We start from the raw sequence: 55,281 nt of genomic DNA on the forward strand, positions 1-55,281 counted from the left end.
CCGGTCGCGATCTGCAGGGCGATGACGCCGATGAGGACGTGGACGAGGCCGTTCGCGGCGTAGCCCCCGCGGGCGAGGGTGCGCACCGCGGTCGAGTCCTGAGCGTCGTCGGCGGCGCGCTTGGCCTGGGTTCCTGAAGGAGTGTTCACGGTCCGGACGGTACGCGGTTCCGCCCCCCGGCATCGAACCGGGAGCCTGATCCCCCGTTCCAGGGGCGCGGGTTCACCGACCGGACACCTCGCGTTTCCACACCCTCTGCTCGGCCGGATCCGCTGCGGGACGGGCGATCCGCGGCGGCGGGCACCGGCGAGGACGCCCGTTCTCCACATCTCTCCACAGGTTTGTCCACAGCTGTGGAGATCTCTCGATCCTCTAGCGGAAAGGCCTGGCTGCGACCGTCGCGATCACACGTCGATCGCGCGGACCAGGCCGTCCTGGACGCTGCCGAGCCAGTCGTAGACCGCGCGGATCGCCTGCCCGGTCTCGTCCTCGGGCTCGACGTCGTCGGTGTCGACGATGCCGAGGCGGGCGGCGAGGGCGAGGCGCATGTCGGTGAGCCCGCGGAGCCAGGACAGCGCCTGCGGCGGCTCGAGCCGGACGGCGACCTCGCCGAGACCGGCGAAGACGCGGGCGTGGCCGGAGCCCTCGCCGGCGTCGAGCGCGGCGGTGATCGCGCGGGCGTCGTCCATCTTGCGGCCGGCCAGATCCGGGGCGGTGAAGCGGCGGAACTCGGCGGCGGCCTCGTCGTCGTCGCGGTAGGCGTCCGGCAGCAGTCGCGCGAGCGCGGGGTCGTTGCGCGCGTCCTCGCTCGTTCCGCGGTCGAGCAGCTCGAGCATCTCGCCGGCGAGGTGGCGGAGGATCCCCGCCTCCTCGCGGTCGAAGCGGGCGACGGCGGCACCGGAGGAGTCGCGGCGGAAGGAGCGCATCAGGGCCTGCCCGCCGTGAGTCGAGCGGTCATGCGTCGGCCTTCTGCAGTGTCGCCCACAGGCCGTAGCCGTGCATCGCCTCCACGTGCCGCTCCATCTCCTCGCGGTTGCCGGTCGCGACCACCGCGCGCCCCTCCGTGTGCACCTGGAGCATCAGCCGCTCGGCCTCGGCCCGGCCGAAGCCGAAGTAGCTGCGGAACACGTAGGACACGTACGACATCAGGTTGACCGGGTCGTCCCAGACGAGCACGACCCACGGCACCTCGGCGGCCGAGCGGGTCGCCAGCCGCTCGTCGGCGCGCTCGATCGTGTCCACCATCCCTCCAGCCTAGGTCGCAGCGGCGGGCGTCTCCCTGCCTGCGGCCTCGCTGGTCGGGTAGCCGCCGCAGGCGGCGTATCGAGACCCGGCCTCTGCGCAACGGTGGATCAGACGGAGAGGCGCGGCAGCACCTCGCGGGCGAAGAAGTCGAGGTGGTCGAGGTCCTGGAGGTCCATGAACTGGAGGTAGACGCGCTCGGCGCCGGCCGCGCGCAGGGACTCGAGGCGGTCGACGGTCTCGTCGACGCCGCCGGCGACGCCGTGCTCGCGCAGCTCGGCGGGCTCGCGGCCGATCGCCGCGGCGCGCCGGACGAACTCCGCCTCGTCCGCTCCGCCGACCGCGATCAGCGCGACCGAGTGCACGAGCGAGGACGGCTCGCGCCCGATCGCGACGCAGGCCTCGTCGACGCGCTCGAACGCGCCGGGGATCGCGTCGAACTCGGGGAAGGGCAGGTTGAACTCGCTGGCGAAGCGGGCCGCGAGCCGCGGGGTCCGCTTGGGTCCTCCTCCCCCGACGATCACCGGCAGCGGCAGGCGCGCGGGCTTGGGCAGCGCGGGCGAGTCGGTCAGCGTGTAGTGCTCGCCCGCGAACGAGTAGCGCTCGCCGACCGGCGTCGACCAGAGGCCGGTGACGATCTCGAGCTGCTCCTCGAGCAGGTCGAAGCGACGCGGCGGGAAGTCGATGCCGTACGCGGCGTGCTCCTCCTCGAACCAGCCGGTGCCGAGCCCGAGCTCGACGCGGCCGCCCGACATCGCGTCGACCTGGGCGACCTGGATGGCGAGGATCCCCGGCGGCCGGTAGGTGACGGAGGAGACGAGGGTGCCGAGCGCGATCCGCTCGGTCTCGCGCGCGAGGCCCGCGAGGGTGGTCCAGGCGTCGGTCGGGCCGGGACCGGGGTCGCCGTCGCCCATCCGGAGATAGTGGTCGGAGCGGAAGAAGCCGTCGTAGCCGAGGGCTTCGGTGGCCTGCGCGACCGCGAGGAGATCCCCGTAGCTGGCGCCCTGCTGGGGTTCGGTGAAGACTCTGAACTGCACGGGTCCAGCCTCGCGCACACCGGTCGCCGCGGTCGGGACCGACCCGCCCGCACGGCTCTCGGGACCCTCGATCGGGGACCTTGCGCCACCGGGCCGCCGGACGCGGTCGCGACCGCCCGTGTACCGTGGCAGGTTGCCGCCGACGAGAGGACCCCATGTCCGACAAGCCTTCCGCCCCGGACATCGCCGTCCCGCCCGCCGCCGACACCACCGCGAGGCCTCCGCAGCGCCTCGCCCGCTGGGTGTTCTGGCCCGCGGCGGTGATCACCCTGTCGATCGCCGCCTTCGCGATCATCGCGCCGGACGCCGCCACCAGCGTCTTCGCCTCCCTGCAGACCACGGTGGTGAACACCTTCAGCTGGTACTACGTGCTGATCGCCGCCGTCTTCGTCGCCTTCGCGATCTGGATGGGCGTCAGCCGCTTCGGCGACATCAAGCTCGGCGCCGACGACGACGAGCCCGAGTTCTCGATGCTCTCCTGGATCTCGCTGCTCTTCGCCGCCGGGATGGGCATCGGCCTCGTCTTCTACGGCGTCGCGGAGCCGCTCACCCACTTCGCCACCCCGCGCCCCGGCGTCACCGGCACCGAGACGGAGCTCGCGCAGAGCGCCATCTCGCAGACCTATCTGCACTGGGGCGTGCACGCCTGGTCGATCTACGTCGTCGTCGGCCTCGCCCTCGCCTACGCGATCCACCGCCGCAAGCGCCCGGTGTCGATCCGCTGGGCGCTCGAGCCGCTGCTGGGTCGTCGCGTCCGCGGCGGCTGGGGCAACGCCATCGACGTGGTCGCCCTCGTCGGCACGATGTTCGGCGTCGCCACCTCGCTCGGCCTCGGCGTCACGCAGATCTCCGCGGGACTGGAGGCGAGCGGCATCGTCGACTCCTCGCTCACGGTGCAGATCATCGTGATCGCGGTCGTGACGGCGCTCACCGTGTTCTCGCTCGTCTCCGGTGTGGGCAAGGGCATGAAGTGGCTCTCGACCGGCAACCTGCTGCTCGCCGCCGCGCTGCTCGTGTTCGTGCTGGTCGCCGGCCCGACCCAGTTCCTGCTGCGCGAGTTCGTGCAGTCGCTCGGCAACTACCTGCAGAACTTCATCGGCCTCACCTTCACGGTCAGCGCCTACGCCGGCCAGGAGGGCGAGGCCTGGCAGGCGACCTGGACGACGTTCTACTGGGGCTGGTGGATGTCGTGGGCGCCGTTCGTCGGCATCTTCATCGCCCGCGTCTCGAAGGGCCGCACCGTCCGCGAGTTCGTCGCGGGTGTGCTGCTGGTGCCGACCATCATGACCTTCCTCTGGTTCAGCGTGCTCGGCGGCACCGCGCTCTACCGCGAGCTCTACGGCGACGGCGGGCTCGTCGGCGTCGACGGCTCCGTCAGCACCGACGCGGCGCTCTTCTCAATGCTGCAGGGCCTGCCCGCGGGCTCGGTGCTCACGGTCGGCGCGATCATCCTGATCGGCATCTTCTTCGTCACCTCCGCCGACTCCGGCGCCCTGGTGATGTCGATGATCGCCACCGGCGGCGACGCGGAGCCGCGCAACCGCATCCGCATCTTCTTCGCGCTCGCGACGGCGCTGCTCGCGCTCTCGCTGCTGATCGCCGGCGGACTCGACGCCCTGCAGACCGCCGCGATCCTCTCGGCGCTGCCGTTCAGCGTGGTGATGATCCTGATGTGCGTCGCGACGGTGATCGCCTTCCGGAGGGAGATCCGCGCGTACGACAAGGCCCGCCGAGCCGCCTTCGTCGGCGACATCGGCTCGTTCTACGGCCTCGAGGTGGAGGAGCCGCTCGAGCGCGAGCCGGCGCACCCGCTGAAGCGGCTGGCGCAGCGGATCAAGCCGGGGCCGACCCCGCGGGAGTAGGCGCGCGATCATGCTGGTCGAGTAGTCGCCGCAGGCGGCGTATCGAGACCGGTCACCAGCAGAGCGGGTCTGCCGGCTCCACTTCCGGCGGTGGTGGATCTCGATACGCCCGCTTCGCGGGCTACTCGATCAGCATGCAACCGCATCCGCCGGAGCCTGCTGGTCGGCGGGCCATCGGATCATCCCGGCCGAGCATGCTGGTCGAGGAGCCGCCGCAGGCGGCGTATCGAGATCCGGCGACATCACTCGCGTCGTGCCCGGTCCGCGCAACGGCGCGCTCACCGTACGATCGCCTCGCACGAGACCGCCGTCCCGCCCTCAGGAGCACCCGCATGACCGATCCCCGCCCGCTGCTCTTCAACGCGTTCGTGATGAACACGCCCTCGCACATCCACCACGGCCAGTGGCGGCGGCCCGGGGCGCGGCCCGGCGCGTTCGAGGACCTGGGGCACTGGATCGAGGTCGCGAGGACGCTCGAGCGCGGGGTGTTCGACGCGATCTTCTTCGCGGACGTCGTGGGCACCTACGGGGCGGTCGGCGCCTCGCTCGAGGTGAACGCGCGCGAGGGACTGCAGCTGCCGAACAACGACCCGTCGATCCTGCTCGCCGCCCTGATCGGCTCGACCGAGCACCTGGGACTGGCGATGACGAGCTCGATCCTGCAGGCGCACCCGTTCGAGTTCGCGCGGCGGATGTCGACGCTCGACCACCTCTCGAAGGGCCGGGTCGCCTGGAACATCGTCACCAGCTACCAGGAGAACGCGGCCCGCAACTTCGGCCTGGACCGCCTCACCGAGCACGACGCCCGCTACGTGCAGGCCGAGGAGTACCTCGACGTCGTCTACAAGCTGTGGGAGGGGTCGTGGGACGACGACGCCTCGGTCCGCGACCAGGCCGGCGCGTACTCCCGTCCGGAGTCGGTGCACCGCATCGACCACGCCGGCGCGAGCTACCGGGTCGAGGGCCCGCACCTCTCGGCGCCGTCGCCCCAGCGCACGCCGTTCCTCTTCCAGGCCGGCTCCTCCCCCGCCGGGCGGGCCTTCGCGGCCCGGCACGCGGAGGCGCAGTTCGTCGGCGGCTCGACGACGGAGCAGACCCGCGAGCTGATCGCCTCGACGCGGGCGCTCACGGAGGCGGCGGGGCGCCGCGGCGACGACGTGCTGTTCTTCTCACCCCTGTCGGTGATCGTGGGCAGCACCGAGCGCGAGGCCCGGGAGCGCGAGGCCGAGCTCGACGCGTACAGCAGCGTCGACGCCCACCTGCTGCACGCGGGGCTGAGCGTCGACCAGGCCGACGGGACGCCCTTCCCGCCCGAGACGAGGCTGCGCGACATCGTCACCAACGGGAATCGCAGCACGCTCGAGTCGATGATCCGGCTGCTCCCCGACCGGGACGCGACCGTCGCGGACCTGGCGCGACTCACCGTCGGCCGGCACCAGCGCGTCGTCGGGACGCCCGAGCAGATCGCCGACCGACTGTCGGAGCTGCGCGACGCGGGCGTCGACGGCATCAACCTCAACCACTGGTCGCTGCCCGACAGCTACGTCGAGTTCGTCGACGAGGTGATGCCGGTGCTGCGCGCCCGCGGCCTGGCACGGTCGGAGTACGCGCCCGGCGGGCTGCGCGAGCGGCTGACCGGGTCCGCGCGGCTGAATCCGCGGCACCCGGCGGCGCGCTACCGCGGGGCCTTCCGCGGCTGACGAGGGTCGGCCGCCTCGTCGCCCGCCGCCCGCAGCGACGTCAGCCGTGGAGGGCGTGCACAGACAAGGCTGGAAGCGGCGGATCGAGCGTTTCAGGGCCGATCCGGCCCTTCCAGCCTTAGTTGTGCACGCGCCGGGCCGGAGCCCGGTCCGTCGCTCAGCTGGGCGAGGGGACAAAGGGGTGCTCCGGCGGGTCCTGGTCGTCGTCGAGGCGCGCATCGTCGTCGAGACGGGAGTCGGCTCCCTCATCGGTCGCCTCTCCGGTCGCATCCGCGTCGTCGACCTCGGCCGGGTCCTCCGGGGGGACCGGCAGGGAGTCGGCGTCGGGACGGGTGGTGTCGGTGACGTCCTCGGGGGCGTCGAAGCCGAAGCTGCTCATGGTGTCCTCTCCGCGACGCACCGGGAGGCGGCGCCGCTGCGGGCAGCCTAGGTCGCGCCTCCGAGCCCGGTCACCTGCTTGACGGCGCCGCACCTTGCGAGAACCTTCGGCACGCGGAATCGACCTGGGCACGCGGAATCGTGCGCTTCGCGCGAGCCGGACGATTCGGCGTGCCGAACCCCGCCGGGAGGCGAGCGGGCCCCTCCGGCACGCACGACGGACCCCGGCACGCGGGACCGCGCGATTCCGGCGAGCCGGACGATGTTCCACGAGCCGGAGGTCGGCGAGCTCGCGCCTCAGGCGAGCGAGCGGCAGCGGGCGCCCGCTGCGGCGCTCAGTGCACGTACTCCAGAAGGTCGACGCCCAGCGTGCGCATGCCGTCGAGCACCGCGAGGCGGTAGCGCAGGCTCGAGTCGTCGAACTGCGTGATGACGGCGTAGGCGACGCCGGCGCGCGGGCCGCGGAGCACGCCGACCTCGGCGCGGACGCCCACGTCGGTGCCGGTCCGGTTGACGAGCAGGACGCCGTGGTCGGGCTGCCGGTGCGAGAGCGCGTCGAGGCCGAAGGCGGAGGCGACCATCGACAGGTCGCTGTTCAGCGAGAGCCAGCCGATGACGCGCGAGCTGACCGCGGGGTCGACGACCTCGCCGTTCGCGAGGGTCGCGAGCAGCCAGGTCAGCTCGCTGGCCGAGCCGATGGAGAGCTGCGGAGCGTCGTCCGGACCGCGCTCGTCGCGGACGACGTCGAGCAGGGCGGTGCGCGAGAGGCCGAGCGCCTCGGCCCGCTCGCGGACGGCGTCGAGTCCGACCCGGCGCAGGAGGACGTTGGTGGCCAGGTTGTCGCTGGTCGCGCCGACGAGGGCGGCGAGATCCGCGATCGGCATCGACGGGATCTGCAGGTGCTGCCAGATCCCCGTGCCGGTGACGGCGTCGGCGGCGGTGCGATCGACGAGGCGCAGGTTCTCCTGCGGGTCGGTGGCGAGCCGCGCCGCGACCTCGACCAGGAGCACGATCGTGCCGACGGACGCCGTCGGCATGGAGACGGAGTCGTCGACCGTGAAGAGGGCGCGGCCGGTGCCGAGGTCGACCGCGCGCGCCGACACCACGACGCCGTCCAGGGCGAGCCGGCCGAGCGCGTCGAAGCCGCGCTGGAAGTCGTCGTGGTCGTAGTCGCCCTTGTGCCGGCCGCGGCGGGCGCGACGACTCTCACGACGGGTCTCGTGGGCGGGGATCACCACGGCTGCGGCCTCTCTCCGGGTCGGTGGAACGGTCGGTGCGGAGGGGAGGAGCGGAGTCCGCCGCGACGACGCGTCGGTGGACGGACGGCGCGGGAGGCATCGGTCGGCTCTCGATGCCCGCCGCTCGCCCGTGGTGCGGGACGGCAGTCTCGGCGACTACCAGATGGCGACGCGCTCGCTCGGCGGGAGCCAGAGGGAGTCGCCTTCGGTGACGTCAAAAGTAGCGTAGAACTCGTCCAGGTTCCGGACGATCTGGTTGCAGCGGAACTCCGACGGCGAGTGCGGGTCGATGGCGAGCAGGCGGATCGTCTCCTCGTCGCGCGCCTTCTGCTGCCAGGCCTGCGCCCAGGAGAGGAAGAAGCGCTGCGCGCCGGTCAGGCCGTCGATCACGGGCGACTCCTCGCCGTCGAGCGAGAGCAGGTAGGCCTTCCACGCGATGCCGAGGCCGCCGAGGTCGCCGATGTTCTCGCCGACGGTGAGCGCGCCGTTGACGTGGTGGCCGGGCGTCGTCGCGGGGGCGAGCGCGTCGTACTGCGCGATGAGGGCCTTCGTGCGCTCCTCGAACGCGGCCCGGTCGTCCTCGGTCCACCAGTCGGTGAGGCGGCCGTCGCCGTCGAAGCGCGAGCCCTGGTCGTCGAAGCCGTGGCCGATCTCGTGGCCGATCACCGCGCCGATCGCGCCGTAGTTGGCCGCGGCGTCGCGGGTCTCGTCGAAGAAGGGGAACTGCAGGATCGCGGCGGGGAAGACGATCTCGTTGAAGCCGGGGTTGTAGTACGCGTTGATGGTCTGCGGCGTCATGAACCACTCGTCGCGGTCGAGCGGCTTGCCGATCTTGCCGAGCTCGCGGTCGAACTCGAAGGCGGCGACGCGGCGGGCGTTGCCGACCAGGTCCGCCGGGTCGATCGAGAGGGCGGAGTAGTCGCGCCAGCGGACCGGGTAGCCGATCTTCGGCGTGAACTTCGCGAGCTTCTCCAGCGCGCGCTCGCGGGTGTCGGCGCCCATCCACTCGAGGTCGACGATCGAGCGGCGGTAGGCCTCGATCAGGTTCGCGACGAGGACGTCCATCGCGGCCTTCGCCGTCTCGGGGAAGTGCCGCTCGACGTAGATCCGGCCGACGGCCTCGCCGAGCGAGCCCTCGACGAGCGAGACGGCGCGCTTCCAGCGCTCGCGCTTCTGCGGCGTGCCGGTGAGGGTGCGGCCGTAGAAGTCGAAGTTGGCGTCGACGAAGTCGCTGGAGAGGTAGGCCGCGGCGCCGCGGATCACCTGCCAGGACAGCCAGTCGCGCCAGGCGGGGAGGCGGTCGTCGGTCAGCAGGCCGGCGAGCCCCTCGAGGAAGCTCGGCTGGCGCACGACGACCTCGGCGAGCGCCCCCTCCGGCGCGCCCATCGCGGTCAGCCAGACGTCGAGGTCGATGCCGGCGGCGAGCTCGGTGACCTCGGCCCAGGAGCGGAGGTTGTAGGTGGCCTGGCTGTCGCGGCCGCGCACCTTGTCCCAGTGCACGGCGGCGAGGTCGGTCTCGAGCGCGACGATGCGCTCGGCGCGCGACTCCGGCGAGTCGATGCCGGCGAATCCGAGCATCCGGGCGACGAAGGGCAGGTACGCCTCGCGGACGGAGGCGAACGCCTCCTCGCGGTAGTAGCTCTCGTCGGGCAGGCCGAGGCCGCCCTGGTTGACGAACACGAGGTAGCGCTCGGGGTCGCCCGGGTCGTTGTCGACGAAGAGGCCGAAGAGGCCGGGGACGCCCGCGCGCTCGAAGGCGCCGACGGCCTGCAGCAGCCCGGCGATCGAGTCGACGCGCTGCACGGCCGCGAGGTCGTCGGCGAGCGGAGCGGCGCCGAGCTCTTCGGCGCGCGCCTCGTCGAGGAAGGAGGTGTAGAGGTCGCCGAACATGCGCGCCTCGGAGCCGTGCGGGGCGGACTGCGCCTCGACGATGATGTCGCGGACCGCCTTCTCCGCCTCCTCCTGGAGCACGTGGAAGGAGCCGTAGCGCGCCTTGTCGCTCGGGATCTCGGTGCGGTCGATCCACAGGCCGTTGACGTGGCGGTAGAGATCGTCCTGCGGACGCGTCGCCGGGTCGAGTTCGGAGAGGTCGATACCGGAGCGAGGCGTCGTCGAGGTCATGGCGTCAAGCCTACGTCGGGGGTCGGACACCGCGGCCCGGAGTCGCGAGTCCGGCTCGCGCAACCGCCCCCGGCACGCGGGAACCGGTCGATCCGACGAGCCGGAGCGGATTCTGCGAGCCCGAGGTGCAGCAGTCGGGGGCTCCGGCACGCGCGAGCACCTCCGGCACGCCGGAAACGGCGGATCCGGCGAGCCGGAGCAGGTTCCGCGAGCCGGAGGTCAGCCGGAGGTCAGCCCCAGGCCGGCCGCGGCTCAGCGGGCGAGCTGCTCCTCGACGTAGGCGCGGATCGGGGTGGTCGGGCGGCCGATGAGGCGGGCGAGCGCGCCGTCGGTCTCGCCGAGGAGGCCGTCGGCGATGTTCGCGTCGAGGCCGACGACGAAGCCGACGCCGCCCTCGGGGACGCCGGCCTCGGTGAGGATGCGGGCGTGCTCGGCGGAGTCGACGTGCGTGATCGCGGCGTCGCGGCCGGCGACCTCGCCGACGAGGGTCGCGAGCTCGTCGAAGGTCCAGGCGGTGTCGCCGGAGAGCTCGTGCACGGAGCCGACCAGGGAGGCGTCGAGCAGCGCGACGGCGGCCGCCTCGGCGTAGTCGGTGCGGGCGGCACTGGAGACGCGGCCGTCGCCGGCGCTGGAGAGGGTGGTGCCGGTCGAGGCGAGCTCGGCGACGGTCTGCGCGTAGTTCTCGTTGTACCAGCCGTTGCGGAGGATCACGGCGGGGAGGCCCGCGGCGGCGATCGCCTCCTCCGTCGCCTTGTGCTCGGGGGCCAGGATCAGCGGGCTGGTGGTCGCCTTCGGGGCGCTCGTGTAGACCAGCCGCGCGCCGGCGCGGGCGGCGGCCTCGATCGCGGCGGTGTGCTGCGCGACGCGCTTGCCCACCTCCGAGCCGGAGACGAGCAGCACGGCCTCGGCGCCGGAGAAGGCGGCGTCGAGCGAGGCCGGGTCCTCGAAGTCGGCGACGGCGGTGCGGACGCCGAGGTCGGCGGCGAGCGCCTCCAGCTTGGCGGCGTCGCGGCCGGTGGCGACGATGTCGGAGGCGGCGGTGCCGCGGGCGAGCAGGTGCTCGACGGCGAGACGGCCGAGGTGGCCGGTGGCTCCGGTGACGACGAGGGTCATGGGGGTGGTCCTTCCGTTCGGGAGACGGCAGGTGGGGCGCCGTCGGAGAGGGGAACCGGGCCGCACCGCCAGAACTTCCCGGAATGCAGTACCCACTATTTGGTTAGTACTCCTGTGACCATCATCGAGAGCCCCCTCCTCACCGGCGACGTCTACTCCGCCGACTGCCCGAGCCGCGAGGTCTTCGGCCACGTCACGAGCAAGTGGGGCGTGCTCGTCCTCGCCGCCCTGGCCGAGCGGGGCCTGCGCTGGGGCGAGCTGCGGCGCCGGATCGGCGGCATCAGCGAGAAGATGCTGGCGCAGACCCTCCGCACCCTCGAGGAGGACGGCTTCGTGCACCGGGAGGCGCACGCCGTCATCCCGCCGCGGGTCGACTACGCGCTGACCCCGCTCGGCGCCGAGCTCGCCGAGCGGCTGCTGCCGGTGGTCGAGTGGATCGCGGACAACGTCGGCGCGGTGCTGGCCGCCCGGGACGCCCGCCGGAGCGACGAAGGATAGCCTCACCTTCTTGTGAGAACGTTCATATTCCGTTCAGGGAGAGGCCGCCGCTGAGCGGGATGCGCGTCCCCTCGCACTGGTCCACTCGATCGCACTGCCTGCCGATCGAAGGACGACCATGACCGACACCGCCCGCCGCCCGCTCCTCCTCCCCATGGCGGGGCACGTGCGCGGCAAGCGCAGCCCCGTCACCTGCGCCCTGAAGTGCGCGAACGCGTGCTCGACCGCCGCCTGCAACACCTCGCACAACAGCTCGTTCCGCGACATCGTCGCGCGCCAGATCTCGCGCCGCAGCGCGCTCGGACTGGGCCTGGCCGGCGCGGTCACCGTCGCCGTCGCCTCGGCCGGCGGCGCCCCCACCGCGGAGGCGGCTGTCGCCGACGCCGCGGTCGGCGGGTCCCCGCTCGCCTTCACCCCGATCGCCCCGGTGCCGTACACGGTCGACGAGTTCACCGTTCCCGAGGGCTTCGCCTGGCAGCCGATCATCCGCTGGGGCGACCCGCTCTTCGCCGACAGCCCCGCCTTCGACATCCGGAACCAGACCGAGGCGGCCCAGGCCGCGCAGTTCGGCTACAACAACGACTACACCGACATCGTCGAGATCCCCGGCTCGAAGCGCCTGCGCGCCCTGCTGGTCGTGAACCACGAGTACACGAACGAGTCGATCATGTTCCCGGCCGCGCAGCTCGAGGCCGAGCCCGAGCGCGTGCGCGCCGTCGGCCGCGCCGCCCACGGCCTCAGCGTCGTCGAGCTGGTCCGCACCGCCGTCGACCGCCCCTGGGCGTACGTCCGCGGCGGCGAGCACAACCGCCGCTACCTGCTGGACACCCCCTACGAGGTCACCGGCGCCGCGGCCGGCTCGGCGCTGCTGAAGACCGCCGCCGACCCCACGGGACGCTCCGTCCTCGGCACGCTGGGCAACTGCTCCGGCGGCACCACGCCGTGGGGCACGATCCTCTCCGGCGAGGAGAACTTCAACGGCTACTTCCGCGCCACCGCGACCAGCGACGCCGAGAAGCGCTACGGCCTGACCGACGCCGAGACCGCCCGCCTCTGGGAGCTCGACGACCCGCGCTTCGACGCCCGCACGCCCGGCTACGAGAACGAGCCGAACCGCTTCGGCTGGATCGTCGAGTTCGACCCCTTCGAGCCGGAGTCGACCCCGAAGAAGCACACGGCGCTCGGTCGCCTCAAGCACGAGGGCGCGAACGTCATCGTCGCCCCGAACGGCCGCGTGGTCGCCTACCAGGGCGACGACGAGCGCTTCGACTATCTCTACAAGTTCGTCTCGAAGAAGCGCTACCTCGAGGGCGACCGCGCGCACAACAAGACGCTGCTGGAGGAGGGCGACCTCTTCGTCGCGAGCTTCACCGGCGACTCCCCCGTCGCCGAGATCACCGGCACCGGCGCGGTCCCCTCCGACGGCGGCTTCGACGGCATCGGCGCCTGGCTGCCCCTGGTCCTCGACGGAGCGTCGATGATCGCCGGCATGAGCGTCGAGGAGGTGCTCGTGCACACCCGCATGGCCGCCGACATCGCCGGCGCGACCAAGATGGACCGCTGCGAGGACGTCCAGCCGAGCCTGGTCAGCGGCCGGATCTACGTCGCCTGCACCAACAACTCCAACCGCGGCACCGAGGGCAAGGAGGGGCCGACCGAGGTCAACCCGCGCTCCGAGAACCGCGACGGCCACATCGTCGAGATCATCGAGGACGGCGGCGACCAGACCGGCCGCACCTTCACCTGGAACCTGCTGATGCTGTGCGGCGACGTCGCGCAGGGCGACACGGTCTACTTCTCCGGTTTCCCGGCCGACCAGGTCTCGCCGATCTCCTGCCCGGACAACCTCGCCTTCGACTCCGTCGGGAACCTCTGGATCTCGACCGACGGCGCGCCCAGCGGCATCGGCTACAACGACGGCCTCTTCAAGGTGGCGCTCGAGGGCGCCGAGCGCGGGCGGGTGGAGCAGTTCCTCTCGGTCCCGCGCGACGCCGAGACCTGCGGGCCGATCGTGCACGACCAGGACCAGCACGTGTTCGTGGCGGTCCAGCACCCGGGCGAGGAGGGCACCTTCGAGGCGCCGAGCTCCTACTTCCCGGACTTCGCTGCCACCGGAGCCCTCGCGGCCGGTGCCGTCGCGGCGCCGCGCCCGACGATCGTGCAGATCCTGCCGGCCTCGCAGCTCGTCACGCCGACGCCCACGCCGACCGCGGGGCCGACCACGGCGCCGACGGCGACTCCGACGGCCGGACCGACCGCGGGGCCGACGGCCGGACCGACCGCTGCGCCCACCGCCGGGCCGACCGCCGCGCCGACCGCTGTTCCGACCGTCGCGCCGACCGGCACGCCCGTCCCCCTGCCCGTGGGCGGCGGCACGACCGGCGGACTCGCCTCGACCGGTGTCGAGAGCGTCGGCCTCATCGCCGGCGCCGCCGCTCTGCTGACCGCGGGTGCGGCCGCACTGGGTCTGGGTGCGCGCCGTCGCGCGGCCGGCACGGAGGCCGAGCCGGAGGCCTGATCGGGGACGCAGGTCCGTTGTGCAGGCGATCCGACGCTCGGCGGCGCACTCGACGCGGTGGCAAGAGCTTTCCGCGGCCGGTCGCCTGCACGACGGACGGGCGCCTGCACATCGGACTGACGCCTGCACAACGGACGGGCACCTGCACAACGGGGGCCTGAGGGGTGCGCTAGGTTGAGCGCGATGTCGACCCTCCGGAGCCGCGAGTCCGCGGTCATCGTCGCCGTGCAGCGCTCGCCGCTGGCACCGCCCCTGCGCCCGATCGCCCGCTGGCTCAGCTTCTTCGGCGAGCACGCCGCGGGCTGGCTGCTGCTGGGCGTGGTCGGTGCGTTCGCCGATCCGTCGCGCTTCTGGGCGTGGGCGCTCTGCGACGTCGCGATCGTCGTGGCGCACGGGCTGTCGATCGTGATCAAGCGCGTCGTCCGGCGGCCGCGGCCCCTCGGCGAGGGCGTCGAGGTGCGGGGGACGGCGCCGAGCAAGCTCAGCTTCCCGAGCTCGCACGCGTCCTCGACCACCGCGGCGGCGATCGTGTTCGCCGTGATGCTGCCCGCGCTCTGGCCGCTCGCCGTCCTCGTGGTGCTGGTGATGCTGCTGTCGCGCCTCGTGCTCGGGATGCACTTCCCGACCGACGTGCTCGCGGGCGCGGCGCTCGGCACGCTCGCGGCGCTGGCCGCGCTGCCGTTCCTCCCACTGCTCTCGTTCTAGCTTCCGGCGCGGGGGCGTCTGCCGTCCGTTGTCCGATCTGCAGGCGATCCGCGCGTCTGTCTTCCGCGCCTCGCGGTGGAAGGCGCCTTCCGCATCGGATCGCCTGCAGATCAGGCGGGAGCCTCAGAGGAGGCGGCGGGCCGAGGCCCAGGCGGTCAGCTCGTAGCGGGAGGAGAGCTGGAGCTTGCGCAGCACTGCGGAGACGTGGGACTCGACGGTCTTCACCGAGATGAAGAGCTCGGCGGCGGCCTCCTTGTAGGCGTAGCCGCGGGCGATGAGGCGCATGACCTCGCGCTCGCGGGCCGAGAGGCGGTCGAGCTCGTCCACGGACTCCGCCTGCTCGCCGCTGAGGGCGCCGAAGGCGTCGAGGACGAAACCGGCGAGCCGCGGCGAGAAGACGGCGTCACCGCCCGCCACCGCGAGGACCGCCCGGCTGACCTCGGCGCCGGAGCTCGCCTTGGTGATGTAGCCGCGGGCGCCGGCGCGGATGACGCCGACCACGTCCTCCGCCGCGTCCGAGACGCTCAGCGCCAGGAAGCGCACGACGTCGAGGTGCGCGGCGCTGCGGCGCAGGACCTCGGCGCCGCCTCCGCCCGCGCCGCCCGGCAGGTGCACGTCGAGCAGCACCACGTCCGGACGCTCGGCCGCCACCAGAGCGACCGCCGAGTCGACGTCGGCCGCCTCGCCCACGACGTCGAGCTCGGCGGCGAGATCGGCGCGCAGGCCGGAGCGGAAGATGGAGTGGTCGTCGACCAGCACGACGCGGGTCACCGCTCGGCCCCCGCAGGCAGTCTCAGGTGGACCTCGGTGCCCGAGCCGCCCGCTCCGGGCCGCACCGTCGCACTGCCGCCGGCGCGCGCCATCCGGCCGACGATCGACTCGCGGATGCCGAGGCGGTCGCCGGGGAGCGCGCCGAGGTCGACTCCGGGGCCGCGGTCGCGCACGAAGACGTCGACCCCGGTGGACGACGACTCGACATAGACCGAGACCTCGCCGCCCGCGTGCCGAGCCGCGTTGAGCATCGCCTCGCGGGTCGCGGCGAGCACGGGGGCGGCGCCCGGCACCGAGGCCCCCACCGCGACCACCTCGAGCGTCGCCGGCCAGTCGAGCTCGATCGCGGCGGCGATGGCGCGGATCTCGGCCGCCAGGTCGTTCGCGACCGGGACGTCGCGCTCGAAGAGCCAGTCGCGCAGCTCCCGCTCCTGCGCGCGGGCGATGCGGGCGACCTCGCTCGAGGCACCCGCCCGGTTCTGGATCAGCGCGAGGGTCTGCAGCACCGAGTCGTGCAGGTGCGCGGCGATCTCGGCGCGCTGCTCCTCGCGCACCCGCGCCGCCCGCTCGCCCATCAGCTCGGTCCACAGCGTGACGACCCGGGGCGCGGCGAGCACGCCCGCGGCGACCAGGAGGACGCCGACGGCCAGCACCGCGTTGACCGCGCTCGGGCGGGCCGTGAGCACGGCGGCCCCGGCGACGACGAGCACGGCGCAGGCGGCGAGGCGGACCAGGGCGGAGGAGCGCGCCGAGCGCGACGGATCGCCGCGGTCGAGTCCGAGACTCCAGGCGACGGCGCCGCCGGAGAGCACCGCGACGGCGGCGAGCGCGCGGGTGACGTCGGCGTCGTCGCCCCCGCGCAGCGCGACCACGACCGAGAGCGTCGCGGCTCCGGCGACGCCGACGAGCAGCACGGCGACCGGAACGGACCGCCGCACACCGCCGGTCTGCGCACCGGAGTCCGGGCCCGCGTCGCGCAGGGGAACGAGCGCCCACAGCCACAGGTAGAGCAGCGCACCGCCGCCGCCCAGCAGCGTCGCGACGATCATGAGGAAGCGCACCGTCCCCGTGCGCAGGCCCAGGTGCTCGGCGAGCGCCGCGCACACGCCGCCGAGGACCATCCGGCGCGGGCGGCGCAGCGGAGGCCGGGCCGAGGCGGGCCGGCCCGCGGACGATCGGCCCGGGGACGGCCGACGCCGCGGCGGGTGCGCCGCGGTGCTCGGGAGGGTGGGTGTGCTCACCCCTGCATCCAAACAGGTCGTCGGGGTCGCCGGGGCGGGAGTCGGGGTCGGATCAGGGGTTCCCCCGATGGTCGGCGCCTGTGGAGGAGCGTCACACTCGAGCCATGACAGCAGCGAGCACGACCCCGCCGGACCCGGCGCAGGAGACGGCGGGCGACCCACCGGCTCCGGACCCGGCCCCCGGAGCCGGCGAATCCGGGACCGGCACTCCCGGGAACGGCACCCCCGGCCCCGGCGCCTCCGGCCCCGGCGCCTCCGCACCCGGCCCCTCCTCCGAGAACCGCTTCCTCCTCTGGCTGCGCTCCCTCGATCTCGCCCGCCGGCCCGGCTGGGTCGGCGGCGTCTGCTCCGGCATCGCCGATCGCCTCGGCATCGACCCGCTGATCGTGCGCGGGATCTTCGTCGTGGTCGCCGTCCTCGGCGGCCCGGCCTTCCTCTTCTACGCGGCGGCCTGGCTGCTGCTGCCCGACGAGGACGGCGTGCTGCCGGTCGAGGAGCTGCTCCGCGGCCGCCTGACGCGTGTGCACGCCGGGATCGGCGCCCTGGTGCTCGCCTCGATGCTCCCGGTCGCGCAGGGCTTCTGGTCGCTCGGCGGCGCGTACACCGGGGCGGTGCCCTGGGCGCCGGCCACCGGCCGCGCCCTCTGGACGGTCGTCGTCCTGGTGCTCATCGTGCTCTTCGTGGTCTGGATCGCCCGCCGCTCGGGCCGCATCGACCCGGCGCCCCCGCACTTCGGCAGCCCCGAGGGTCCTGGCGCCTCGACCGCCGGCTACCCCGCCCCCACCGGCGAGCCCGCGAGCGGCGCTCCCCTCCTCCCTCCGCAGCGCCCGACCGAACCGCGGCCGAGCACCCCCGAGGACCTCGCGCTGTGGCGCGAGCGCCAGGAGGAGTGGAAGGCCGAGCGGGAGGCGTTCCGCGCCCAGGAGAGCGCGACCGCTCGCGAGACGGCCCGGGCCCGTGCCGAGGAGTCGCGCCTCCGAGCCGCCGCGATCACCGCGGCGCGCCTCGAGCGGCGTCGGCTGCACCGCGAGGCGAACCCGCGGCTGCGGAGGAGCGTCACCCTGCTCGTGCTCGGCCTGGCCGCCGTCGCCGGTGCGATCGCGTCGCTCACCGTCTCCGGCTCGACCGCGACCGTGGTCGGCTTCAGCGTCGCGACCCTGGTGCTCGGACTCGCGATCGTGGCGGCCGGGCTGCTCCGCCGGCGCGCGATCCTCCTGATCGCGGTCTCGGTGATCACGGTGCTGACGGCCTCGACCGCGTCGCTCGTCCCGCCGGAGCGCCAGCTGCTGCCCCTCCTGAGCTCGTACGGCGTCTCGAACGCGACTCCCGGCAGCTACGCGATGCTGGCGGGCGACCTGCAGATCACGATCGACCCGTCGCTGGGTGCTCCGGGGGAGGTGATCGACGTCTGGCAGGGCGCCGGGAACATCACCGTCGTGCCGATGGCCGGAGCGGCGGTCCGCCTCGAGGCGTCCACGGCGAACGGCTACTACTGGCTGACGACCGCTTTCGCCGACGGCGACGTGGGCTCCGAGCCGGAGAACGTCGAGTACAGCCGCGACGGAGCCACCTGGACGCAGACCTTCGGCGACCCGGACGCCGAGCCGGTCGTCGTCCGGATCGCGCAGGGCCGCGGCGGAGTCACCGTCTACGACCGGACCGCCGAGGACTCGACCAGCGGCGCCGCACTCGACCCGAACGGCACTGCGACCGCGGAGCCGACCTCGGAGGCGACCGCTGCCGCCGACCTCCCGACCCCGACGGACACCGGCACGACGACGGATCCCACCACTTCGACAGACCCCGGCAGCACGCCCGGAACCGACAGCACGACCCCGACGGAGGCAGGACGATGACCGCGCAGAGCACCACCGCCACGCAGACCAGCACCGCCACCGAGACCGCGAAGCGGCCCAGGATCCGCGCCGGCGCGATCGTCTGGGGGCTGGTCCAGGCCGCCGTCGCGGTCCTCCTGCTCCTCCTCGCAGCCGACGCCGGGCTGCGGACCGCCGTCGTCGACTGGGCGCTCTCGCTCGGCCCCGCCGGAGCCGCCGCGATCGCGATCGCCGCGCTGGGGACGATCGCCCTCCTGATCGGCCTCGTCCGGGTCCTCGACCGGCGCTGACGAGCGGCAGCAGGGCAGGGAGGCGACCGACGTCGGTGGGGAGTCGGGTCTCGATACGCCCCTGCGGGGCTACTCGACCAGCATGCAGGTACGCCCCGGCGGGGCTGCTCGACCAGCATGCAGGCGGGCGTCTCCTCCCAGGAGATCGGGCCCGAGCCACGCACCCGCCCACCCGCAACCCCCCTAGGCCGAGGCCGGACACGAGCGCAGACTCGCCGTCCGGCCTCGACCGCGCGCGCGAGCGCCCGCGCACGGACAGGCGCCTCCCCCTCCCCGAGTCGAGACCGCCGATGCGCGACGCCGCCCGCAGGACGCTCTGATGGAGCTCGGCATCGCCGCAGTCATCAGCGTCGAGGAAGAGAACCGCTCCCGCTCTCGCGGCCATCGAAGATGCTCATCGCGCGCCTCCGAGCCAGAGTCCTGCTGCTGCGGCGATGACGCTGAGGAGGAGCGTGCCGAGGGCGTTGGTGGCGGAGGCGAGGCGGCGTCCTTCGGCGAGGAGGCGGACGGTTTCGAGGCTGGCGGTGGAGAAGGTGGTGTAGCCGCCGAGGAAGCCGGTGCCGAAGACGAGTCGCCACGATTCGGGGGCGATGCCTGCGAGGGCGAGGCCGGTGATCAGGCCGAGGAGGAGTGATCCGGTGACATTGATGACGGTGGTGCCCCAGGGGTAGGCGCCGCCGGTGCGGGTTTTGATGAGCCCGTCGAGGAGGAGCCGTGTCGCAGCTCCGATTCCGCCGGCGAGGGAGAGCGCGAGGAACAGTGCGGGAGTCATGCCGGCACCTTCCTCTGCGTGCGTCGCCGGTGGAGTGCTGCGGCGAGGACGATCCCGGTCCAGGACGCGAGGGCACCGAGGAGGACGGTGCCGAGCGCGTAGAGGGCGGCGGGTGCGGGGTGTCCTGTGGTGAGCAGGTGGGCGGTGTCGGTGGCGAGGGTGCTGTAGGTGGTGAAGCCTCCGAGCGCTCCGGTACCGAGCAGCAGCCGTGCGGTGCGGCGTCGGCCCTCGTCGCTGCCGGCTCTGGCGAGGCCCTCCAGGAGCACGCCGAGCAGGAGCGCGCCGACGATGTTGATGGCGAAGACGACGGTGTCGAAGGCGGGACCGGCGGGGAACGCGAGGGTCAGGCCCTCCCGCGCCCCGGTCCCGACCGTGCCGCCGGCGGCGACGAGGAGGAGGTACCGCAGGCGCAGGTGCACGGGTCGTGGCGTCCCGTCGGGGGCGTCGTCGACGTCGAGGTCGCTGTCGACCGGCAGCTCGGGGTCGGGGTCCGGGGGGCGGTGACGGTGGAGGTCATCGGTCACGAGGAGTGGGGCCTTTCGGGAGGGGGCGGGTCAGTGGGTGAGGCCGTAGTGCAGCGCGGGGTCGAGGTGCTCGATGTCGACGAGGCGGTTGTACTTCGCGACCCTCTCACCGCGCGCGGGGGCGCCGGATTTGATCTGCCCGACTCCGGTTCCCACCGAGAGGTCGGCGATGAAGGTGTCGAGGGTCTCGCCGGAGCGGTGGGAGACCATGCAGCGCATGCCGGCGTCGTGGGCGGCCGCGATCGCGTCGAGGGTGCCGGTGACGGTGCCGATCTGGTTGGGCTTGATGAGTGCGGCGTTGGAGTAGCCGTTGCGGGCTCCGTCGCGGATGCGGTCGGCGTCGGTGACGTAGAGGTCGTCTCCCACGAGCTGCACCCGGTCGCTGATGGTGTGGGCGAGGAGGGCCCAGCCCTCGTGGTCGTCCTCGGCGAAGCCGTCCTCGATGCTGCGGATCGGGTAGTCGGCGATCAGCTTCTCGTAGTAGCGGGCGAGTGCGTCGCGGTCGAGGTCGGTGCCGGCGACGGTGTAGTGGCCGTCGCCGTGGAAGAAGCCGTTCGCGGCGGGATCCATCGCGATCGCGATGTCACCGGTGCCGGGCTGGTATCCGGCGTCGGTGATCGCTGCGACGAGGAGGTCCAGGGCGTCTTCGGGCCGGTCGATGGGGGGCGCGAAGCCGCCCTCGTCGCCGAGCCCGGAGGTGCCGTAGGCGGTGCGGACGCGAGCGGCGAGGGCGTGATAGATCTCGGCGCCGACCTGCACGGCCTCCTCCTCGGTGCCGGCGGAGACGGGGGCGATCATGAACTCTTGGAAGTCGAGGCCGTTCGCGGCGTGCGCGCCGCCGTTGATGACGTTGAAGTGCGGGACGGGCAGGGAGGCGGTCGCCCCGGTGCGATCGGCGATCCACCGGTGCAGGGGCAGGCCGGTGCGCGCTGCGAAGGCGCGGGCGGCCGCGATGGAGACGGCGACGACGGAGTTCGCTCCGAGGCGGGCGAGGTTCGCGGTTCCATCCAGTGCTCGCAGCGCTTCGTCGATCTCGCGAAGCGAGGTCCAGGAGTGCTCGAGCAGGAGGGCACGGATCTCGCCGTCGACGGCCGCGACAGCGGAGCGGACTCCGCGTCCGCTGAACGCGGGGCCGCCGTCGCGCAGCTCGACCGCTTCGAACGCGCCGGTCGAGGCGCCTGCGGGGGCGGAGGCGTCCAGGACGGTGTCGTCGTCCAGACGCAGGGTGACGGCGACGGTCGGGAAGCCGCGGGAGTCGAGGATCTGCCGTGCGGCGACGTCGGTGATGACCAGCGGGTGTCCGGCGGGGTGGGTGACGTACTCGCCCGATCCGTGGATGCTGGTGCGGGTGTGGCTGATGTAGGCGTTCATCAGGTTCCTCCTTCGTGGGCGAGCGTGATCGCCGCCCGGTCGGCTCTTGCGGGGTCGAGGTAGCGTCCGCTCCTCGAGATCGGTGTCCCGGACGGCCCGGTGTCGTACAGGTACGGCTGACCGGTCGGGATGTTCAGATCGCGGACCGCGGCATCGCCGAGGTCCTCGAGAAGGGCGCGCAGCGCGCGCAGGGAGTTGCCGTGCGCGACGATGAGCACCGTCTCGCCCTCCTCGAGGGCGGGCAGGATGCGCTCCTCGAGGAGCGGCTGCAGACGGTGGACGACGTCGCGCAACGACTCCGTCTCCGTCATCGCCTCGGCCGGCTGCCCACGGAACGCCGCGGACCTGTGCAGCTGCGCGAAGGCGGCGGAGGACAGGGCAGGCGGGCGGACGTCCATCGACCGGCGCCACTCCAGGAAGGCGTCGGCCCCGTACTGGGCTCTGACGGCGCTTTTCGACAGGCCGGTGAGCGCTCCGTAGTTGCGCTCGTTCAGCCGCCACTGGGCCGCGACGATCCGCGGCCGCCCTGGAAGGGCGCCGGCGATGATCCGGGCCGATTCGGTGGAGCGTTGCAGGGTCGACGTGAGGATCAGATCGGGGTCGATCGATGCGTCCCTCAGTAGCGTCGCCGCCTGTCGCGCTTCGTCACGTCCGAGGTCGGTGAGGGGGACGTCCAGGACGCCGCAGAAGAGACCGTCGGCATTGCCGGTGCTCTCACCGTGGCGCACGAGGACGAGCGGGGGATGCGCGGGCATGGGTCACCTACCTGGTCTCTGATCGAGAAGGTAGGAACCATCAGCCTCGGCGGCAGTTCGAGCTCACGCTCGGGCGGGATCCATCGCCACTGCCGTCAGCCTACGCCCGCACCTCGGTCAGGACCAGGGCAGCGGCTCCGAATCATCGACCGGGGAGAGGGGGATCATGAGGACCGGCCGGTGCTGACGGTGAGCGAGACGGGCGCCGACGGCGCCGGAGAAGACCTCCTGCACGGTGCGACGCAGAGACGGCTCCTTCGTGCCGACAATGATCATGACCGCATCGACACGGTCCGCGAGCGTCGCCAGAGCGTGTGCAACGTCACCGGCCATCTGATGCGTCTGCCACGGGACACGGTCACCGATGATCCGGTCAAGCCGCTCGAGGATCGCAGGATCGAACGGATCCTCGCTGCTGTCGGCGGCATCCGAATCCAACGGCATCGACCGCTCGACCAGCGGATCCTCCCCGAACTGCCCGTCGATGACGTACCGGCCCGTGTCCACCTGCACGAACTCCAACCGCCCCCCGAAACGCACGGCGAAGCGCAGCGCTTCCTGAATCACCGCTTCCGGCTGATCCGCCTGCACCCCGACCACGATCGCGTCCTCAGCCATCACGCGCACCTTTCCGATCCTCGTGCGCTCGGACGGAGAACAGTGACGCCGTACGGATCACAGCTGCTCCTATCTCCGCGCACACCACTGACAGAGATAGGGACTGTTGTCGACGTCGTCGAGGTTGGGTCCGGCGAGCCCCACCGCCGGAACGCACTGCGTTGATCTCAGTGTGCACCCGCGCCGCCCCGCCCGCACCTGCAGTCAGGTCGCCGTCCGCTGGAGCCAGTGGAGTGTCGCAGATGCACTGCGGGCGACACCGGTGCCTTCCTCCCGGGTCTGGTCCCCGCCAGCTGCCCGCGCGTACACGTGCGGACGCTGCGGCGTACCCGAATCGGCTGCTACTGACCAAGCGCGCCTCGGGAACGAACGGCGGGATCACGCTCGACCCGATGATCGGGGTGTCGTCGAGGATGGCACGCGGTCGAACCGATCACCACGGAGACCACCGCGCGCGAGACGGTGAGAAGCAGCTCAGGCGCAAGGGGGTCTCGAATCGTCGTCGGCGCGGTTCACTCACTGCATGGATGGTCTGCCCTTCGTTGTTCTCGTCGTCGTCTTTCTCGCCGCCGCCGCAGTGGTGTGGATCGCCGGCATCCAGTTGTCGAAGGCCACGGACGTTCTGGACGCGCGTCTGCACCTGGGGAGTGCGCTGGGCGGTCTGATCGTTCTCGCCGTCGCGACGAACCTGCCGGAGATCGCGATCACCGTGTCCGCCGCGCTCTCCGGGAACCTGGACGTCGCGGTCGGCAACATTCTCGGCGGCATCGCACTGCAGACCGTGGTCCTCGTCGTCCTCGACCTGTTCGGCAAGCGCGGAAAGGGTGCGAAGCCGCTCACCTACCGTGCCGCGTCCCTCACACTCGTGCTCGAGGGGCTCGTGGTCGTCGCGGTGCTCGCCGTCGTCATCGCCGGCAGCCAGCTGCCCTCCGGACTGGAAGTGCTGCGCCTGACCCCGGACGTCGTCCTCATCGCCGGCCTCTGGGTCGTGGGGCTGCTGCTCGTGCAACGCTCCGGCAAGCACCTCCCCTGGCACGAGGACGGGCGGGCCCCCGACGCGACAGCATCCCCCGCGAAGAAGAAGACGCACCCGATGAGCACACGCAAGGCGACCATCGTGTTCACGATCTCCGCCGCGGCGACCCTCCTCGCCGGTGTCGTGCTCGAGCGCGCCGGTGACGCAGCATCCTCGCAGCTCGGTCTCTCAGGGGTGCTGTTCGGAGCCACCGTGCTCGCTCTCGCCACCTCCCTCCCCGAGATCTCGACCGGGCTGCAAGCCATCAAGCAGGGCGACGACAACCTCGCCATCAGCGACATCTTCGGCGGCAACGCCTTCCTCCCCGTCCTGTTCCTCGTCGCCACCGTCCTCTCCGGCACCGCAGTCCTCCCGCAGGCGAACTCGTCCGACATCTACCTCACCGCTCTCGCCGCCCTGCTCACCCTCGTCTACATCGTCGGACTGATCTTCCGACCCACCCGCCGCATCGCCGGCATGGGAGTCGACTCATTGATCGTGCTCGCGCTCTACACCGTCGGCATCGGCGGGCTCTTCGCCATCACCGCGACATGACGTCCGTGCCGCCGTGTGCAGATCGACCAGCTCGCTGCAGCTCGAGCAGACACGGCCGCTAGCGTGATCGGCGTTGCGACGAGCCGTGCACCGGTCAGCGCATCTCGTGCGCGATCTCCAGGAACGCCGCCGCGGACGACCCGATGCGATCGGACCAGATGGCGCGGAGGGGTCGCACGAGTGCTGGTCCGCGGAGGGGCACTCGTATCAGTGAGCGCGCGGCGAGATCTGCTTCGACGGTGAGGATGCTCATGACTGCGGGCGCGATGCCGGCGCGGGCGTTCGCTCGGATGATCGCCGTCGTCTCCAGGATCGCGGCGGGAGTCGTGGGTGCGAGCCCGGCGTCGTGGAGCCATGCTTCGAGGGTCGTCCGGGTGCCGGAGCCTTCCTCTCGTGTCAGCAGTGCGGTCCCGGCCAAGTCCTCGGCGCTGATACTCGCCGCGCGTGCCCAGGGGTGGTCCGGTGCGACGACGACAGCGAGTTCGTCCTCCGTGACCACGTGAGAGGAGAGCGTGGCCGTGGACGCCGGAGTCTCGACGAATCCGAGCTGCGCGGCACCGGATCGCACGAGCTCTGTGACCGTGGCTGAATTGCCGGCGATCAGCTGCACACTCACCTCGGGTGTGCGCTGTCGGAATTCGAGGAGCCAGCGTGGGAGCAGCAGTTCGGCGATCGTCTGCGACGCCGCGAGGACCAGTGAGCCGGTCGGCTGTCGCAGTGCTGCCGCGCCCGCCTCGAGGCGGCGGGACGCCTCGAGGACCGGGCCCGCCAGCTCGAGCACGAGCCGGCCCGCGTCGGTCATCAGGGACCCGGTCGGAGAGCGGCGCACGAGCGGCTGCCCGATGGCGCGCTCCGCGACCCGCAGACGCGCCGAGACGGCCTGCTGGGTGACGCCGAGGGCTTCGGCGGCGCGGGAGAGCGAGCCCGCCTCGGCGATGCGTTCGAGCACCTCCAGCGTGTCGAGATCCAGGATCCGGTCCGTCAATCGCCGCGTCGCCACAAGCACTCATTGTGCCCCGCCAACACGATCGCTGTATCGGCTGGTGACGGCGATGCTCAGGCTGGAGTCATGACAACTCTCTCCCCCGCCCGCGCATCTTCCTCGATCGGGCATCCTCCGCGGTCGAGGCGCTTGTTCCGGGAGCTGGAGCATCCGGGACTGATCGTGTCGAACCTGACGCCGAACTGGTTCGCGTCGATCATGGGCACCGGCATCGTCGCGGTCGCCGCCGCGTCCCTGCCACTTCAGTTCCCCGGACTCCGTACCGGGGCCACCGTCGTCTGGGCGATCGCCGCGCTGCTGCTCGTCGCGCTGACGGTCGCGACCGGGCTGCACTGGGTCCGCTACCGCGGTACAGCGATGAGGCACCACCTGAATCCGGTCCTCTCGCACTTCTACGGCGCGCCGCCGATGGCGTTCCTCACCGTCGGCGCGGGAACCCTCCTCCTCGGCAAGGACTGGATCGGCCTGCCCGCCGCTGTCACCATCGACTGGGTGCTCTGGGGTGCGGGGACTCTCGGCGGGCTGGTGACGGCGGTCCTGGTGCCCTACCTCGCGTTCACCCGGCATGAGAACAAGCCCGATTCGGCGTTCGGCGGCTGGCTGATGCCGATCGTTCCGCCGATGGTGTCCGCTTCCACCGGCGCACTGCTGCTGCCGTACGCGCCCGCCGGGCAAGCGCGGGAGACGCTCCTGTGGTCCTGCTACGGCTTCTTCGGCCTCAGCCTGGTCGCGTCGCTGGTGGTGATCACCCTGATCTGGAACCGGCTCGCGCAGCACAAGGTCGGAGCGGCGGGGATGGTGCCGACGCTGTGGATCGTCCTCGGTCCGGTCGGACAGTCGATCACCGCTGTGAATCTGCTCGCCTCGAACGCGCCCACCGTCGTCGACGCCGGCACAGCGCGTGCGCTGCTGGTCGTGGCTCTGGTGTACGGCTTCGCGATGCTCGGCTTCGCACTGCTCTGGACCGTCATCGCCCTCGCGATCACCCTCCGCACCGCGAAGGAGCACCTGCCGTTCAGCCTGACGTGGTGGTCGTTCACGTTCCCCGTCGGCACCTGCGTCACCGGACTGAACGGCCTCGCCCTGCACTCCGGTCTCACGGTCGTCGCCGGCCTCGCCGTGCTCTACTACGTCGGCCTGGTCGCCGCGTGGATCTTCGTCGCCGCCCGCACCTTCCACGGTTCCGTGATCCGCGGCACCCTGCTCGCACCACCGCGACCGGCCTGACCGGGATCGAGGACCATCGTGGACATCCGAACCCTGAACGCCCTCGCCGAGACCTGGCGGAGTACCGCGGACGCGACCGGACGCTTCGTTCCGGGCTTCGATCCCCGCTCCGGCGGCACCGCCAGTCGCGTCCTGGTGCTGATGCAGTCACCCGGCCCTCGGACGATCGCCGCGGGATCCGCTGCCGTCTGCAGCGAAGACAACCTCGGGCCCACCGCCGCCGCGTTCCGGGCGGCCCGCATCGAGTCCGGACTCTCCCGCGACCACTACCTCCGATGGAACCTCATCCCGTGGGAGATCCCTGGCCGCGTCCGCCCCGCGGACATCGAGCAGGGCAGGCTCGCGCTCGGGGAGCTGCTGGAGCTGCTGCCCGCGCTCGACGCCGTCGTCACCTACGGGACCGTGGCGCTCGACGGGGTCATGCGCTACCTGACCCTGCACGATGATCCCCGTGTCGTCCCCGTCCTCGCTGCACCGCACCCCTCACCGGCCAACGGACGTCACCGCGCCGACCAGCACCTCCGCTCCGTGAACGCGCTCCGCCTCGCGAATCGTCTGGGATCCGGTCGGCGAGTCGCAGACTGACGGCACTGGAGGCAGACGTCCGCGGCTCGGTCGGCGCCGGTCCTCGTGACCGATGAGGCGCTGATCTCAGACGGTCCCGGTCCGCGGACCGCCGACGGGACCGGCCTGGTCGTCCACGATGTCGACGGTGTACGCCGCGCCGTGCTCGAGCGTGTGGCCGACGGTGCACTGACGGTCGACCGCCCGGCGGGTGCGCTCGGACAGTGAGGCGATCCGCTCGGGATCGAGCGCCGACAGGTCGGCGCGGATCACGGCGGTGACCGAGTCGTAGCGGTCCTCACCCTCGGGCTTGGTCGCGGTGATGTCGGTGGTCGCTTCGAAGTCGGCTCCGAGACGGCTGGAGAGGATGTGGTCCGAGGAGAGCATGCCGCAGGCGGCGAGGGCGAGGTGCAGCAGCTCGCCGGGCGAGAACACGCCGTCGGCCTCCGACCCGCCGATGCGGACCTCGGCTCCTCGCGCATTGCGGCCGATGAAGCTTCTCGGGCCCTCGCGGGTGATGTGCAGCGGCGTGGTCTCGGTGCTCATGGTCTGCTCCTGTCCGGTGTCCGCGGCACCGCGGGCAGTGTCGGTGTCTCCTGCGGGTGGATGGTGTCTCAGGTGTCGGTGCGGACGAGGGGGGTGTTCGTGCCGCGGACCCTGATGTCGACGCCGGTGATCTCCGACCGGGCGATGCCCGTGGACGCCGCCAGGTCGACGGCGCGCTGCCCGGCCGCCGTCCAGGTGGCGACGGTGATCGTGCTGCCGTCTGTGCGGGTGATCACGAGTTCGTACTCCGCGTCGGCGGGCGCGTCACCACTGTAGGTGCAGCTCCACTCCAGCCGGGTGCCCCACGGCTTCCCCTCGACCTGGATGTCCGCAGCGAGAGCGGGATCGGCCGCGATCGGGTCCATCGGTTCCAGGGTCGCCTCGCTCGCCACGGGAGCGCCCGCGATGCCCGTGCCGAGAGCGACGCCTCCGAAGACGGAGGCGGTGACGGCGGCCGCGACGGCGAGGGACGTCACGAGCCGGCGCCGACGTCGGCGCGTCCGGACACGGTGGGCGATGGCGGGCAGCGTCACCAGGGAGGGCGGCGCGTCCTCGCCGTCGTCCGATGCGCTGATGGCGAGGGCGTCCTCGACGGAGAGGCGACCGACGATGCCGGGCAGTCCTGCCAGCTCTGCCACGGCCGCGCGGCAGGCCGCGCAGCCGCTGAGGTGCTGCTCGTACTCGAGTCGCTGATCCGCGGGGAGAGCGCCGAGGACGTAGGACGCGTCCCAGTCGCGGTACTCGTCCTCCGTCGCAGAGCTTCCGTGGTGGTCGTTCATCGGGTGACGCCCCTTTCCTGCAGAGCCAGTCGCAGTCCGCGCAGTCCGTAGTGCAAACGAGATTTCGCTGTTCCCTCGGGGATGGAGTGCCGGCGGGCGATCTCGGGGACGGTGTGTCCGAGGAAGTACGCGTCCACCACGATCCGACGATGCTCCACCGACAGCGAGGCGAGAGCGTCGGCGACGAGGATGCTGTCCAGGACCGCGTCGGTGCGATCGGGGACGGCGCCGCCGCCGTCCTCGTCCTTCGCCGGCACTTCGCGTCGGCTCCTAGCGGAGCGGGCGTCGTCGATGACGAGGTTGCGTGCGACGGTGAACAGCCACGCGCGCGCGGCGTCGGCGTCGCGTTCGAGGACCTGCGGGCGCTGCCAGGCCCGGACCATCGTCTCCTGCACGACGTCCTCCGTCAGCGCCGCGTTCCGAGTGAGGTTCTGCACGAAGCGCCGCAACGCCGGGCCGTGACTCTCGTACAGCGCGGCCAGGAGCTCATCGACGGGGCGGGGCACAGTGCTCACCGCCTCGAAGCGCCACGGCGCGCTCCCTCATCTCGGTTGCTGCGATCACTGCCGGTCATCCCTTTCCGTCCTTGCCTGTCGAGAACCGGCGACCCGTCCGGGCGATGCGCTTCGCTGCGCGCGGGGACGGGTCGCCGTCGCATCAGGACGCCGGGGTGGCGGTGCTCATGGCCGCGGCTTCCTTGTTCATCGTGCCGTCAGGGAGGAGGACGTACCAGGCGTCCTTCACACCCTGCCCGTTGACCTGGCCCGGCGCGGTGTCCTTCGCGAACCGGTAGACCGGCCATCCGTCGACGGTCAGCTGGGTCGTCCCGTCGGTGCGCGTGATCGAGCCGACCTCTCCGGTGATCCCGTCCGCGGCGGTCGTGCTGGACGCCGACACGGCCGGCCAGGTCGTGGCGCACTCGTCGTAGCAGCTGCTGCTGCCCGAGTTCTGCGTGTCCTTCGTGAACGTGTAGACGGTGGAGCCGGCCTCGTCCGTGATGATCTCGCCCAGCGGCGAGGACGCCGTCGTGAGAGCCGCCGTCTCAGCGGAGCCGGTCGCGGTGGCGGAGGCCGTCGCGGTGGCGGAGGGGCTGTCGGCCGGCGCTTCCGACGAGGCGGCCGAGCCGGCGGCCGTCGAACATCCGGCGAGAAGGACGGCGGCGAACGCCGCAGTCGTCACAGTGGTCGCGATTCGCTTGAGCATGATGCCTCCTGTAGTGCGGGGGCCGAGGTGGTCCCACCGAGGACACGACACAGCAGTCGCGGACGTTCAACGAGGCGAGAAGATCGCTCGGACGCTGCTGATCCAGGGCAGCACCCTGCCGCTGCTCATCCGCGCCACCGGGATCCGCGGGGTCGACGTGCCGGAGGACCAGCGCGAGCTCGCGGGCCTGCTCGACGAGATCACCGAGAAGGCGCTCGCGGTCCCCGAGAAGCCCGGCGAGGTGGTCGAGGGCGTCGACGACGTCGATCCCGCGGCGGACCCGGCCCGACGCCCGACCCGCGACCTCAGCCCGTGGTCGTCCGCGTCATGATCGCGACGACGAACAGCCCCGCCCAGAGCGCACCGCAGACCAGCAGCCGCAGGTTGCCGAGCACGATGTCCTCCGGCGCCGACGCCCGCCCGCGCTCGATGTCGAGGGCGTAGAGGAACAGCGCGGCGCCGAACGGCACCACCGACGCCATCGACCAGAGCGAGTTCTCGCCGTTGATGAACAGCGCCCAGAGCGCGTAGGAGATCATCGTCAGCGACGCGGCGACCGACCAGATGAAGCGCAGGTAGCCCGGCGTGTAGACCTTGAGGGTCGAGCGGGTGTGGCTCTCCTCCTTGCCCTCGCTCTGCAGCTTCTCGGAGTAGCGCTTGCCCGCGACCATGAACAGCGAGCCCGAGGACACCGCGAGCAGGAACCACTGCGTCAGCGGGATGTCCGCGATGGCCGCGCCCGAGATCGCGCGGAGCACGAAGCCGCCCGCCACGATCAGGATGTCGATGACCGGCTCGTGCTTGAGCCAGAGGCAGTACGAGATCTGCATCACCAGGTAGGCCGCGAGCGTCGCCGCGAACCAGGTGAAGCCGAGCAGGAAGGTGACCAGCACCGGCACGATCATCAGCACGAACGCGGCCGGCCAGGCGACCTTCAGCGGCAGCGCGCCGGAGGCGATCGCGCGGAAGCGCTTCTTCGGGTGCACGCGGTCCGACTCGACGTCGAGGAGGTCGTTCAGCAGGTAGCCGCCGGAGGAGGCGAGGCTGAACGCGATCACCCCGATGACGGTCGCGACGAGGATCTCGGGCTCGAGGATGCGCGCGGCGGCGACCGGAGCGGCCAGCACCAGGACGTTCTTCAGCCACTGGCGCGGGCGCATGGCGGCGACGAGTGCGCGGGCGGTGTTCACGACGTCTCCCTCTCGGGGAACAGGGCCTGGAGCGGCCGGATCGGGCGGGATCGGGGTGACGCGGGCCCAACCTACAATCGGGGGTGAACGCGCTCCATCCGCCCGGATCCGCAGCGCTCACGACCGGAGCACCACGGAGGGAAGCGCATGCGGACGGCCGCGCTGTACGTCGTCTTCGCGATCCTTGCAACGGCGGTGAATCTGGGCACTCAGATGCTCGTCGAGCTCGCCGTCGACGCGGAGTGGGCCACGATCGCCGCCGTGCTCGCGGGCACCCTGACGGGGGTGATCGCCAAGTACGTGCTCGACAAGCGCTTCATCTTCAAGCACGAGACGATGAATGCGGCGCACGGGCTGAGGACGTTCCTCCTCTACGGCGTGATGAGCGGCGTGACGACCCTGATCTTCTGGGGCTTCGAGTTCGGCTTCGACTATCTGTTCGGCACGGACTTCGCCCGCTACACCGGCGCCGTCATCGGCCTGGCCATCGGCTACGTCGCCAAGTACCACCTCGACAAGAACGTCACGTTCTCCGGCCCGCGAGAGGAGCCCGCATGACCACCCCCGTCTCCTCCTGGGGACTGCTCTCGCGCGACGAGCACCGCGTCACCCGGATCACGAGCGTCGAGCAGGCGCAGGCCGCGCTGGCCGCGGGCGACAGCGGGATCGCCTACGGGCTCGGCCGCAGCTACGGCGACGTCGCCCTCAACGGCGGCGGCCGGATCTGGGACTTCGGCGGCTTCGACCGCCTGCTCGCCTTCGACGAGGAGACCGGCGTCCTGCGGGCCGAGCCGGGCGTGCTGCTGCGCGACGTGCAGGCCGTCTTCTCCCCGCGAGGCTGGATGCTGCCGGTCACTCCCGGGACGAAGAACGTCACCCTCGCCGGCGCGATCGCGAACGACGTGCACGGCAAGAACCACGCCTCCGCCGGCACGATCGGCCGGCACGTGCGCTCCTTCACGCTCCTGCGCAGCGACGGGTCGTCCTCGCGCTGCACGCCCACCGAGAACGTCGAGCTGTTCCAGGCGACGATCGGCGGCCTCGGGCTCACCGGGCTGATCGTCGAGGTCGAGCTCGGGCTCGCCCGTGTCCCCGGGCCGTGGCTCGTCAGCGAGGACGTGCCCTTCCAGACCCTCGACGGCTACCTCGATCTCGTGCACGAGTCGATGGACGTCTTCGAGCACACCGTCGCCTGGATCGACGTGACGACCGGCGGCGGGCGACGCGGGGTCTACTCGCGCGCGGACAGCACGGCCGCCCCGGAGCTGCCGGAGACCCGGCCGGGCTCGCTGAAGGTGCCCTTCGCCTTCCCGCTGTCGGTCGTCAACCGCGCCACGCTGCCGCTGCTCAACCGCGCCTACTACCGCCTGAAGGCGACCCGCGCCCGCCGCTCCGTGCAGCACTACGAGCAGTTCAATTACCCGCTCGACGCGATCGAGGGCTGGAACACGATGTACGGCCCGCGCGGCTTCTACCAGTACCAGAGCACCGTGCCGTGGGAGGGGGCGCTCGAGACGACCCGCGAGATGCTCGCCCTGATCGCGGCCTCGGGCACCGGCTCCTTCCTCGGCGTGCTGAAGACCTTCGGCGCGCTGGAGTCGCCGGGCCTGCTGAGCTTCCCGGCGCCCGGGGTCTGCTTCGCGCTCGACTTCCCGAACACGCCCGTCGCGCTGCCGCTGTTCGAGCGCCTCGACGCGCTGGTGCTCGCCGCGGGCGGCCGGCTGTACCCGGCGAAGGACGCGCGCATGACGCGCGAGATGTTCGAGGCCGGCTTCCCGCGCCTCGCCGAATTCGCCCTCCAGCGCGACCCGGGGATCTCCTCCGGCTTCTCGCGCCGAGTCCTCGGGAGCTGACGTGAGCACTGGTACCCCCTCCAAGATCGTCGTGGTCGGAGCGACCTCCGCCATCGCCGAGCACACCCTGCGGCTGTGGCTGGGCACGGGCGCGCGCTCGGCTCTGCTGGTGGGCCGCGACGCCGGCCGGCTGGAGGCGCTGGCGACGGATCTGCGCGTGCGCTTCCCCGCGGCCGCGCTGTCGGTGGCCGCTGTCGACCTCACCGACCCCGCCGCGATCTCCTCCGTCGTCGCGACCTCGCTCGAGGGCGGCGCCCCCGACACCGTGCTGATCGCCCACGGCGCGATGACCACCCAGGACGAGGCGTCCGCCGACCTCGCCGTCGCCCGCGACGTGCTCGTCGTCACCGGGGTCTCGGTGGCCCTCTGGATGGAGGCGTTCGCGAACGCGCTGACCTCCGGCAGCATCGGCGTGATCGGCTCCGTCGCCGGTGACCGGGGCCGCAAGACCAACTACGTCTACGGCTCCGCCAAGGGCCTCGTCGAGCGCTTCGCCCAGGGCCTGCAGCACCGCCTGGCCGGCTCGCGCCTGTCCGTCGTGCTGATCAAGCCCGGCCCGACCGACACCCCGATGACCGCCTCGCTCAAGCAGAGCGGCGCCTCGCTGGCCCCGGTCGACTCCGTCGCGAAGGACGTCGCCGCAGCGATGGCCTCCGGCCGCGCCGTCGCCTACGCCCCGGCCAAGTGGCGCGTCATCATGACGGTCATCCGCCTGCTGCCGTCCCCGATCTTCAACCGCCTGAACATCTGACGCCGGGTCTCGATACGCCCCTCCGGGGCTGCTCGACCAGCATGGATGGTCGGCGGCACGCCGCCTCCTGCTGATCGAGTAGCCCGCGCAGCGGGCGTATCGAGATCCACCACCGTCAGAAGTCCGGTCCACCGAGAGGCCGCCGCGACGTTATACATCGGCCCGATGTATAACAACGCGAGCGCAACGGGAGCTGGATCGACGTGCCCCGCGGAATCACCTCCGGAAGGGGGATCTGCAAGGGGGTCCGCCGCAGACGGCCGCGTTCTACGCTCGGCGCATGCCCCTCCGCAGTGCTGCGAGCGCCCCCGCCGTCCTCCCGCAGATCGCCGCGCCGAGCGCCCGGAAGCGGGCGGCGGCCGAGGTGCTCGGGCACGTCGTGGTCGCCCTGGCGGTCGGGTCGGCTCTCCTGCTGCTGGCGTCGGCGAGTGTCGCGGGGCTGCCGTTCCTGCCCGGCGGGGGCCGCGTGCCTCCGTTCGAGGCGTGGTCGCTGATGCGGACCTCGGCGACGGTGCAGATCGGCGCCACGGTGCTGGCGGCCGGCCTCGCTGCGCTCGCCCGCGCGGGCGGCTGCCGTGTCCGCGCCGACCGCTGGTGCCTCGTCGCGGCCCTCAGCGCCGCGGCCGGCGCCGTGCTGCTGGCGGCCCCGCCGCTCTAACGCCGCCGAGGCGTCCTCGAACGGTCGAGACGTCCAGGTGGAACGGGACGCCTCGACCGGAACGGGACGTCTCGGCGAGCGCACCTACGCCGGCGCCCCGATCGTGGAGTCCTCGTAGTCCTCCGTCAGGCCGTGGGGGGTCTTCTCCCACTTGTGCGGGCTGAAGACGATCTGCCAGGCCGCGCGCCAGGCCGAGATGGAGTGCAGCACCCAGTAGACGGGGTTCAGGATCGCGAACGCCGCGACCCGCCAGTTGTAGCGCTTCCACGCGGCGATCCCCGACACCACGATCATCAGCGTGTTCGAGAAGAGCATGTTCGTCGTCCCCGCGACGATCAGCCACTCCGGCAGGTCGAGCCCCAGGAACTGCACGCCGATGTAGGTGATCACGGTGAAGCCGAGCACCAGCGGGTAGAGCAGGAAGGCGACCGGCGTCCCCATGATCAGCGCCACCAGGCTCAGCGAGCCGAGCACCCCGTTCACCTTGAACCAGCGGATCGGGTGCCGCGTGTTCACGCCCGCGGTCATCATGTAGCCCTTGATCCAGCGGGTGCGCTGCTTGATCCACGCGGGGACCTCGGCGCACGCCTCCTCCCAGGTGTTGGAGTCGACGACGCCCACGCGGTAGCCGTGCGCGGCCACGCGCAGGCCGAGGTCGGCGTCCTCCGTCACGTTGTACGGGTCCCAGGCGCCGAGCTCGCGCAGCACGCGCGTCTCGAAGTGGTTCGAGGTGCCGCCGAGCGGGATCGGCAGGTGCGACTGGTCCAGGCCCGGCAGCATCGCACCGAACCAGTGCGCGTACTCGACCGCGAACATCCGCGTGAGCACGTTGTAGTCGGCGTTGAAGTAGCTCAGCGCCCCCTGCAGGCAGACGAGCTGCTTCTGCTCCGGATCCACGTGCTCGCGCTCGAACGCGTCCTCGCGGAACAGCCGCACGCACTTGCGCAGCTGGTCGGGGTCGGGCCGGTCCTCGGCGTCGTAGATCACCACGAACTCGCCGCGGGCGAAGCTGAGCCCGTAGTTGCAGGCGCGCGGCTTGGTCTGCGGGCCGCCCGGGGGCACGATCACCATCCGCACGTACTCCGGCGGGCTCATCCGGCGCACCGCCGAGATCGTCTCGTCGTCGTCGGCCTCGAGCAGCACGAGCACCTCGAGCTTGGCCTTCGGGTAGTCGAGGGCGCCGATGTTCACCAGCAGCTTGCTGATGATGTTGGCCTCTTTATAAGCGGGGATCAGGATCGTGTAGATCGGCAGCTCGTCGTCCGTCATCCGCGGCGGCGAGACGTCCAGGCCGCGGCGGCCGCGCTCGAGCGCCACCTCCTCCTCCCACGCCTTCACCGAGCTCTGGTTGAGCGGCGCGCGCAGGCCGGCCAGCGCCTTGAAGGCGATGTTCATCAGGAACAGCAGGTTGGCCGAGGCGAGCACGATCACGAAGGTCAGGCTCGGCGCCAGCACCGCCCCGACGATCACGATCGCGGCGACGACGAGCGGAGTGATCACCTGCCAGCGGCGCAGCCCCGACTTGGCCGACTCGTCACCGCTCTGCACCGCGAGCGAGTCGGCCGCGCCGAAGAGCAGCGCGGCGCGGCAGGCGCTCTCGACCGCCTGGAAGATGTCCCAGTCGGTCGTGGTGCGCACAGTGACCACGTCGACCTCGAGCATCTCCCGCGCCTCGGCGAGCATCGCCTCGGTCGGCGGCACGGAGGTCGCGATGACGCCGGTCCCGTCGGGCAGCACCCGCCAGGGCACCCAGCCCGCGCCGACCAGGGTGGAGGCGCCGATGCGGGCCAGCAGCGCGGCTCCCGGCGGCTCCTCGACCAGGTCGAGCATCGGCGCGTCCCACTGCTCCGCGAGCGCGCCGTACATCTCGCGCCGGGTGACGGCGCCGTCGATGACGAGGTGCCGTCCGAGCAGACCGCCCTCGCGCTCCTGGCGGCGCAGAGCCTCGTCGAGCTGCTCGGCCGTGATCAGTCCGCGGGAGAGCAGGATCTCGCCCACCCGGGGCGTCGTCGTCGCCATGGTCAGCCTCCGAGCCGCTCGTAGATGACGTAGATCCCCTGCGCGAACACCGGCCGGTAGCGGGTGTCGAAGGAGGAGTCGCGGGTGATCGCGTCGTAGACGAGATCGGCGACGCCGGTCTCGCTCAGCTCGGGGGCGTCCGCGGTGGTCACGAAGACCCACTTCGCGTGCGTGTACGGGGCGGCGAGCGCCTCGTCGAACAGCTCGCCGGCCGAGCGGTTGTAGTACTCGGCGAGCGGCACGCCGATCTCGGGCAGCAGCGCGTTGCCGGCTGCGCTCTCGTCGATCAGGATGCCGCCGCCGTCGTAGTTCTCGCTCAGGAACCGGGCCGCCGCGGTCGCGCCCGACGCCTCCTTGATCGAGACGTAGCCGGTCGCCTCCGCGATCACCGCGTTGCGGTCCAGGTCCTGCGCCCACCAGGCCGTCTGCGCGCCGAGCAGCACCAGCACGAGGCCGAGCGCGCCCGCGCCGATCCGCGGCACCCGCCGCAGCGCGTCGACCAGCACGGCACCGAGCACCGCGAGGAACGGCAGCACCGACAGCGCGTAGCGGTTGTTCCACCAGTTCGTCGGCAGGGTCTGATCGTTGTTCATGTGCGTCTGGCCGAGGTAGAGGCTCAGCAGCGAGAAGGCGTAGGAGACGATCATCAGCCAGATCACGAGGGCGTCGTCCGAGATCCCGCGCCGCCAGGCCAGCACCAGCGCACCGGCCAGGCCGAGCGCGACCGTCAGCAGGCCCGAGGTCTCGAGGACCGCCCAGTTGTACGACCAGAGCGTGAGCCCCGCGTTGCCCTGGTAGGCGAGCAGCCCCGCGTCGGCCACAGCCTTCTGCAGATTCGCCGCCGAGTACTGGCCGTTCATGAACTCGAGCGGGTTGCTGTAGACCGCGAAGTTGTAGACCAGCCACCAGACGATCGCGATCAGCGGCAGGATCCCGAAGGCGCTCGCCATCTTGATCGCGTAGACGAAGGACCGCTTCTTCCGCCAGGCGACGATCAGCACCACGAACGTGCCGCCGAAGACGAGCACCCAGCCCTCGTAGCGCGAGAGCGTCGCGGCCGCGGCGGGCAGGCCGGAGAAGACCATCATCTCGCCGGCGCTGAGGTTGCGCCGGCTGGTGACCCAGTGCGCCAGCCCGGAGAAGCAGCCGACCATCGTGACGATCAGCACCGGCTCCGTCATCGCCGTCGAGAAGGCGTAGAGCACGCCGGGATTCGCCAGCACCAGGAGCACCGCGGTGAGGCGGCCGGCGCGCAGGTGGCCCACCCGCGCCGAGATCCGGTAGACGCCGCAGGCCGTGCCGGCCAGGCAGATCATCCCGAGCAGCCCGGCCGCCCAGCCCGTGTGCCAGAGCCAGAGCGACTGCACGAACGGGATCAGGATCAGGCTCGGCACCGGCAGCCAGACCGTGCCGAGCTGGGTGAAGCCCGGCGCCTTCGAGTCGAAGATGCGCCGCGAGATCGAGAGGTGGCTCTGAGTGTCGGCGTAGGCGAGGTTGATCCCGGAGGAGGTGGTCACCAGGCAGGCCGCGAAGCCCACCAGCAGCGAGACCACCAGGATCACGACCGTGCCGGGCACCTGCCGCCCGGTGACCGGCCGGCCGAGGCGCTCCCACGCCTCGCGCCACCAGGGGAGGCGGGCGGGCGCGCCGGCCACCGGCGGCGGGGCGGCGATCGTGCTGGTCATCCGCTCGGTCAGTCGGTCGAGGAGTGGCGCGCGGCGGGGTGGTCGCCCTCCGCGGCCGGCGCGGAGGCGGGCGCAGCGGCGGAGGCGGCGGCCGCGGGCTCGCCGGCCGCCCGCTCCTGCGCGTCGACGTAGGCGGCGACCTTCCGCGACCGGCGGCGGCGCGCCAGCCAGCCGAGGAGGATCAGCAGGCCGATCACCACGACCGCGATCACGAACCAGATCGCGTAGGAGGAGTAGTCGTCCTTCACCTCGTCCTGGGGGGTGATCTCGTTGCTGTCGATCAGGACCGGATCGGCCTCGGCCGAACCGGAGACCGCGAGGTTCCCGGACAGCGAGGTCCAGCCCTCCTCCGCGGCCCAGCCGGCGATCGAGGACTGCAGCCCGGAGGACGCCGTCGCGTCGCCGTCGGCGCTCCAGCCGCCCAGCAGCACGATGTCGCGGCCGTCGGTGGTGAAGGCCTCGAGGGCCGCGTAGGGCGCCTCGGTGCCGACGCCGTAGCTGAGGCGCGAGGCGTCGATCGCGGTGAAGGAGGCGAGGCGCAGCGGCGTCTTCAGCGCTTCGGCCTCGTCGGTCCCGGCACCCACGACGATCCCGGAGCGGTCCGAGTCGACGAACTCGTCGACGCCCACGACCGAGACGGCGAGGGGGTCGGAGTCGACCCGCTGCAGCGCGGTGACGAGGTCGCCGGCGCTGCGCAGCGCGTCGGCGCCGCTCGCGGAGCCGCCGAACGCGACGGCGAGCTCGCCGCCGAACGCCTGCGGGAAGCGGCCGAAGCCGGGGCCTGCGGACTCGCCGCGGACGCCGGTGACACTCGAGCCCGCGCCGTCGACGAAGAACTCGATCGGCACGGAGTCGGCCGAGCCGATGCAGGCGCCGTCGCTCTCGCGCACGGCCGAGAGCGTCACCGAGAGGCCGTTGGACGCGCTGAGCTGCCCGGTCGGCACCGGCAGCGTCATCGCGACGTCGGTGTCCTGGCCCAGCACCGTCGAGCCGATCAGGAAGTCGTTCCAGTAGACGTTCGCCGTCGCGGTGATCCCCTCGGGGACGGCGGAGTGCGTGCCGACGAGGTTCAGCTCGACGCTCGAGACCGGCCCGCCGAACGCGGACTGCGTGATCGTCGTGTAGCTCGTCGACGCCCCGGTGCTGCCGAGGGCGATGCGCTCGGTGCCGAAGTCGGCCAGCGTGTGCTCGAGCGAGCTCGAGGGGACGACCTTCTGCGCGAGACCGGTGGTGGTCGCGCTCGAGGCGAGGCCCGCGTACTCGCTGCCGAGCGCTGCGCCGGCCGCGGCGAGGTCCGCCTCCGCGCCGGTGAGGGTCAGCTCGGGCACGCCGCCGGCGTCGCCGATCGCGCTGACGACGTCGCCGTCCCCCGCCGCGAAGCGCACGATGCGGCCCTGCGCGGCGTCCAGCGCCGGGCGGCCCTCGGTCGCGCTCTCCTCCGATACGGTGATCGCGGTGCCGGAGGAGTAGCGCGAGGCGAGCGAGGCCGCCGCCGAGAGGCCCGCGGCGCGCAGGGCGTCGTCGGCGCCGTCGGGGACGACGATCGAGACGGCGGTGACCGCGTCCGGGAAGAAGTCGCCGACGGTGCTCGGCGCGGTCGGGGTGCCGTCGACGACGACACCCAGGCCGGAGACGCTCAGCACCTCGCTCCCGACCTCGCAGAGCGCGCCGCCCGAGTCGCCGGAGCCGCCGAGCTGGAAGCCGACCGCGAGCACGCCGTCCACGACGTCGGAGGCCTGGACCGGCGCGTCGATCGCGGTCGCGGTGGCGGCGTCGAGCGTCTGCACGACCCGGCCCGACACGATGACCGAGAGCGTGCCGGTGAGCGGCTCGAGCGGAGCGAGCGACGCGATCACCCGGGTCGGCACGACCCCGTCGGCGACCGGGACGGTGACGAACTGCGGCGCGGAGCCGGCCGCGACCGAGACGACGGCGTCGCTCTCGAGCCCCTGGACGACGCCGCCGGTGGCCGGATCGACGAGGTCCGCGGCGGAAGCGGAGGTCGCGGCGCCGAGGACGAGACCGAGGCAGAGGACCGGGACGAAGGCCGGGACGAGGGCGCGTCGAGGCAGGAGCGAAGGAGCCATGGGGCGGGGTTCCGATCGGCATACGGGAGTCCGGGAGGTCCGGCGCTCGAGGATGGAGAGTGGAACGGTCGTGCACGAGGAGCGGCGGGAGACCGCGGAAGTGCGGGAGAGGACGCCCCGTTCTGGCGTCAGTCTAGGCAGTCGCCGACAGCCGATCCGGTGGTGAGCAACCGCTGCTCCGCCCCCGTCCGAGTGTCAGGCCGGCCGTAGACGAACCCCTGCACATCGGTCACTCCGAGCTCGCGCAGCACCGCGACCGTCTCCTCGTCCTCCGCCCCCTCGACGATCATCCGCACCCCGACCGCGACCGCGAACGACTGCATCGCCCGGACGATCTCGCGCTGGCGCAGCTCGGTCGTCAGATCGGCGATCAGGGCGCGGTCGAGCTTCACGACGTCGAGGGGGAACGTCGCCACGGCGAGCGCCGAGGAGCCCTCCGTGCCGAAGTCGTCCAGCGCCAGCAGCACGCCCGCGTCGCGCAGGAGCTGGGCCTGCGCGCGCAGCTCGTCCGTCGCCGCCGCGAGCGACCCCTCGCTGAGCTCGAGGCAGAACCGCAGGCCCGGGAACCGCTCGGGGACGGCGGCGAAGTACGGGCCGAGCCGCTCGGCGGCGAGCTGCTCCAGGTCCGCGTTGACGCTCATGCACTCCACCCCGGCGCCGGAGTCGCGGAAGCAGGCGGCGGCGGACATCGCCTTCTCCACCACCTGCACGGTCAGCTCGTCGAGCAGGCCGGCGTGCCGCACCGTCCGGATCAGCAGGGACGGGTCGATCCGCCCGAGCACCGGGTCCTCCAGCCGCACGAGCGCCTCGTAGGCCCAGATCCGGTCGGTGCCGAGATCGACGACGGGCTGGAAGGCGAGGTCGAGGGTGCGGTCGCGGAGGGCGCGCGACGCCACCTCGCGCACCGGGTCGGTCAGCACCGAGGTGACGTCGAGGCTGCTCGAGCGCCCCCGGCCGCTGCGGCCCCGCCCGCGCTTGAGCGCGAGCATGCTGCGGTCGGCCTCGATCACGATGGTCGTCGGGTCCGTCTCCTCGTGCGCCGAGAACGCGACGCCGACGGTCACGACCGGGGCGAGGGTGTCGCCGTCGACGGTCGCCGGCTCGCTCACCCGCTCGACCAGGGCCTGCACCCGCCGCCGAGCGTCCTCGGCCGAGTCGAGTCCGCGCAGGACCAGTGCGAACTCGTCACCGCCGACCCGCGCGGCGACTCCGCCCTCGTCGGCCACCTCCGCGAGTCGCTCCCCGACCAGGCGCAGCATCTTGTCGCCGACGTGGTGCCCGCGGCCGTCGTTGAGGTCCTTGAAGTCGTCCAGATCGAGGAAGAGCACCGCGATGCCCTCGAACGGCCGCCGGTCGCGGTTGGCGGCGGCGAGCGCCGACTGGAACAGCCGCTGATTCGGCAGCCCGGTCAGCGCGTCGTGGTCCACGGAGCGCCGCAGCGACTCGACGTCGTAGCGGGTGCTCAGCGTGTCCGCGCCCATGTGCGCGAGGGCGTCGAGGATCTGCTCGTCGTCGTCGTTGAAGGGGATCGCGCTCACCCGCTTCGACGCGACGACGTACCGGGTCCGGCCGTCGGGCAGGAGCATGGCGGAGGCGATCTCCCGCCCGGAGGCGGGCTCGTCGCGCACCTCGATCGCGTCCGCCTCGATCGAGGTCAGCGCGTGGCGGACGATCTTCCGCTCCGCCTGCTCCACGGTCCCCCAGGGCAGCGCGAGTGCCGCGTCGAGCACGCCGGCGAGCCGGCGCCGCACGCCGCGCACCTCGATCCGCTTCGCCACGCCGAAGACCAGCGCGCCGACCACCAGGACGACCATCGGACTCTGCTCGATGGCGCGGTCCCCGGCCATCGCCGGCACGACCACGGCGTCGAGGAACCAGACGGCCGTGCTCAGCAGCCAGACCAGGAGGAGGTAGAAGCCGACCCGCTTGGGCGACAGGGCGCCGAAGCCCCGCTCCCACTGCATCCCCCAGCGACCGCGCTGGCGGAGGAGGTCGACGAGCAGGATGACGGCGAGGAAGAGCGCGCTCGCCGCGAGCAGCGCGATCGGCGGCGTCAGCACGGCCCTCCCCGCCTGGAAGACGGTGACGTAGAGGAGCGCGGCGAGGGACCCCAGTCCCGTGACGTAGCCCGCGACCGCGAGGTTCCGGGTCTGCAGCAGCTGGGTGACCAGGCTCGCCGCCGTCCAGACGCCGAGCAGGCGGAACGGGTCGGCCTCCGGCTGCATGATCACGAGGAGCGTGACCGTCAGGCCCGCGACCGGCATGCCCGAGCGGCGGCCGAGGGCGATCCGGAAGGCCGCGGTGAGCGCGACGGCCACGCCGAACGCGGCGACGAACGCCCAGCTGACCGGCGGCGTGATGATGAGCAGGGCCGTCGCGCGGGCGATGAGCACGAGCGCGAAGAGGCTCAGCACGCCCGCGATCGCCAGATCCAGGAGGCTCAGCTCGCGCGTACGGGGCATGGTGGCATGCTAGGCCGTGGGTCGTTCCGCGCCGCCTCCGCCGGACTGTCGACGATCCCTGCGGCCCCAACGCCCCACTTCGGAGGTCGGCGCCGCCTCCCCGACCGGTCGACTGTGAGCGGATGCCCCCTCTCACCGCACTGACCGCCGACCTCACCCGTCGCAGTCTCCTCGCCTCCCCCCTGGGCGCCGCCGCGGCCGGCACCGCCCCTTCCGACCCCGTCCTGCACTCCGAGATCGCCTCCCCGGGCGGAGTCGCCGGCCTCGACTCCACCGCCACCGTCCCGGTCGCGCAGCTGCCCGAGGCGGTGCGCACCGTCTCCGGCGACCGCCCCGTCGCGAAGGGCGAGCTCGTCCACAACGTCCAGGACTACGGCGCGACCGGCGACGGCAGCACCGACGACCTCCCCGCCATCGACGCCGCGATCGACGCGGCCGTCGCCAGCTACGGCGGAACGGTCTACTTCCCGCGCGGCATCTACCGCATCGCCGGATCGATCGGCCGCGCCGAGGGCCTGGCGAGCATCGCCTTCCGCGGCGCGGGCGAGCTGTCCACCCGGATCCGCTCGCTGACGAACGCCCCCGTCGTCACCGGCGCCTTCTCCGCCTGCCGCTTCGACAACCTGATCCTCGACGCGAACGGCCTCGGCTCGCCCTGCGTCTCCGCGCACCTGGACAAGACGGTGCTCGACTCGCTGCAGCTCTACGGCTGGACCGACTACGGCATGCGCCTGAACGACGGCACCTTCGGCGACCTCGGCCTGCTCAACCGCATCCAGCGCTGCAGCATCGACCAGTGCACCGGCACCGGCATCTGGACCGGCTACCGGATGATCGACTCCTGGATCGTGGAGAACAACATCGGCGCGAGCTACGCCGACCTCTCGATCGAGGGCGGCCCGATCCGGATCCTCGGCAACCACCTCGACGGCTCGCCGCAGATCAACATCGAGCTCCGCGGCAACCGCCGCATCACCATCGCGAACAACATCATGGAGGGGGCGCGCCGGCAGTCCCTCGTCTACACGATGCCGCCGTGGCTGACCGAGGACCTCGCGCAGATCCAGATTGTCGGCAACGCGATCAGCAACGGGGGCAAGGCGGCCGCGAACACCTATCCCGCCATCGCGATCCTCGGCGTCTCGCCGACCGCCCGCACCGTCGGCTTCAGCATCACCGGCAACATCTTCGCCTGCGAGGACGCCGGCTCCGGCTGGACCCACTGCGTCGAGGCCCTCAACGCCCGCGCCGTCTCCGTCCTCGGCAACCAGTGGGCGACCGGCCACGTCAACGCCAAGCCCGTCCGCGCCGTCGGCAGCACCGCCTACGAGGTCATCGGCAACCACGGCGACAACGCGGTGAAGACCACGTAGCCGCCGATCGAGCGGCCCACCGCACGGGCTGCTCGGCATGCCGGTCGAGCAGCCCCGTTGCATACTGGTCGAGCAGCCCCGCAGGGACGTATCGAGCACATGCTGGTCGAGTAGCCCGCGGGGGCGTATCGAGACCCACCCTGTCAGCAGTGCGGGACTGCAGACCCGACTCCCGGTGACGCGGATCTCGATACGCCCGCTCCGCGGCCTACTCGATCAGCATGAAGTGCCCCGCCCGCCCCTCGCACGCCGGTCGAGCAGCCCCGCAGGGGCGTATCGAGCACATGCTGGTCGAGTAGCCCCGCAGGGGCGTATCGAGACCCACCGTCCCCACCACGCCGGATCTCGATACCGCGCTGACCCGCTCGCCCCTCTCCCGACCTCCGGCACGCGGAACCACCCCGGGCACGCCGGAACCACCCGATCCCACGAGCCCGACCCCGTTCCACGAGCCGAACCCGACTCCGGCAGACCTCCGGCACGCGAATCCACCTCCGGCACGCCGGAACCGCCCGATCCCACGAGCCGGACCTCACTCCGCGAGCCGAACCGACGCCACCCGACCTCCGGCACGCGAAACCACCTCGGGCACGCCAGAACCACCTGATCTGACGAGCCCGACCCCATTCCACGAGCCGAACCCGACCCCGGCCGACCTCCGGCACGCGAAACCACCCCGGGCACGCCGGAACCACCCGATCCCACGAGCCCGACCCCGTTCCACGAGCCGAACCCGACTCCGGCAGACCTCCGGCACGCGAATCCACCTCCGGCACGCCGGAACCGCCCGATCCCGCGAGCCGAACCCGATCCCGCGAGCCCGAGGTCCTCCCGAGCCGCGCACCCGCCCCGCTTGTCAGCGCCAGGCCAGCGCCGACCGCTCAGCCCAGTACTCCCCCGGATCCTGCGTCGGCAGCCCCTCCGGCACCGCGCCGGCCCGCGCGCGCACGTTCTCCCGCAGCTGCCCCGGAGTCGCCGCCCCGCTGAGCACCACGTCGGCCCACGGCTGCCCGAGCGCCGCACCGAGCGCGAGCTCCTCGGGAACCCCCGGCAGCCCCCGCAGCACCTCCGGCGCCCGGCCGCCGACCAGCCGCCCGTTCGCGAGCGCCTCCTTGACCACCACGGTCCACCCCGCGTCGTGCGCCTCGGCGAGCGCCGCCCCGGCCGAGCGCTCGAGCAGGTTCCAGGTCGTCTGCACCGTGCTGAACGGCGAGTCCGGGATCGCCAGGGCGAGCCGGATCGTCCGCGCCTGCTCCGGCCCGCTCGTCGACAGCCCGACCGCGACGCCCGACCCGGCGAGCCCGCGCAGCCGGTCGAGCAGCGCCCGGTCCACGAGCGCCGGGCTCTCCGGCGTGATCGAGTGCACGAGGTAGCGGTCGGGCGCGCTGCCCAGCGCCGCGAGGGTCGCCGACCACTGGCGCTCGAGCATCGCGACCGAGTGCTCCTTGCGCTCGTGCACCTCCGCGTCCATCGCCCAGTCGCCGACGTACTCGTAGCCCCACTTCGACTCGACCGTCAGCTCGGCGCGCCGCTCCGGATGCTCCGCCAGCCACCCGCCGAGGAACTCCTCCGCGCGCCCGTACGAGCGGGCCACGTCGAAGAAGCGGACGCCGAGACCCCACGCGGTGTCGAGCAGCTCGTGCGACCGCGCGCGGAGGGCGTCGACGCTGCGCCCCTCCGGCGGCCCGAGATCGCCGTCGCGCCCGGCGGTGATGTAGGCCGGTCGCCCGACGGCGGCCAGGCCGAGGCCGAGGCGGGGAGTGCGGGATGCCATGGTGCTCGTTCCGTCCGGGGTGCCTCCACCGTAGCCACCGCACGCCCACACCGCCCGCGCACCCCGCCCGCCCCGCTACCGTCGAGCGGTGACCACCACCGACCGCCGCACCCTCGACCGCAGCATCCTGCGGCTCGCCGTGCCCGCGCTCGGGGCGCTGATCGCCGAGCCGCTGTTCCTGCTCACCGACTCCGCCCTCGTCGGCCACCTCGGCGCCGTGCCGCTCGCCGGCCTCGCCCTCGGCGGAGCGGTGCTGCAGACGATCGTCGGCCTGATGGTGTTCCTCGCCTACAGCACCACTCCCCGGGTCGGCCGCGCGCTCGGCGAGGGCGACGAGCGCCGCGCGGTCGCGGCCGGCATCGACGGCGGCTGGCTCGCGCTCGCCCTCGGCGCGGTCATCGCGGTCGCCGGAGCCATCGCCGCCCCCGCCCTGATCGGTCTCTTCGGCGCGGAGCCCGCCGTCGCCGACGCGGGCGTCCGCTACCTCTCGGTGAGCATGGCCGGCATCCCCGCGATGCTCGGCGTCTTCGCCCTGACCGGGCTGCTCCGCGGCTTCCAGGACACCCGCACTCCGCTCATCATCGCGGGCGGCGGATTCGCGGTGAACGCGGCCCTGAACGCCCTGCTGATCTACCCCGCCGGCCTGGGGATAACCGGGTCCGCCCTGGGGACGGTGATCGCCCAGTGGGGCATGTTCGGTGCGTACGCGGTGATCGCCCTGCGGCTCGCCCGCCGCGTCGGAGCGCCGCTGCGCCCGCACCCGGCCGGGCTGCGCGCCTCCGCCGGCTCGGGCGGCTGGCTGCTGCTGCGCACCGCCTCGCTGCGCGCCGCCATCCTGCTCGCCGTCGCGGTCGCCGGCTCTCTCGGCGCGGAGGAGCTCGGCGCGTTCCAGGTCGCGATGACGCTGTTCTCCACGGTCGCCTTCGCCCTCGACGCCGTCGCGATCGCGGCGCAGGCGCTGCTCGGCCGCCTCCTCGGCGAGGGCGACCCGGCGCGCGCCCGAGCGGTCGCGAAACGCTGTGTGACCTGGGGAATCGGCGCCGGAGTCGCCCTCGGAGCGGTCATCGTCGCGACCAGCGGAGTGCTCCCGTTCGTCTTCTCGAGCGACCCCGAGGTGCTCCGCCTGCTCCCCGCCGCCCTCGTCGTGGTCGGCCTGACGGCTCCGCTCGGCGGCTTCGTGTTCGTCCTGGACGGCGTGCTGATCGGCGCCGGCGACGGCCGCTACCTCGCCCTGAGCGGTCTCGCGAACCTCGCCGTCCTCGCCCCGCTGGCCCTCCTCGCGCCCCTCGCGCCCGAGGACTGGCGCCTCCTGGCCCTCTGGATCGCCTACGCCGCGGGCTTCCTCGGCGCCCGCGCGCTCACCCTCGGCCTGCGCTTCCGCGGCGACGTCTGGCTCCGTTGACCCTCGAACGAAGTTTCGAACACCCTGTGGACAACCCTGTGCACAACTCCCGGCGACCCCCGCGTCCGCCCCCTCCCGCGAGATGCCACTTATGAGCCCGACACGCCGCAGAATCCGCTCATAAGTGGCATCTCGCGGAGGGAGTCAGCGCGGCGGCGCGCTCGTGGTGCCGCGGTGGAAGACGGAGGTGAAGCGCACCGGCTCGGCCTCGTCGCCGGCGATCAGCGCGAGGACGGCGCGCGCCGCAGCCCGGCCCTTCTCGACCGCGGGCTGCACCATCGTCGTCAGGTCGTACTCGGCCGCGAGCCCCGGGACCTGCACCCCGTCGAAGCCGACCACCGACACCTCGGCCGGCACCCGCAGCCCGAGCTGCTCGGCCGCGAGGACGACCCCGGCCGCCAGCAGATCGCTCTGCGCGATCACGGCCGTCGGCGGCTGGGCGGCATCGAGCAGCACCCGCCCGGCGGCGACCCCCTCGTCGACCGTGCTCGCCCCCGCCGCGACGACCGCCAGGTCGCCGAACACGTCCTGCGCCCCGAGAAGCCGCTCGACCGCGGTGATGCTCGGGCTCGACCGCCAGTCCGCCGGGATCGCGCCGCGGCGGCGGTCCTTCGCGAAGGGCAGCGAGACGACGGCGACGCGCTCGTGCCCGAGCTCCCGAAGGTGCTCAGCGAGCGTCCGGGTCGCCTCCCGGTTGTCGAGGGAGACGACCGCAGCGCCGAGGTCGGAGACCCCCTCGACCACCACGACCGGCACGCCGCGGCGCCGCAGCACCGCCACGGAGTCGTCGACGGAGGGACTGCAGCCGACCAGGATCATCGCGTCCACCGGCGCCGTCGCCAGCAGCCCCGAGCCGCCCTCGGTCTCGGTGAGCAGCAGGATGCCCGCGCCGGCCCCGCCGAGCACGTCGGCGATGCCGTCGAGCATCGCGATCTTGATCGGGTCGCGGAAGGCGTGCAGCACGCGCTCGTCGACGACGACCCCGACGATCCCCGAGCGCCCACGCCGTAGCGACTGCGCCCGCGGATCCGGTCCGGCGTAGTCGAGCTCGGCGGCGGCCTGCAGCACCCGCTCGCGGGTCGACGCCGCGACAGGTCCGGAGCCGCTGAACACGAGCGACGCCGTCGACGGCGACACGCCCGCCCGGCTCGCGACCCGCGCGAGGGTCGGGCGCGACGTCGGCGATCCGCCGCTCTTCGACTCCACGGCCTTGCTCGACTCCACGGTGCTCCTCGTCCCCGACCCGGAGGGCCGGCGCCCGGCGACCCGTCCTTGACCGGTCCCGGCGTTCCGGATAGCTTAGACCGGCCCGCATCGAATCGATTCGATCATCGCCGATCAGGCCCCCACGACCGCCCCGCGATCAGCCAGGACCCCGCATGCCCTCGACCTCCGCCCTCAGCCGCCCGCAGCTCGTCGCGTGGCGCAACGCCGTCTTCACGATCTTCGTGCTGAGCGGCCTCTCGATCGCGACCTGGGTCTCGCGCACCCCCGCCATCCGCGACGAGCTGCAGCTCCCCACCTCCGGCGTGGGCCTCCTGATCCTCTCGATGTCGATCGGCGCGATCGTCGGCCTCAGCCTCTCCACCGCGATCATGTCGGCGCTGGGCGCCCGCCGCGGCATGGTCGCCGGACTCGTCGTCTGCTCCTCCGGTCTCGCGCTCCTGGGCCTCGCGGCGGACGCGTTCGGCGCACTCCCCCTCGCCTTCGCGGGCATGGTCCTGCTGGGCTTCGGCAACGGCGCGGTCGACGTGATGATGAACGTCGAGGGCTCCGCGAACGAGAAGGCCTTCGGCAAGACCCTGCTCCCGCTCTTCCACGCCTTCTTCAGCCTCGGCACCGTCCTCGGCGCGATCCTCGGCGCCGCGGCCTCCGCGCTCGCCGTGCCGGTGGCCGCGCACCTCTCGGGCGTCGCCGTCGTCGTGGTGATCACCGTCTCCGTCGCGATCCGCTTCGTCCCCGTCCGCGACGAGCTCGACACCTCGGGGGTCGCCGTCGTCGCGAAGGCGCCGGTCCGCGAGCGCGTCGCCGCCTCGCTCGGCGTCTGGCGCGACCGCCGCTTGGTGCTGATCGGCCTGATCATGCTGGGCATGGCCTTCGCAGAGGGATCGGCCAACGACTGGCTGACCCTCGCCATGGTGGACGGCCACGGCACCGACAAGACCACCGCCGCCGTCGTCTTCGGCATCTTCGTCGCCGCGATGACCGTCGGCCGGGTGCTCGGCGGCCCCGTGCTCGACCGCTTCGGCCGCGTGCCGGTGCTCCGCGCGTCCGCCGGGCTGGCGATCGTCGGCATCCTGCTCTTCATCCTCGCGCCGGTCGACGGCCTCGTCATCGCCGGCGCCGTCGCCTGGGGACTGGGCTGCTCGCTCGGCTTCCCGGTCGGCATGTCCGCCGCGGCCGAGGGCCCGCACTCGGCGGCCCGGGTCAGCGCCGTCGCGATGCTCGGCTACGTCGCCTTCCTCGTCGGCCCGCCCGCGATCGGCTTCCTCGGCGAGCACTTCGGCCTCCTCAACGCGCTGTTCCTGGTGCTCGCCCTCGTCGTCCTCGCCGGTCTCGCCTCACCCGCCGCCCGCCCGCAGAAGGAGCCCGCGGAGCGCGTGCAGGACGGCGCGCGAGCATGAGCGCCCCCGGCCTCGGGCCCTGCCGCGTCGCCGTCGTCACCGGCGCGAACCACGGCATCGGCGCCGCGATCGCCGCGCGCCTCGCCGCCGATGGTCTGGCCGTGCTGGTCGCCTTCCTCGCCGAGGATCTGCCGGAGTACGAGCCGGAGCGCCAGCGTCTCGCCCACCGCACCGACGGCGAGCAGGTCGCCGAGCGGATCCGCGCCGCCGGCGGCCGCGCCCGCGCCGTCTCCGCCGACCTCCGCGACGCCGCCTCCGCCGCCCTGCTCCTCGACGCCGCGGAGGAGTCGCTCGGCCCGGTCGACGTCCTCGTGCACAACGCCACCGGCTCCGTCATCGACACCTTCCGCACCCGCCCGAACGACTGGATGGGCCGCCCCCAGCGCCGCGTCGACGCCGCGAGCATCGACCGGGTGCTCGCCATCGACGCCCGCGCCGGCGCGCTGCTGATCGCCGAGCTCGCCGAGCGCCTGGAGCGCCGCGGCGGCCACGGCGGGCGGATCGTCACGCTCACCTCGGGCGGCGAGCGCGGCTTCCCCGGCGAGGTCTCCTACGGCGCCGCCAAGGCCGCGCTGGTGAACTACACGATCTCCGCCTCGCTCGAGCTCAGCCCGCTCGGCGTCACCGCCAACGCGGTCCACCCGCCCGTCACCGACACCGGCTGGGTCACCGACGACGTCCGCGCCGCCGTCGCCGCGAACGACGCCTTCTTCGACGTCGCCCGCCCCGACGAGGTCGCCGACCTCGTCTCCTACCTCGTCTCCCCCGCCGGCCGCCGCGTCACCGGCAACGTCCTCCGCATGGCCTGACGCGCGCCGACCCCGCAGGGGCCCACTGCATGCTGGTCGAGCAGCCCCGCAGGGGCGTATCGAGACCCACCGTCCCCAGCACCACGAGCCTGCACTCCGCCCTGCCGACATCGCCGGATCTCGATACGCCCTCTGCGAGGGCTACTCGATCAGCATGAATCCACTTCATGCTTGTCGCCCAGCTCCGCAACCGGACCCTCTCATGCTGGTCGAGCAGCCCCGCAGGGGCGTATCGAGACCCACCCGTCCGACCACCGCCCGACCGCCCCCGTCTATCCTCGACGGGTGCGTCTCGTCATCGCGCGCTGCTCCGTCGACTACACCGGCCGTCTCAGCGCCCACCTCCCCCTCGCCACCCGACTGCTGCTGGTCAAAGCCGACGGCAGCGTCCTCGTGCACTCCGACGGCGGCTCCTACAAGCCGCTGAACTGGATGAGCCCCCCGTGCACCCTCAGCACCGGCGAGCCCGACGAGGACGCCCGGGCGGCCGGCGTCCACGAGCAGTGGACGGTCACGCACCGCAAGACCGGCGACGCCCTGGTCGTCTCGATCCACGAGGTCCTGCACGATTCGGCGCACGAGCTCGGCGTCGATCCCGGCCTGATCAAAGACGGCGTCGAGGCGCACCTGCAGCGCCTGCTGGCCGAGCAGATCGATCTGCTCGGCGAGGGCCACACCCTCGTCCGGCGCGAGTACATGACGGCGATCGGACCGGTCGACATCCTCGCCCGCGATTCGAGCGGCGCCTCCGTGGCGGTCGAGATCAAGCGCCGAGGAGAGATCGACGGCGTCGAGCAGCTGACCCGCTATCTCGAGCTGATGAATCGCGATCCGCACCTCTCTCCGGTCACCGGAGTCTTCGCGGCGCAGGAGATCAAGCCGCAGGCGAGGACCCTCGCGCAGGACCGCGGAATCCGCTGCGTCGTGCTCGATTACGAGTCGATGCGCGGCGTCGACGATTCGCACACGCGCCTCTTCTAGCGCTCGCGTCCCCCTTTCCAGGGGCTCCGCGAGAATCCACGAGCGGTCGCGGAGAACAGCACGCGAAAGGCCCCGTCGACGGATCGACGGGGCCTTTCGACGATGCGGGCGCGACCTCTCGGTGCGCCCGACGCGGCTCTACTTGTGAGCGGCGGCGTAGGCGGCCTGGACCTCGGCGGGGATGCGTCCGCGGTCGGACACCTGGTGTCCGTTGGCGTTCGCCCACTCGCGGACGGCCTTCAGCTGCTTGGGGTCGCTCTTCGACGCCGAGGCGACCGACGTGGCGGCAGCGGGGCGCGAGCCGACGCGGCGGCCGTTCGAGACGAACTTCTCGAGCACGGAGTGCAGCTCGGCGATGTTGTCCGGACCGAGGTCGATCTCGTAGTTGGCTCCGTCGATGCTGAAGCGGACGGTGCCGCCGTCACCGGAGTCGATAGGGGTTCCGTCGATATCGTCGACAAGCGTGATCTTCTGGGCCACTTTTCCTCCTGGATGTCACTGACAGGAGAAGACAATACCCCTTCTTGTCGGCGGTCGAGCACTTATCGGCGCCATTCGTCCGATTCTCCGTCGTCATCTGCGCCGATACTCAGGATAAGCGTCGCAATCGGCCTGAGAATCGGCTCATCTCCCCGGCATCCGTCGCATAGCGCACTCGGACATCGAATGCGCGCGATTGTCGCGACAGATTCGAGAGATGGCGCGAACCCGGATACCGTGAAGACATGCCCCGGAGGAACGGACCCCCTGCCCGCCCGTCGCGACCCGGCCCGTACCGCAACACGGCGGCCCGCGAAGCGCTCGAGGCACTGGTCGCCGACGCGACCGCGGAGGGGGTCGAGCGCCTCCTGGCCGCCTGCCTCGAGGGCTCGCTCGTCGTCGACGTGACCGGCTCGCAGCCCGGTGGCGTGCCGCACGTGCGCGTGGTCGCGACGACCACCGGCGAGCAGGTGCTCCCGCTGTTCACCTCGACCGACGAGCTGCGCGCCGCCGTCCCCCGGCAGCAGCACCCGCGCGTGCAGATGCTGGTCCTGCCCGGCCGCGAGGCGTTCGCACTGATCCGCACCGCCGACTTCGTCGCCGTCCAGCTCGACGCCGGCTCGATCGCCCAGGTCGTCGCCCGGTCGTTCATCGAGCAGTCCCTCGACGCCCCGGCACCGTAGAGTGTTCCCCCCGACGGGGCACACCGCCGGGATCACGACGTCCCTCCGAGGGCAGGAGCCCGCCATGTCCGACACCACTCTCGCGCCCGACGCGCAGCCCGGCATCGAGGCGACCTGGAGCTGCATCCTCTTCGATCTCGACGGCACGATCACCGACTCGGCGCCCGGCATCACCGGCACCCTCGTCGACACCTTCGTCGAGCTCGGCCGCCCGGTGCCCACGCCCGTCGAGCTGCTCGCCTACGTCGGACCGCCGCTGCTCGAAGCGTTCTGCGAGCTCGGCGGGATGAGCGTCGACGAGGCGCAGGCCGCCCTCGTCGTCTACCGCCGTCGCTACAACGCGGGCGGCCTCTTCGACTCCAGCGTCTACCCCGGCCTGCCGGAGCTGCTGGCGGGCATCGCCGCCGCCGGCATCCCGCTCTCGCTCGCCACCTCGAAGCCGGAGTCCGCCGCGCGCCGGGTCCTCGAGCACTACGGCCTCGCGCAGCACTTCACGATCATCTGCGGCGCCTCCGAGGACGAGGTCCGCAGCGCGAAGGCGGACGTCGTCGAGGAGGCGCTGCGCCGCCTCCGCGAGGTCGGCGTCGACCTCTCCACGCCCGTCATGGTCGGCGACCGCGAGCACGACGTGCACGGCGCCGCCGCGCACGGGGTGCCGACGATCATGGTCGAGTGGGGCTACGGCTCCCCGCTCGAGGCGGTCGGCACGATCGCGGTGGCCGCGGGCGCGGACGAGCTGCGAGCGCTCCTGCTGCCCTGAGGCCGGACGCCCTTCCCGTCCCGCGCCCCGTACGATGAGGGCATGACTGGTCTGGGCGTCGTCCTCTCTTTCGTGCTGTTCCTCGGCGGCATCCTGGTGCTCGGCAACTCGTTCCTGCTGCCCGATCTCGCCGGGTTCCTCTTCTTCGGCGGGATCCTGATGATCTCGGCGTCGCTCGCGCTCGCCTTCCACCTGCTGCCGAAGTCGGAGTAGCGCCCGGCGCCGAGCCGGCGATCGGACCGGCGCCGGCGGTCAGCCCAGGTAGTTCGCGTCGAGGTTGATGACGTTGCCGATGTAGACCGCCTCGCCCGCCCCCGCGACTCCGGGGTTCATCCGCAGGAGCTGCTGCACGGGGATCCCGAAGCGCTGGGCGATGTCGAAGAACGAGTCGCCCTCGACCACGGTGTAGGTCACGATGTCCCCCGCGCCGTTCGTCGTCGGCTCCCCGCTCGCTCCCGGGATCGCGCCGTTGTCGACGGCGAACGCCGTCTCGGGGATCACGGGCACGTCGTTCGGGGTGAAGGTGACGGTCGCCTCCGGCACCGGCACGAACACCGTGGCGGTCGACTGCGGAAGTGCGGCAGTGACGGTCGGATCGGGAGTCGGCGTCGCCGTCGCGAAGACCGTCACCGTGGGCGCAGGAGCCGGCGCGGAGCAGCCGGCGAGCACCCCCGCGGCCACCAGCGCGAGCAGTGCGCCTCCCAGAACTCGTGCGCGCATGTGCTCCCCCTCGTCGCGCCCACCCTCGGGCGCACGGATCCACCCTAGGAGACGTGCAGGGCGCTGCGATGCCGGACGACGCTCGGGAGCAGGCGTGCGGCGCGGATCAGGCGTGCGGCTCGGGCAGCAGCCGCAGCCCGCCGCCGCCGTTCGCCGCGTCCATCAGCACCTCGACCCAGGACGGGTTGATCGTGGGCTGGCGGCTGCCGGCGAAGTGGAACTGCAGGGCGATGTTCGGGTTCATCCAGAACGAGTGGCGGCCGCGGGCCCCCTCGGGCATCGAGTCGAGAGTGAGGCTGAAGCGCTCGTCGCGCCGGAACTTCGCGTAGACGACGATCTGCAGGTGGGCGAGGGTCCGGTCCTCGATCTCGATCACGGCCGGCGGTGTGCCGTAGAGGAATTGACCCATGACGCCAGCCTATCCCTAGTCCGGCTCTTTACTAGAAGGTCTAGCTACTTCTCGGGTTCGTCGCCCGCGGCGGCGTCGATCTCGTCGACCGCGGCGCCCATCCGGCGGAGGAAGTTGACGACGACCTCGGCCTCGCCCGCGTCGAGGTCCTCCGCGATCTCGAGCATCCGGCGGTGCATCTCCTGCAGCGTCTCGCGGACCTCCTGATCGCTGTCGACCGTCGCCTCGACGACGATGCCGCGCCGGTCGCTCGGGTGCGGCTTCCGCACCAGGTGCCCGCTGCGCACGAGCCGGTCGATCAGCACGGTGGTCGAGGCGGAGGAGATCGAGAGGTGCGCGGCGAGATCCTTGGCGCTGACGAGGTCGCCCTCGCGCTGGCGCCGCAGCAGGAACTGGATCGCGATCAGGTCGGTCTCGCCCATCGCCATCTTCTCGCGGGTGCGGCGGCGCATCGCCACCTCGGAGACGCGGTACCCGCGCATCGCGCTGAGCACCTCGACGGCACGTCGCGTCGAGGACTCGTCCGGGTACCAGTAGCCGGCGCCGCCCCGGACCGTCGTCTCGCTCATCCGGCCATCCTAGACTCGCGTGCAATCAGAGCGTCTAGCGACCGGGGGCCGGTGCCGGCGGCCCGCCCGCCTACGCTGGACCGGTGACCGCCACCCTCGTCGCCAAGGGCCTCTCCGGAGGCTACGCGCACCGCACCCTGTTCGACCGCCTCGACCTCACGGTCGCCCCGGGCGACGTCGTCGGCGTCGTCGGCGCGAACGGAGCGGGCAAGTCCACCCTCCTGCGCATCCTCGCCGGCGAGACCGCCCCGCTCGACGGCAGCGTCGTACTCGCGCCCGGCGACGCGTTCGTCGGCTGGCTGCCCCAGGAGCACGAGCGCCGCGAGGGCGAGACCGTCGCCGGCTACATCGCCCGCCGCACCGGCGCCGCGGAGACCTCGGCCGAGCTCGATGCGGCCGCCTCCGCGCTGGCCGAGCCCGACCCCGACGGCCGCATCGCGGACCGCTACGCGCTCGCCCTCGACCGCTGGCTGGCGAGCGGCGCCGCCGACCTCGACGAGCGGACCCCCGT

Annotated in this window: 55 protein-coding genes and 1 riboswitch (2 of these 56 only partly in view); of the genes, 24 read left to right on the forward strand and 31 right to left on the reverse strand. The window is 72.4% G+C overall.

Translation table 11 applies throughout. From position 1 onward, the window contains the following. The 4 genes from EDF45_RS10545 to EDF45_RS10560 all read right to left on the reverse strand — a co-directional run. Nucleotides 1–149: the start of a DUF1206 domain-containing protein gene (locus tag EDF45_RS10545; protein ID WP_243581407.1), read on the reverse strand. 670 nt of this gene lie to the left of the window's left edge; only the first 149 of its 819 coding nucleotides appear in the window; its start codon is at nt 147–149; the stop codon falls past the left edge of the window. Nucleotides 150–404: 255 nt separating this feature from the next. Further along, entirely contained in the window at nt 405–926 is a 522-nt protein-coding gene (locus EDF45_RS10550) for a DUF2017 domain-containing protein (protein WP_123447168.1), read from the reverse strand. 28 nt (nt 927–954) lie between these two features. After that, complete coding sequence (gene clpS / locus EDF45_RS10555; RefSeq protein WP_123706048.1) at nt 955–1,245, reverse strand: ATP-dependent Clp protease adapter ClpS; 291 nt, start codon at nt 1,243–1,245, stop codon at nt 955–957. A 107-nt stretch (nt 1,246–1,352) separates the two neighbouring features. Next, a complete protein-coding gene (locus EDF45_RS10560; protein WP_123736217.1) occupies nt 1,353–2,279 on the reverse strand; it encodes an LLM class F420-dependent oxidoreductase in 927 nt (308 codons plus the stop codon). Between the two features lie 155 nt (nt 2,280–2,434). On the opposite strand from EDF45_RS10560, the gene EDF45_RS10565 reads away from it, so the two are divergent. Both EDF45_RS10565 and EDF45_RS10570 read left to right on the forward strand, forming a co-directional pair. Then, complete coding sequence (locus EDF45_RS10565; protein WP_123736216.1) at nt 2,435–4,141, forward strand: BCCT family transporter; 1,707 nt, start codon at nt 2,435–2,437, stop codon at nt 4,139–4,141. Nucleotides 4,142–4,473: 332 nt separating this feature from the next. Beyond that, the gene (locus EDF45_RS10570; protein WP_123736215.1) at nt 4,474–5,841 is read left to right on the forward strand and encodes an NtaA/DmoA family FMN-dependent monooxygenase; all 1,368 of its coding nucleotides are present in this window, start codon (nt 4,474–4,476) and stop codon (nt 5,839–5,841) included. 157 nt (nt 5,842–5,998) lie between these two features. On the opposite strand, the gene EDF45_RS10575 is transcribed toward EDF45_RS10570, so the two are convergent. From EDF45_RS10575 to EDF45_RS10590, 4 genes are all read right to left on the reverse strand, one after another. Next, the gene (locus tag EDF45_RS10575) at nt 5,999–6,220 is read right to left on the reverse strand and encodes a hypothetical protein (RefSeq protein WP_123736214.1); all 222 of its coding nucleotides are present in this window, start codon (nt 6,218–6,220) and stop codon (nt 5,999–6,001) included. A gap of 334 nt (nt 6,221–6,554) precedes the next feature. After that, nucleotides 6,555–7,457, reverse strand: coding sequence for a serine hydrolase (locus EDF45_RS10580; RefSeq protein WP_123736213.1), 903 nt, complete (start codon nt 7,455–7,457; stop codon nt 6,555–6,557). A 156-nt stretch (nt 7,458–7,613) separates the two neighbouring features. Continuing rightward, nucleotides 7,614–9,578 carry a M13 family metallopeptidase gene (locus EDF45_RS10585; RefSeq protein WP_123736212.1) on the reverse strand — a complete coding sequence of 655 codons (1,965 nt, stop codon included), beginning with the start codon at nt 9,576–9,578 and terminating at the stop codon, nt 7,614–7,616. Nucleotides 9,579–9,830: 252 nt separating this feature from the next. Continuing rightward, nucleotides 9,831–10,691 carry an NmrA family NAD(P)-binding protein gene (locus EDF45_RS10590; RefSeq protein WP_123736211.1) on the reverse strand — a complete coding sequence of 287 codons (861 nt, stop codon included), beginning with the start codon at nt 10,689–10,691 and terminating at the stop codon, nt 9,831–9,833. 114 nt (nt 10,692–10,805) lie between these two features. On the opposite strand from EDF45_RS10590, the gene EDF45_RS10595 reads away from it, so the two are divergent. The 3 genes from EDF45_RS10595 to EDF45_RS10605 all read left to right on the forward strand — a co-directional run bounded on the left by EDF45_RS10595 (nt 10,806) and on the right by EDF45_RS10605 (nt 14,412). Continuing rightward, the gene (locus EDF45_RS10595; protein WP_243581413.1) at nt 10,806–11,189 is read left to right on the forward strand and encodes a helix-turn-helix domain-containing protein; all 384 of its coding nucleotides are present in this window, start codon (nt 10,806–10,808) and stop codon (nt 11,187–11,189) included. Between the two features lie 118 nt (nt 11,190–11,307). Then, the gene (locus tag EDF45_RS10600; RefSeq protein ID WP_123736209.1) at nt 11,308–13,707 is read left to right on the forward strand and encodes a PhoX family phosphatase; all 2,400 of its coding nucleotides are present in this window, start codon (nt 11,308–11,310) and stop codon (nt 13,705–13,707) included. 183 nt (nt 13,708–13,890) lie between these two features. Then, nucleotides 13,891–14,412 (forward strand): phosphatase PAP2 family protein, encoded by a 522-nt coding sequence (locus EDF45_RS10605; protein WP_123706057.1) that lies wholly within the window; start codon nt 13,891–13,893, stop codon nt 14,410–14,412. Nucleotides 14,413–14,535: 123 nt separating this feature from the next. On the opposite strand, the gene EDF45_RS10610 is transcribed toward EDF45_RS10605, so the two are convergent. Together EDF45_RS10610 and EDF45_RS10615 are read right to left on the reverse strand one after the other, a co-directional pair. Beyond that, entirely contained in the window at nt 14,536–15,183 is a 648-nt protein-coding gene (locus EDF45_RS10610) for a response regulator transcription factor (protein ID WP_123736208.1), read from the reverse strand. After that, entirely contained in the window at nt 15,180–16,424 is a 1,245-nt protein-coding gene (locus tag EDF45_RS10615) for an ATP-binding protein (protein ID WP_260312169.1), read from the reverse strand. Before EDF45_RS10615 ends, EDF45_RS10610 begins: the two co-directional genes overlap by 4 nt. Nucleotides 16,425–16,528: 104 nt before the next feature. Between EDF45_RS10615 and EDF45_RS10620 the strand changes: the two genes are divergently transcribed. After that, nucleotides 16,529–18,280 (forward strand): PspC domain-containing protein, encoded by a 1,752-nt coding sequence (locus EDF45_RS10620; protein WP_123736206.1) that lies wholly within the window; start codon nt 16,529–16,531, stop codon nt 18,278–18,280. Further along, a complete protein-coding gene (locus EDF45_RS10625) occupies nt 18,277–18,549 on the forward strand; it encodes a hypothetical protein (protein ID WP_123447184.1) in 273 nt (90 codons plus the stop codon). The genes EDF45_RS10620 and EDF45_RS10625 overlap by 4 nt, the downstream gene beginning before the upstream one ends. A 394-nt stretch (nt 18,550–18,943) precedes the next feature. On the opposite strand, the gene crcB is transcribed toward EDF45_RS10625, so the two are convergent. The 5 genes from crcB to EDF45_RS10650 form a co-directional block, all read right to left on the reverse strand. Next, the gene (gene crcB, locus EDF45_RS10630) at nt 18,944–19,321 is read right to left on the reverse strand and encodes a fluoride efflux transporter CrcB (protein WP_123736205.1); all 378 of its coding nucleotides are present in this window, start codon (nt 19,319–19,321) and stop codon (nt 18,944–18,946) included. Beyond that, nucleotides 19,318–19,845: a CrcB family protein gene (locus EDF45_RS10635; protein WP_243839873.1), complete on the reverse strand. Its 528-nt coding sequence runs from the start codon at nt 19,843–19,845 to the stop codon at nt 19,318–19,320. Before EDF45_RS10635 ends, crcB begins: the two co-directional genes overlap by 4 nt. Nucleotides 19,846–19,875: 30 nt before the next feature. Beyond that, nucleotides 19,876–21,216, reverse strand: a complete 1,341-nt coding sequence (gene eno, locus EDF45_RS10640; RefSeq protein WP_123736204.1) for a phosphopyruvate hydratase — start codon at nt 21,214–21,216, stop codon at nt 19,876–19,878. Continuing rightward, nucleotides 21,216–21,971 (reverse strand): 2,3-diphosphoglycerate-dependent phosphoglycerate mutase, encoded by a 756-nt coding sequence (locus EDF45_RS10645; RefSeq protein WP_123736203.1) that lies wholly within the window; start codon nt 21,969–21,971, stop codon nt 21,216–21,218. The genes eno and EDF45_RS10645 overlap by 1 nt, the downstream gene beginning before the upstream one ends. Before the next feature lie 24 nt (nt 21,972–21,995). Further along, a riboswitch (Fluoride riboswitch) is annotated at nt 21,996–22,068 on the reverse strand. A 20-nt stretch (nt 22,069–22,088) separates the two neighbouring features. Then, the gene (locus EDF45_RS10650) at nt 22,089–22,589 is read right to left on the reverse strand and encodes a universal stress protein (RefSeq protein ID WP_132437357.1); all 501 of its coding nucleotides are present in this window, start codon (nt 22,587–22,589) and stop codon (nt 22,089–22,091) included. Between the two features lie 523 nt (nt 22,590–23,112). On the opposite strand from EDF45_RS10650, the gene EDF45_RS10655 reads away from it, so the two are divergent. Beyond that, nucleotides 23,113–24,159 (forward strand): sodium:calcium antiporter, encoded by a 1,047-nt coding sequence (locus EDF45_RS10655; protein ID WP_123736201.1) that lies wholly within the window; start codon nt 23,113–23,115, stop codon nt 24,157–24,159. Between the two features lie 94 nt (nt 24,160–24,253). Here the strand turns inward: EDF45_RS10655 and EDF45_RS10660 are convergent, their stop codons facing one another. Continuing rightward, nucleotides 24,254–25,144, reverse strand: a complete 891-nt coding sequence (locus EDF45_RS10660; protein ID WP_260312365.1) for a LysR family transcriptional regulator — start codon at nt 25,142–25,144, stop codon at nt 24,254–24,256. Nucleotides 25,145–25,324: 180 nt separating this feature from the next. On the opposite strand from EDF45_RS10660, the gene EDF45_RS10665 reads away from it, so the two are divergent. Both EDF45_RS10665 and EDF45_RS10670 read left to right on the forward strand, forming a co-directional pair. Beyond that, nucleotides 25,325–26,389: a TDT family transporter gene (locus EDF45_RS10665; protein ID WP_243646315.1), complete on the forward strand. Its 1,065-nt coding sequence runs from the start codon at nt 25,325–25,327 to the stop codon at nt 26,387–26,389. Nucleotides 26,390–26,407: 18 nt separating this feature from the next. Beyond that, on the forward strand, nt 26,408–26,974 hold the full coding sequence (locus tag EDF45_RS10670; protein ID WP_260303526.1) for a uracil-DNA glycosylase family protein: 567 nt from the start codon (nt 26,408–26,410) through the stop codon (nt 26,972–26,974). Between the two features lie 66 nt (nt 26,975–27,040). On the opposite strand, the gene EDF45_RS10675 is transcribed toward EDF45_RS10670, so the two are convergent. The 4 genes from EDF45_RS10675 to EDF45_RS10690 form a co-directional block, all read right to left on the reverse strand. Then, nucleotides 27,041–27,499 carry an OsmC family protein gene (locus tag EDF45_RS10675; RefSeq protein WP_123736199.1) on the reverse strand — a complete coding sequence of 153 codons (459 nt, stop codon included), beginning with the start codon at nt 27,497–27,499 and terminating at the stop codon, nt 27,041–27,043. A gap of 68 nt (nt 27,500–27,567) precedes the next feature. Continuing rightward, nucleotides 27,568–28,278, reverse strand: a complete 711-nt coding sequence (locus EDF45_RS10680) for an anti-sigma factor (RefSeq protein WP_123736198.1) — start codon at nt 28,276–28,278, stop codon at nt 27,568–27,570. After that, nucleotides 28,275–28,784, reverse strand: a complete 510-nt coding sequence (locus tag EDF45_RS10685) for a sigma-70 family RNA polymerase sigma factor (protein WP_056045897.1) — start codon at nt 28,782–28,784, stop codon at nt 28,275–28,277. The genes EDF45_RS10680 and EDF45_RS10685 overlap by 4 nt, the downstream gene beginning before the upstream one ends. A 151-nt stretch (nt 28,785–28,935) precedes the next feature. After that, complete coding sequence (locus tag EDF45_RS10690) at nt 28,936–29,481, reverse strand: hypothetical protein (RefSeq protein WP_123736197.1); 546 nt, start codon at nt 29,479–29,481, stop codon at nt 28,936–28,938. Between EDF45_RS10690 and EDF45_RS10695 the strand changes: the two genes are divergently transcribed. Continuing rightward, nucleotides 29,480–29,812: a hypothetical protein gene (locus EDF45_RS10695; RefSeq protein ID WP_148060267.1), complete on the forward strand. Its 333-nt coding sequence runs from the start codon at nt 29,480–29,482 to the stop codon at nt 29,810–29,812. The two genes, EDF45_RS10690 and EDF45_RS10695, sit on opposite strands and share 2 nt — an antisense overlap. Here the strand turns inward: EDF45_RS10695 and EDF45_RS10700 are convergent. Further along, nucleotides 29,787–30,671: a decaprenyl-phosphate phosphoribosyltransferase gene (locus EDF45_RS10700; protein WP_123447195.1), complete on the reverse strand. Its 885-nt coding sequence runs from the start codon at nt 30,669–30,671 to the stop codon at nt 29,787–29,789. The two genes, EDF45_RS10695 and EDF45_RS10700, sit on opposite strands and share 26 nt — an antisense overlap. A 147-nt stretch (nt 30,672–30,818) precedes the next feature. Here EDF45_RS10700 and EDF45_RS10705 point away from each other — a divergent pair, with 147 nt between their 5' ends. From EDF45_RS10705 to EDF45_RS10720, 4 genes are all read left to right on the forward strand, one after another. Beyond that, entirely contained in the window at nt 30,819–31,229 is a 411-nt protein-coding gene (locus EDF45_RS10705) for a GtrA family protein (protein WP_123447196.1), read from the forward strand. Further along, the gene (locus EDF45_RS10710; protein ID WP_123736195.1) at nt 31,226–32,524 is read left to right on the forward strand and encodes an FAD-binding oxidoreductase; all 1,299 of its coding nucleotides are present in this window, start codon (nt 31,226–31,228) and stop codon (nt 32,522–32,524) included. Before EDF45_RS10705 ends, EDF45_RS10710 begins: the two co-directional genes overlap by 4 nt. Nucleotide 32,525: 1 nt before the next feature. Then, nucleotides 32,526–33,275, forward strand: coding sequence for an SDR family NAD(P)-dependent oxidoreductase (locus EDF45_RS10715; RefSeq protein WP_123736194.1), 750 nt, complete (start codon nt 32,526–32,528; stop codon nt 33,273–33,275). A gap of 280 nt (nt 33,276–33,555) precedes the next feature. Then, complete coding sequence (locus EDF45_RS10720; RefSeq protein WP_123736193.1) at nt 33,556–33,933, forward strand: hypothetical protein; 378 nt, start codon at nt 33,556–33,558, stop codon at nt 33,931–33,933. A gap of 84 nt (nt 33,934–34,017) precedes the next feature. Here the strand turns inward: EDF45_RS10720 and EDF45_RS10725 are convergent, their stop codons facing one another. From EDF45_RS10725 to EDF45_RS10740, 4 genes are all read right to left on the reverse strand, one after another. After that, the gene (locus EDF45_RS10725) at nt 34,018–35,952 is read right to left on the reverse strand and encodes a glycosyltransferase (RefSeq protein ID WP_123736192.1); all 1,935 of its coding nucleotides are present in this window, start codon (nt 35,950–35,952) and stop codon (nt 34,018–34,020) included. Nucleotides 35,953–35,954: 2 nt separating this feature from the next. Then, complete coding sequence (locus EDF45_RS10730; protein WP_123736191.1) at nt 35,955–37,637, reverse strand: glycosyltransferase family 39 protein; 1,683 nt, start codon at nt 37,635–37,637, stop codon at nt 35,955–35,957. A gap of 8 nt (nt 37,638–37,645) precedes the next feature. Further along, the gene (locus tag EDF45_RS10735; protein WP_123736190.1) at nt 37,646–39,724 is read right to left on the reverse strand and encodes a hypothetical protein; all 2,079 of its coding nucleotides are present in this window, start codon (nt 39,722–39,724) and stop codon (nt 37,646–37,648) included. Between the two features lie 128 nt (nt 39,725–39,852). Continuing rightward, nucleotides 39,853–42,186 carry a bifunctional diguanylate cyclase/phosphodiesterase gene (locus tag EDF45_RS10740; RefSeq protein ID WP_123736189.1) on the reverse strand — a complete coding sequence of 778 codons (2,334 nt, stop codon included), beginning with the start codon at nt 42,184–42,186 and terminating at the stop codon, nt 39,853–39,855. Between the two features lie 122 nt (nt 42,187–42,308). Here EDF45_RS10740 and EDF45_RS10745 point away from each other — a divergent pair, with 122 nt between their 5' ends. Continuing rightward, nucleotides 42,309–43,559, forward strand: a complete 1,251-nt coding sequence (locus EDF45_RS10745) for a glycosyl hydrolase family 28-related protein (protein ID WP_123736188.1) — start codon at nt 42,309–42,311, stop codon at nt 43,557–43,559. 856 nt (nt 43,560–44,415) lie between these two features. Here EDF45_RS10745 and EDF45_RS10750 read toward each other — a convergent pair. After that, nucleotides 44,416–45,333: an aldo/keto reductase gene (locus tag EDF45_RS10750; protein ID WP_123736187.1), complete on the reverse strand. Its 918-nt coding sequence runs from the start codon at nt 45,331–45,333 to the stop codon at nt 44,416–44,418. An 88-nt stretch (nt 45,334–45,421) separates the two neighbouring features. Here EDF45_RS10750 and EDF45_RS10755 point away from each other — a divergent pair, with 88 nt between their 5' ends. After that, a complete protein-coding gene (locus EDF45_RS10755; protein WP_123736186.1) occupies nt 45,422–46,735 on the forward strand; it encodes an MATE family efflux transporter in 1,314 nt (437 codons plus the stop codon). A 144-nt stretch (nt 46,736–46,879) separates the two neighbouring features. Here EDF45_RS10755 and EDF45_RS10760 read toward each other — a convergent pair whose 3' ends face one another. Continuing rightward, nucleotides 46,880–47,959 (reverse strand): LacI family DNA-binding transcriptional regulator, encoded by a 1,080-nt coding sequence (locus EDF45_RS10760; protein ID WP_243581439.1) that lies wholly within the window; start codon nt 47,957–47,959, stop codon nt 46,880–46,882. Between the two features lie 155 nt (nt 47,960–48,114). On the opposite strand from EDF45_RS10760, the gene EDF45_RS10765 reads away from it, so the two are divergent. From EDF45_RS10765 to nucS, 3 genes are all read left to right on the forward strand, one after another. Continuing rightward, entirely contained in the window at nt 48,115–49,359 is a 1,245-nt protein-coding gene (locus EDF45_RS10765) for a sugar MFS transporter (protein ID WP_123736185.1), read from the forward strand. Continuing rightward, nucleotides 49,356–50,168, forward strand: coding sequence for an SDR family NAD(P)-dependent oxidoreductase (locus tag EDF45_RS10770; protein ID WP_123736184.1), 813 nt, complete (start codon nt 49,356–49,358; stop codon nt 50,166–50,168). Before EDF45_RS10765 ends, EDF45_RS10770 begins: the two co-directional genes overlap by 4 nt. 285 nt (nt 50,169–50,453) lie before the next feature. Continuing rightward, nucleotides 50,454–51,149, forward strand: coding sequence for an endonuclease NucS (nucS, locus tag EDF45_RS10775; protein ID WP_123736183.1), 696 nt, complete (start codon nt 50,454–50,456; stop codon nt 51,147–51,149). Nucleotides 51,150–51,287: 138 nt separating this feature from the next. Here nucS and EDF45_RS10780 read toward each other — a convergent pair whose 3' ends face one another. Then, nucleotides 51,288–51,629 carry an Lsr2 family protein gene (locus EDF45_RS10780; protein ID WP_123447211.1) on the reverse strand — a complete coding sequence of 114 codons (342 nt, stop codon included), beginning with the start codon at nt 51,627–51,629 and terminating at the stop codon, nt 51,288–51,290. 245 nt (nt 51,630–51,874) lie between these two features. On the opposite strand from EDF45_RS10780, the gene EDF45_RS10785 reads away from it, so the two are divergent. The 3 genes from EDF45_RS10785 to EDF45_RS21230 all read left to right on the forward strand — a co-directional run bounded on the left by EDF45_RS10785 (nt 51,875) and on the right by EDF45_RS21230 (nt 53,285). After that, the gene (locus EDF45_RS10785; RefSeq protein WP_123447212.1) at nt 51,875–52,312 is read left to right on the forward strand and encodes an SseB family protein; all 438 of its coding nucleotides are present in this window, start codon (nt 51,875–51,877) and stop codon (nt 52,310–52,312) included. Nucleotides 52,313–52,376: 64 nt separating this feature from the next. Further along, nucleotides 52,377–53,072 carry an HAD hydrolase-like protein gene (locus tag EDF45_RS10790; RefSeq protein WP_123736182.1) on the forward strand — a complete coding sequence of 232 codons (696 nt, stop codon included), beginning with the start codon at nt 52,377–52,379 and terminating at the stop codon, nt 53,070–53,072. Nucleotides 53,073–53,114: 42 nt separating this feature from the next. Further along, on the forward strand, nt 53,115–53,285 hold the full coding sequence (locus tag EDF45_RS21230; protein WP_164874567.1) for a hypothetical protein: 171 nt from the start codon (nt 53,115–53,117) through the stop codon (nt 53,283–53,285). Nucleotides 53,286–53,324: 39 nt separating this feature from the next. Here EDF45_RS21230 and EDF45_RS10795 read toward each other — a convergent pair whose 3' ends face one another. The 3 genes from EDF45_RS10795 to EDF45_RS10805 form a co-directional block, all read right to left on the reverse strand. Continuing rightward, complete coding sequence (locus EDF45_RS10795; RefSeq protein ID WP_123736181.1) at nt 53,325–53,792, reverse strand: LysM domain-containing protein; 468 nt, start codon at nt 53,790–53,792, stop codon at nt 53,325–53,327. Between the two features lie 106 nt (nt 53,793–53,898). Continuing rightward, nucleotides 53,899–54,201, reverse strand: a complete 303-nt coding sequence (locus tag EDF45_RS10800; RefSeq protein ID WP_123447216.1) for an ATP-dependent DNA ligase — start codon at nt 54,199–54,201, stop codon at nt 53,899–53,901. Nucleotides 54,202–54,245: 44 nt separating this feature from the next. Then, complete coding sequence (locus EDF45_RS10805; protein WP_123736180.1) at nt 54,246–54,770, reverse strand: MarR family winged helix-turn-helix transcriptional regulator; 525 nt, start codon at nt 54,768–54,770, stop codon at nt 54,246–54,248. An 83-nt stretch (nt 54,771–54,853) separates the two neighbouring features. Here EDF45_RS10805 and EDF45_RS10810 point away from each other — a divergent pair, with 83 nt between their 5' ends. Next, nucleotides 54,854–55,281, forward strand: the start of a protein-coding gene (locus EDF45_RS10810) for an ABC-F family ATP-binding cassette domain-containing protein (RefSeq protein WP_123736179.1). 1,243 nt of this gene lie beyond the right edge of the window; 428 of the gene's 1,671 nt are visible here — the first part of the coding sequence; its start codon is at nt 54,854–54,856; its stop codon lies off the right edge, out of view.

Origin of the sequence: Rathayibacter sp. PhB186 (genome assembly GCF_003751825.1) — a bacterium.
Classification (GTDB): Bacteria; Actinomycetota; Actinomycetes; order Actinomycetales; family Microbacteriaceae; genus Rathayibacter; species Rathayibacter festucae.

Excerpts from the sequence above, each read along its gene's own strand:
- EDF45_RS10725 (WP_123736192.1), bottom strand. The coding sequence starts at position 35,952 with ATGGCGACGACGACGCCCCGGGTGGGCGAGATCCTGCTCTCCCGCGGA.
- EDF45_RS10605 (WP_123706057.1), top strand. The coding sequence starts at position 13,891 with ATGTCGACCCTCCGGAGCCGCGAGTCCGCGGTCATCGTCGCCGTGCAG.
- EDF45_RS10655 (WP_123736201.1), top strand. The coding sequence starts at position 23,113 with ATGGATGGTCTGCCCTTCGTTGTTCTCGTCGTCGTCTTTCTCGCCGCC.
- EDF45_RS10745 (WP_123736188.1), top strand. The coding sequence starts at position 42,309 with ATGCCCCCTCTCACCGCACTGACCGCCGACCTCACCCGTCGCAGTCTC.
- EDF45_RS10590 (WP_123736211.1), bottom strand. The coding sequence starts at position 10,691 with ATGACCCTCGTCGTCACCGGAGCCACCGGCCACCTCGGCCGTCTCGCC.
- eno (WP_123736204.1), bottom strand. The coding sequence starts at position 21,216 with ATGAACGCCTACATCAGCCACACCCGCACCAGCATCCACGGATCGGGC.
- EDF45_RS10550 (WP_123447168.1), bottom strand. The coding sequence starts at position 926 with ATGCGCTCCTTCCGCCGCGACTCCTCCGGTGCCGCCGTCGCCCGCTTC.
- EDF45_RS10790 (WP_123736182.1), top strand. The coding sequence starts at position 52,377 with ATGTCCGACACCACTCTCGCGCCCGACGCGCAGCCCGGCATCGAGGCG.
- EDF45_RS10705 (WP_123447196.1), top strand. The coding sequence starts at position 30,819 with ATGCGGACGGCCGCGCTGTACGTCGTCTTCGCGATCCTTGCAACGGCG.
- EDF45_RS10730 (WP_123736191.1), bottom strand. The coding sequence starts at position 37,637 with ATGACCAGCACGATCGCCGCCCCGCCGCCGGTGGCCGGCGCGCCCGCC.
- EDF45_RS10600 (WP_123736209.1), top strand. The coding sequence starts at position 11,308 with ATGACCGACACCGCCCGCCGCCCGCTCCTCCTCCCCATGGCGGGGCAC.
- EDF45_RS21230 (WP_164874567.1), top strand. The coding sequence starts at position 53,115 with ATGACTGGTCTGGGCGTCGTCCTCTCTTTCGTGCTGTTCCTCGGCGGC.
- EDF45_RS10750 (WP_123736187.1), bottom strand. The coding sequence starts at position 45,333 with ATGGCATCCCGCACTCCCCGCCTCGGCCTCGGCCTGGCCGCCGTCGGG.
- EDF45_RS10785 (WP_123447212.1), top strand. The coding sequence starts at position 51,875 with ATGCCCCGGAGGAACGGACCCCCTGCCCGCCCGTCGCGACCCGGCCCG.
- EDF45_RS10770 (WP_123736184.1), top strand. The coding sequence starts at position 49,356 with ATGAGCGCCCCCGGCCTCGGGCCCTGCCGCGTCGCCGTCGTCACCGGC.
- EDF45_RS10675 (WP_123736199.1), bottom strand. The coding sequence starts at position 27,499 with ATGAGCACCGAGACCACGCCGCTGCACATCACCCGCGAGGGCCCGAGA.
- EDF45_RS10740 (WP_123736189.1), bottom strand. The coding sequence starts at position 42,186 with ATGCCCCGTACGCGCGAGCTGAGCCTCCTGGATCTGGCGATCGCGGGC.
- EDF45_RS10575 (WP_123736214.1), bottom strand. The coding sequence starts at position 6,220 with ATGAGCAGCTTCGGCTTCGACGCCCCCGAGGACGTCACCGACACCACC.
- EDF45_RS10645 (WP_123736203.1), bottom strand. The coding sequence starts at position 21,971 with ATGCCCGCGCATCCCCCGCTCGTCCTCGTGCGCCACGGTGAGAGCACC.
- EDF45_RS10625 (WP_123447184.1), top strand. The coding sequence starts at position 18,277 with ATGACCGCGCAGAGCACCACCGCCACGCAGACCAGCACCGCCACCGAG.
- EDF45_RS10570 (WP_123736215.1), top strand. The coding sequence starts at position 4,474 with ATGACCGATCCCCGCCCGCTGCTCTTCAACGCGTTCGTGATGAACACG.
- EDF45_RS10805 (WP_123736180.1), bottom strand. The coding sequence starts at position 54,770 with ATGAGCGAGACGACGGTCCGGGGCGGCGCCGGCTACTGGTACCCGGAC.
- EDF45_RS10690 (WP_123736197.1), bottom strand. The coding sequence starts at position 29,481 with ATGCTCAAGCGAATCGCGACCACTGTGACGACTGCGGCGTTCGCCGCC.
- EDF45_RS10680 (WP_123736198.1), bottom strand. The coding sequence starts at position 28,278 with ATGAACGACCACCACGGAAGCTCTGCGACGGAGGACGAGTACCGCGAC.
- EDF45_RS10650 (WP_132437357.1), bottom strand. The coding sequence starts at position 22,589 with ATGGCTGAGGACGCGATCGTGGTCGGGGTGCAGGCGGATCAGCCGGAA.
- EDF45_RS10585 (WP_123736212.1), bottom strand. The coding sequence starts at position 9,578 with ATGACCTCGACGACGCCTCGCTCCGGTATCGACCTCTCCGAACTCGAC.
- EDF45_RS10765 (WP_123736185.1), top strand. The coding sequence starts at position 48,115 with ATGCCCTCGACCTCCGCCCTCAGCCGCCCGCAGCTCGTCGCGTGGCGC.
- EDF45_RS10735 (WP_123736190.1), bottom strand. The coding sequence starts at position 39,724 with ATGGCTCCTTCGCTCCTGCCTCGACGCGCCCTCGTCCCGGCCTTCGTC.
- EDF45_RS10565 (WP_123736216.1), top strand. The coding sequence starts at position 2,435 with ATGTCCGACAAGCCTTCCGCCCCGGACATCGCCGTCCCGCCCGCCGCC.
- EDF45_RS10800 (WP_123447216.1), bottom strand. The coding sequence starts at position 54,201 with ATGGGTCAATTCCTCTACGGCACACCGCCGGCCGTGATCGAGATCGAG.
- EDF45_RS10620 (WP_123736206.1), top strand. The coding sequence starts at position 16,529 with ATGACAGCAGCGAGCACGACCCCGCCGGACCCGGCGCAGGAGACGGCG.
- clpS (WP_123706048.1), bottom strand. The coding sequence starts at position 1,245 with ATGGTGGACACGATCGAGCGCGCCGACGAGCGGCTGGCGACCCGCTCG.
- EDF45_RS10795 (WP_123736181.1), bottom strand. The coding sequence starts at position 53,792 with ATGCGCGCACGAGTTCTGGGAGGCGCACTGCTCGCGCTGGTGGCCGCG.
- EDF45_RS10695 (WP_148060267.1), top strand. The coding sequence starts at position 29,480 with ATGATGCCTCCTGTAGTGCGGGGGCCGAGGTGGTCCCACCGAGGACAC.
- crcB (WP_123736205.1), bottom strand. The coding sequence starts at position 19,321 with ATGACTCCCGCACTGTTCCTCGCGCTCTCCCTCGCCGGCGGAATCGGA.
- EDF45_RS10720 (WP_123736193.1), top strand. The coding sequence starts at position 33,556 with ATGCCCCTCCGCAGTGCTGCGAGCGCCCCCGCCGTCCTCCCGCAGATC.
- EDF45_RS10710 (WP_123736195.1), top strand. The coding sequence starts at position 31,226 with ATGACCACCCCCGTCTCCTCCTGGGGACTGCTCTCGCGCGACGAGCAC.